The sequence below is a fragment of the Rhizobium sp. P1_C7 genome (assembly GCF_056406295.1).
Map to the genome: position 1 here is coordinate 1 of NZ_JBFUAL010000032.1, position 42,580 is coordinate 42,580.

Sequence of the window (42,580 nt, forward strand, 5' to 3'; positions counted from 1 at the left end):
CCCCTTAACCACGTCAAGGGATAATGACACTGCCGGTTGTATTTTTCAAAGCATACGTATGGGGTATAAGGCATGGGTGGGAGCCGTGGTCCTGCCGCAGCGAGATTAGTCGAGTAGGGGGCGTTAAGGCGACGGTAAGCCTCTTCGACGTTGCAGCTTGTCGCAGAATTTGACTTTACCGATACTCTCCTCGGTTGCTGGAGTGGCGCAATGCAATATGTGATGGCTGCTGTTGTTGGCGCAGGTGCAGGCTTCTTCGCCTTCTGTTTGCTCGCACCGCTGCTCCAGAGGATGGGCCGTCCCCCATTAAGATTGGACAATCGCTCAGAGAGCGAGAGACGCTTCAGAGCGGTCTTTGCGGCAATGGCAAAGGCACAGCGGCAGTCGCTTATTGACAACCACATGCAAAGGCTGGGGTGCAGCAGGGAGCAGGCAATGCGATATGCGGTTGAAGACAGAGAGCGCGGCTTTGATCGATGGTGAGTTGAAATTGCGCCAGCGAGGTCTACCCGTTCCCGACAGTTTGATGCCTAACAGCTGTGGCTTGGCACTTTCCCTCGATTCAGTTTGTTTGACAGAAGAGAGACCTTTCCTCGAAGGTCCCCTCCATCACACACACCCGGCATTTTGAAAACGGCCTCAGGGAAGCCCATGGACGCACGTTTTACCTGATAGGACTGAGAACTCTGAGGCCTCGGCCCCTCCAACCAGCCTTGACCGGCAACGGTGGTACGACGATGTGGCGCCGTTGGGGCAACAATAGGTCGTCCAGCCCTCCCAGATGCGTGTGCAACTTGGAGGTTTTTTATGCTTTCGCGACGTGGTTTTCTGATTGGAACGGTCGGCCTTTGTTAAACACACCTCATACCTTCTCGGGCAATAGTCTACCACCGGACCTTCAGTCCGACTTTTCCCTCCCATGCATCGGCATTGCCGTTGAGGCTGGTCTGGTAGTTGATGTTGCCATAGAGGCTCGTAGCGTCGGAGATCTGCGTGGCGGCGCCGATGCCCAGCGTTGCCCAACTGCCTCCGAGATCGGCGGTAAAGGGGACCGCCCCGTGGGCCGACGAGAACTCCGTCGTCGGGTCGCCGAGGAACTCGTGCCAGAGATCCGCCCGTAGCCACAGCGTAAACTTTCGCGTCGGGTCGCCTTCGACATCCCAATCGCGCGCCACCCGGGCACCGATCCGACCGTCAAATGAATTGGTGTTGGAGTAGCCGACATCGGCCGCGCCGTCATTGAAGTCGTTGATATTGAGGGTCTGGTAGATGATCTGGGCTTGTGGCTCAAGCAACCAGTCGTTGCCGATGGAGAACGGGTAGCCGCCCTCAAGTGAGGCAGCGAAACCAAACCCATTCGTTTTACCGTCGCGCAAACCCCGCCTGGCCGTCATATCCATGTCGTACCAGGTTCCCTGCAGGACGCCGTCAAGATACCAGTTGTTCTCGCCGAACCGGGTCCAGTAGCCGCCAACGCTGACGGCATTGAATTTGTCCTCACCGCCCCGGAAGGTACGTCCTAGGATATTGTGTTCGACGTCGGCATTGGCCCGGCCGACCGCCAGATAGAGGCCGGCATTGTCGCGCTGGCCGTTCGTGTACTCGTTACGATAGAGGTCGAGGCCGCTCTGGATCGCGCCGAAGTCATAGTCGAACGCCGGGCCGTCGCGACCGTAGATGCCGACGGGGTCACCGTCGTGATGACCCTGGTAACCGATGATCCTGCCCCACATTCCGTCGGGGCTATCGTGCTTGCCCGGACCCAGCAGTTGGGCGTCGCCGCCTATCCTTTCGTGCAGCGTGTCGATCATATTGCGGCCATAGATCGTGGCCAATACCGGCATTGCCGCATACAGCGAAACTTCCTGGCGATATCGCGGTACCGGCGGTCCCGGGGGTGCCGGCGGTTCGGGGTTCGGTCCAGGTCCTGGGCCCGGTGGTTCGGGGTTTGGCCCAGGACCTGGCCCCGGCTGAAGATTGCTGCGCAGAAACCAGTCGCTTTCGCTGCCGGGCGTCGAACCGCTACGAAAGAGAAGGTAGTCGTAGGGGCCTGCGGCCGCAAATCCGGCAAAGGCACGCGGCTCGGTGGTGCCCCTTGTGGCATCGACAACCAGAATGCCGTCACCGCTTGTTAGAGCGCCGCCGCCACCCGTATCGGTAAAGCTCATGCGGGTCGTACCGGACGCCGCGCCCCCGTCGATCACCAACCGGTCCGATGGTGATCCATCGGTTCCGAGATAGGTGTTTAGGGCGATCTGACCACCGGCGCCGACGTAGTTGCCGACAGTCAGCGTCTTGTAGCTCGACAGTTGCGTCGGGTCCCCGGTCGGCGTGGTATAGACGATCTGGCTGGCACTATTGGTAACGGTGGTCGCCGTCGAGTTGCCAGTCATCGACCAAATGGTATTTTGTTCGAGAGTGACTGCGCTGGTGCTGTTCGTTGTTGTCGTGATCACCCCACGCAATGTCGATCCATGCGCGTCGAAAATCGTATTGCCTGAGTTGGTATCGAGAAGGGTGTTATTGTTCGACGTCGCTGTCGTGTTAGTGAGGCCGATGTTGGCCGCGGCGCCCTGCACTGAAAAGGATGCACTGCTGGCCGTGATTGTTCCATTACTGTACCCCAAAGTGTTCGCATTACCGCCATTGTTGAAAAGAAACCCGAAGCCGCCATTCCCCGATGCTGTCACGTTGGTGGCGGCCATTGTTACGCTGCCACCATTCTGCAGAAGGCCGCCCGCGCCGTTTCCGACGGAAACTGAGCCGCCTGTTGTCTCGATGCCGGCGCCATTCACTGCGTGGGCACCTGCATTCCCGCCGCTTCCTGTGACGTTGATGGCCACATTGCTTGCGGTGATCAGGCTGCCGGCGCCTGTCGCCCGAAGTCCATCCTCTCCCCCACCGACGCCCCGAATGGAAACACTACCGCCAGTAAGCGTCACATGCCCGCCTGTCTCGGCATTGGCACCGACATCATTGCCCCCGGTGCCCACCATAATATTTACGCCGTCTGCCGTAATCGAGCTGTTGGCGCCTGTCGCCGAGAGACCGATATTGCCGCCTCCTCCAGAAAACGTGATGCTGCCGGAAGTAAGCTGAATATTGCCGCCGGCCTGCGCCTTGGCCGCCGTAGTGCCACCCGAACCACCCATCGACAGAGACAGGCCGTCGGCGATGATGTGGCTCCCCGCGCCATTTGCCAATAGCGCCGACGGAAAGCCGCCGCCGAGGATCGTGAGCGACGAACCGGTCGTAAATCGAATAAGCCCTCCCGCCATGGACTGCACAAGGCTCTGGCCGCCGCCGTTGGACCAAATCACAGTGATGCCATTTGCCAGGATCGTGGCGTTGTCAGCGATCATGGCTATCGCACCACCGCCGCTGTCATTCTGCAATCGGATATGGTTCGCTACGATCTGACCACCATTGCTGGCGCTCAACCCTCTACCGCTGGCTGTTACCGGACCGTTTACCGTGACAATGGCGTTGCTTGTGGCATTGATCCCTGTTCCGAAGCCGTGCGCAGTCACCGCGCCGTTTGCCGTGACGTTTGCACTGTTCGACGCATCGATGGCTGTGCCAAAGTCAACAGTTACAGGGCCAACTGTGCAGGGTGCCCCACCACTTTGCAGAACGCCACCATTAGGGGATGTGGCGCATTGGGCGCGCGCGGATTGCGGGGCGCACAAGACGCATACTGCGACAAAAGTCATGAGTACGGTCGCCGACCGCGTAGTATAGCTAACGGTTACTCGGATGATCCGACCGTAGGCCACGACCCCTCCCCAAATCGCTGCGTCCGCGCGGGCATCCCCACCAGACGCGAACTAATTGCACTCGGCCGCGACATAAAAATCGATAGATACAGATGGGTCAATGCTCGGCGATCCACGCCGTCCCTTTCGGCTGTCACTGTTGCGAGTTGGCATCATCTGCGGTCTTACACCTGGATGTTCGAGGAGTGGGCGGCCGAGCCGCATTGGTCCATTGAAGCCTCGATGACCAACCAGAAGACAGGCGGGCCGCCGTCCCGGTGGTCTTTCGGCAGGCGGGGTGGGGTTGGCAAAAAGGGTCCCCGCCAATTCACCCAATCGGCATTTTAGCGAGGGTTCGCGCGCCCGCTCCGAAGCCGACGGTTGAGTGGGAGCGTCCACCCCATCGCTCACTCTACTTCGACGGGCACGACATCAGGAGCATGGAGCTATCGGCCCGGCGGTTCTTTTTGGAATCGCTCCTGCGTGGGGAGGAGGGCTCCATCCGGATCTCTGAGGAGATCGACGGGACGGCGGTGAGATCTTCAGCGCTGCCTGCGCGCACGGCCTCGAAGGAATCATAGCCAAAGACCGCGACAGTTCCTATCGCTCCGGCCGGTTCGGCGACTGGGTGAAGGTGAAGTGCATCCAGAGCGAAAGCTTCATGATCGTCGGCTACGAGCACTCGATGGCTGCGCGCGGCGGCATTGGGAGCCTAATGCTTGCAGCCCGCAAGGGCGACGACTGGGTGTATGTCGGCTCGGTCGGTACCGGCTTCAATGAGCGGAGTGCGGAGTATCTGCGGAAGACGCTTGACCGCATTAAGCGCAAAACTCCGCCCGTCGAATATCGCGGCGTACGCAAGAATCTCGTTTGGGTGCAGCCGACGCTAATTGCCGAGATCGAATACCGCGCATGGACGCATGACGGAAAGCTGCGGCATGCATCCTACAAGGGATTGCGTGAGGTGCAGGACAACGCTGCAGTATATGAACTTGGCTGAAAAGCAAAACCACGGCTCGGAAGGTGTCCGCTACCGAAGCTTGGTATCGCGAAGACAGCCTGCCAACCTCGCCGGGATCCTACGCAGCATCATATTTCATCAGCAAGCCGACGCTTCGGGAGCCTGACGCTGCCCCAATCTTGGATTTCCTGCTTGCAAAATTCAGGCGTACGAAGGCATTTTCGGGACTGCACGACACTCAATTGGCGTCTCAGCACACAAGATTGGCAGCCAAAGGCAACCGCTCCTTGAGCTCTTAGTATATAAAGCGCGGGTGCTCGAGTAAATCCTAGCGATTGCACCGATCCTAGAAAATCCGGGACCGCAGCCTGATCGCTATCAGCGATCTACTTTGATCTACTTGGCTATACCTGAACAAGGCCGCGGCAGCCTAGGCAACCGCCATGCCAACCCGGCTCATACGCGCGCCCTTGGTCACCCGGGCGGAATCCCGAGCCTAACGAAAGGGCAAATACAGTGCAGATAAGCAAAAATCTTCGCGATAATATCGCAATGATCATGATGATGAATGCCGTTGTATTGACAGTACCGGCAATCGCCAATGCAACAGCAGACGAGTATCACCCTATAAATTTTACGCAGCCGATAAGACTAGACAGGGGCGCAATTTCTCCTATTGGCCTAAATGCGGTTCGTCTAAGCGACGGAGAAACCTGTGCCTTCGTCAAGAAAGAATCGGGATGGGATGATTCTGGGTGCAAAAGTATTGATCAAGCAGTGTTCAATATGGGGCTCGATATTGACACCCTATTTTTCTCCAAGCCAGTCAGCGACGGCTACGTCAAGCTTGACGACTTCTTTGCGGATGGCGCAGATGAAAGTATTAAAGCAATCACAGACGGCTTAAGAGAAGACGCAAAAGCGCAAAGTAAAGCACTCGGAAAATCTGTCGAGTTTATTGGCTGGCGTTCCTATCCCAAGGCAGACAGGCAACGCGGCCTCATCTACTACGCATTCGATATGCGTTTTGATGGAGCGCCATCCACCAATATTAAGGTCATGTTGTTGGATCGCCAAGGCTATATAGTAGCGAATATCGTCCCGGTAGCAAACGACCTGGATGAAGCTGGTGTCAAGAAAGTAGTTGATCAAGCGGTCTCTACATACAAGCCTGACGCGACTACAAGTTACGCAGCTTACAATCCGGGTGACAAAGTTGCAGCCTATGGTGGGCTGGGTGTGTTGGCTACCGTGCTTGGCGTCAAGTATGGCAAGGCTGCTACTGTAGGTATAGGCATCCTAATTGTTGCCCTTCTCAAGAAAGGTGCATTCTTGCTAGCGCTGCCATTTATTTTCGCTGGAAAACTGTTCCGTCGAATCTCTAGCAAAAAAGTTCAGGAATAAATAGGCAACGATCCGGCCCAGCGCAACGGCTATCGCGACGGGGACTCGGAGACGCGGGCCGGCACCCTCGAGCTGAGTGATGGACGGAGAGTTGGCGCAGCTTCGCGAGAAGCAGAAAACTGCGTCTGGCTCCGAGCTCATCGAGATCGATCGTGAGCTGAATAAGCTCCTGAGGGAGCAGATGGGATTACCGCCATCATCAATCGACGTAACACGCCACTCGTGAGGAAGAGCCAGCCTTGAACTACATCCGCAAATCTCCTACCGTCGTCTCGGTTCCCTTCGATCGGTCCTCTGGACTGATCGACCGCCGTGGTGGGCGGGCGGGAAACCAATGGGTGGTGAAGGACAGGGCTGAAAGGCCGTGTCCTTCTCTCTTTTCTCGTTGCGGAAAAACGGAGGCGCGCGGATGAACCACCCCAACGTCCCGCAAGGCGACCAGCGCATCGGTCCAATCCGGCTGCGATCGAGTACCGCAGGGAAGCCTATTTCAGCTTTGAGCCGTTCATCGGCGACGATTTATGTTGGCACTGCGGAAGCTGGGGTTAAACCCGGCGGCGATCGGCTGGGAGTGCTGCGCCGCGCTAGCGATCAAGTCTGTGCCGCTTGGTTATGGCTTTGTCGTCACCAACCCGCCGTTCCAGAATCCGTCGGTCGAGTAGGTCGCCGTATCGCTACTTGCCGCGGCGCCGCATACCTGGGTTGCGCTGTTGGCGCCGGCGCTATGTGGCAAGGGTGATCGACGCCGAATCGGATTGTTCCAGAGCGGACGTATAGCGGCGATCTGCCATTTGGGTGCCCGGCCGATGTGGTCGGAGACGCAATCGACCGCGAGCCCGAAGCAGGACTTCGCGTGGGTCATTTGGAGACCGGTCGGGCTGTCCGACGCCGCGCCGATCGCGCTCTTCGCGCCGCAGCACTCGCCGAAAGATCTGGGACGCCAAGCGGTTCAAAAAAGGAAAAACGGGGATTGGCGATGCCGACGCTTATGTCGAGCTATGGCTCGAAAAGGATGCACTGGCCGGCGTCGTGGTCGACATCATGTCTGCGTTCGACCTGCCGCTGATGGCGTCGCGAGGTTATTCGTCATTGTCGTTCTACCAGAGCGCCCAATGGAACCTCCCGTCACGGCCGACGAAGACTACCGACAGCCGGAGGTTCGCCAGTAAAGGTCACGATGAGGTTGAGCCTATTTGCGGATTGAATGATCAATGCGGTGTGACGTGGGATCTGTGCCATTCAGAGGTGTCATCCGTCCTCTTCTGGTCAAGTCCATGTCGCAGATCCAATCGGCGGATGTCTTCTCGTGCGCGTCTGCCGCTCCAGGTGCCGGCAGCTTGGTGGTAGCCAGCAACAGTGATCTGAGGACGCCGAAGATTCTGGGACACCTGCACCCACACCTCGACATATGCTAAGCAGTTTTGCGTGCGTTCCGCACCTTTCACCAGCAACTATCCACGACACTCTCCCCTTTGTCGTTCCAATAATAGATGTGTTGGAATGGGCCGCCGAAGACTGCCTCGTAGTAGCCGTACTTCGTCTTCCCGGTAAGGGACCATGGGCCACTGGCACTGATCGAGGTGGCCTTATCCACGTAATAGGTCTTGGTACTCATCTGAATGTAGTCAGGGGTAACCCAGGACACATGGTAGGTCTTGCCCTTCTTGCTCCGGCAAGTCATATCGCTCGCGGACGCCGGCTGGGGCTGGGGCTGGGGCTGGGGCTGGGGCTGGGGCTGGGGCTGGGGCTGGGGCTGGGGCTGGGGCTGGGGCTCGGTCTGAGGTTGCGGTTGAACCTGCGGCGCAGGTTTTGCCTTATTGTCCAAATGATTGAGCCAGGCAGCAAAGGCAACGAGTACTATGCCGCCAATCCACCACTTTCGGTATGACTGTCCGGATTTGTCTTGGTAGATCCCCGTCGCCTCCATGCTTTGCTTGGACACCGGGGCTGCATCCATATCCTCAACCGTTTTCGGTTGGGTCAGCGGGGCACTGGGGACGTCGACATCTGAAACCATCGAGTCGAGTCCAGAAAAGCCCTTTCGCTCCTTGTCGGATTTCATCGTCATTATTCCTTAATAGTTACGGAGCTTCGGTGCGCTGCCTCGCAGTAGCCACAAATGATGTATCCGTGCTGCGTCATCAAGAGAGCTGGCTGCAAACCACAAACCTTCGGCAGCGGAAAGCAACCACTAGAGACGACCCAACCACAAGCTGGTCGAGGTCAGCCTGATACACGAGGTATCGTTTGTCGTTATGTCCGACGTGAAACTAGACACACGACAAGAACTATTCTGCGAACTGCTTATCCAAGTATCCAAGCGATGAAGGCGACCAACACGATGCCGATAGACCACCAACTCTTGAACGATTGTCCTGAATGACCAGATTTGAATCGGTATACCCACTGCGGCTCTTGGCTTTCCTTGGGCACATTCACAGCGCCTTCATCGAATTCAGTATGCGGCTGCGTCGGCGCACGTGCGGGAACATCGACATCTGAAACCATTGAGTCGAGTCCAGAAAAACCCTTGTCCGAATCCACAATCATTAATTTGCCAAATAGTCACTGAGCTTCGAGGCGCCCTTCTTGAAGGTGCCGCGAACAATATGTTCGAGGATATGGGCGTTCGCCGTGTAAATGTAGGAGGCTGATCCATACGTTTTCTTGTCGCCCTGTTTGGCGATAACAAAATTGCCATCGGCACTCCATACGGAGACCTCATTCCAGCTAAGGCGCACTTTCTGATTTGATCCAAGTAGCTTGTGCCTGGTCAGCGTCACGGCCGCATCTTCGATTGTAATGTCCCCAAAGGAAAGGGAGCGCCCCTGAGACAGGTTATCTATCATTTCGAGCATAAGACGGACGCAAACCGCACGCCAAAGAGCTGAGGTAAACCCAGCATATGTCGCTTCCCTTTGCAGCGACACAACCTGCTCGGACCGATTGTCGCCGAACGCAATAGTGTAGGAGGTTCCCACCGGGACGCCGTTCACTGATTTCTTAACGCCACCCCAGCGTACACGCGTGACTGCGTCTAATGCAAAAGTATTACCCTTCCAACGAATTCCATCCGCTGAAATTGCAAGTTCATCCTTGAATATTTTACCGACCTCCGCCCGGAAGGTGATATCGCGAGCCCATTCAGCGTTATTGCGCTCAAGTTCCGCGGCCTTTTGCCTGACACCCTCGATTGCCTGTGCGTCTAGGTTGAGTTGCTCTGCCACATCGGGCAGTTCCGCGAAAACATCGCGCAGCAACACGGTAATTCTATGCGCCTGATCGATCATATCATGATCATTGTAGAGATCGATACCCAGGCTTCGAAGTTCCCAAGCGATGCCGTCGCTTTGGCGATGCTTCATGCCCCGTGATTTGGCGCTGACTTGGATTGGCTGTGCTACGCGATCCCAGTTTCGAACCACCTTCTCTAACCTATCCAGAACATTCGAGACTGCTTGTTGGCCTTGCAAAGCTGCGGCCCTTGCGCTTTTAACCAACGCCTCGAGATTCTCGTATTCCTTCTGAAGGAAGCCTTGAGCCTCGACCTCATAAGTGTCGACTAGTTCATCGAGCAGGGCGGGACCGTGATCTTCTCCGTCGTTCGTCGCCGCCGAAACCGCGCGGGTCATGGTTTCGACCATCTTCTGCGACCCCATATCGTCGAGCATGTTTTTAAGTGCGACGCGATATGCCTTAAGCCGATCTGTCAGTCCGTCTTCAATCGCCTTTGCGGTCACTTCCGCGAATCCTGAAATCGCCCTGTCGGCGTTGATGTCGCGTAGCACGTCACTAGCGTCTATGGACTCGACTACACCGGCGAAATCCTGGATGAACCTTGCCGCGGACTCGGCGGACAGGTCGTCTTTCATAAATTCTGAGGCGGCTACCATGAGATTTGCGCGAGCGAGCGTGGGGAGCCTGCTATCTGAGCGGACGGAGGGTGCGCTTTCAGAGATGGCGTCGATCAGTTTCTGGGCCATCGCGGGTGCCACGCCGGGCATCCAGGCTAGCTCAGCTGAAAGCCGCGTCCGCGGGCTAGTCAAATTAGAGCGGGCCTGTTGGCAAGCGTCATGATCGAGGAACAATGAACGCTCTTCGGCGGCCTCAACGATCTTTCGGCTGTCGTCTCGGGTAGTGACCTCCAGCAGACAAAAAGGGTTCGCATGCAACGCTGTCTTCGGTTTCATCATTAGTATCTTTCCAGTAGCAAGTCCGACTTCAAAGCCGTTGAGACGCGCTAAATTTTCGGATTCGGCCCTCTAGCACCCACGCCGGCCACTCGGCGTTCGGCGACGATATTCGAGAATGCGGGTTAAGCGCTGCGCAACCCCTTTTGTGCTATACTTCCATCAGACGAACCCCATACGCCTGCCGGGAAGTTGCTCAGTTCTCGATGGAGCGCTCTCCAGTGCCGCAAGGAGATATTCCTGGCTGAGTTCGCTAGCGCCGCAACGTGCTGCGAGCCTAGCTGCCTCACGGACGATGAATGTGACATCAGATAAGGGTCGGCCCGTGAGTTTCTTCGCCAGTGGCGTGGGATCGACTGACTTGTCTCTGGGTAGACTTGCCAGAAGCTTTTCAAGCAACGCTAAAACATCCTCATTGCTAGCGAAATCGACCTTGATAATGTGATCGAAGCGGCCCCTACGCATTATTGCTGAGTCTATCATCTCAACCCTGTTGGTCATCGCTACTATCAAAACCTGATTCTTCGCTGCCTCTGGGATGCGCCGGAGAAATTCCGCGACCTCTTCTACGCGGTGATGACTTCCACCAACTCCAGTCTCGCGGTCGGCCAGAAACGCCTCCATTTCATCGATTACCAGAACCGATGGAGCATTTTGCATAGCTTTGTCGAATACCTCCGCCACTTTCCTGCTTGTCTCATGAATGTACGGGCTCGCGACGCTCGATGAGTCAATTTGAAAGCTCGGCCAACCGAGATATTCAATCAATTGTTCGACGGCGAAGGTCTTTCCGCAGCCGGGCGGCCCGTGTAATACGATTGCAGCCGGGAAACTCACCCCGAAGGTCTCGTAGCGTTCCCTGTTGTGGATGATGTCGATCACGTGCTCGTTGAAGAAGTCCTGGAGCTCCGGTCGCCCCGGGAGCTCGAAGAGCCCATCGGCAAAGGTTGAGTAATTGGCTCTAGGCTTTTGACTACCGGAGCCGCCCTGCCCATCGGCAATTGGCCCCGCTGGCGGCTCCCTCGACGCCGGCTCGATCACCTCGAAGCCTGCCGCGTCGATAACCTGACGTAGGTGCTTTGATTCGAGCCAAGAGACGATTTGGTGCAGCCTTCGGAAGGACATGACCGACACCGGGACCCCCCCGGTCAGCCAGAAGCCCAAAACCACGTCATCCTCTAGCCGGGCGGTCATCTCATAGGAAGGCAAAAGACGACTGATTTTCTCAACGTAGACAGCGTCTTGGAGCGGACTTTCTCGGTCGATCGCCCGTGTGTCGCGAAGGGCGGCAGCGAAGGCAAGAGCTTCACTCTTGCTCCCCGGCGAACGACACCTGGAGACTGGAGCGAGCAGATGAATCGAGCCACATGAAATCTCACAGAAGTTTTCAGAGCCGAAGGAGAATTTATGGAGGTCTCCTTCTTCAATCAGCCCGGATCCAACCCACTTGGCTACAAGTTCGCTCTTGGCAACCAACGCACAACCGCCTCCGGGAGTCTCCAAAATCTGCCAGCTTTTTGTGCCGTGCTGCGCACGGCCGCAGCAGGCTCCGTCTGGCAGTTCGAACCCGATTGGAAACCAACTTTCGATAGCCATGTCAGCTCATCAGAATGTTGGAGTTGGCGATCATGTCGTCATCACCTGCGGTGCCGATACGGGCCGAATCGAGATCGAACACTACGTCTCGCAGTTTGTCTATATCGCCCGCCTGAAGCGCTTGGCTCCCCTTCGAGCAAAGTTCGCTGTGTAGTGTCGAATCTGGGAAAAGGAATGCATCCTCGGCAAGCCAGTTGAAGCGGTCAATAACGAACCAGTCTTGGCGCCAAAGAACTGCGAAGCTCTTACCGCGTAGTTGATCCAAGTGCGATTCGAAATCGCCGCTGTTGTTGGAAATTGATCGTTGGGCCGTCTTGGCAAGATTGTCGAACGAACTTGCATCAGCGGGGCGGGCGTGCTCTCGCACTCTATCTTCGAAAAATCCGATAACCTTGTCGAGTTCTAGCTGTCGGATGACCTTGAGGTGCTCCTTGCGTGCCTGGGCCAGCAGTCTCTTAGCCTCTTGGATGTCGTCCATCGCCTGCTTAGCGGTTTCCGGGTCACCCTCCTCGGCCTTAGTCAGGGCAGCGCGCTCTAAGCGCTCGCGAGCCTGATCCAGCTTCGGGTCTTCGACTTTCGACGCGATTTCGTGAAGTCGGTCGCCCACGCGCTCCGTCTCCTCGCCTAACCGTTTCGCTGCATTTGTATAGTCGATCTGACCTTCTTGGCGGGAGTAAAAGTTCCTTCCACTGTTGAACGAGGCGCCGATAGAGGGAACGGTAATTTCAAGGACGATTCCGCCTGAGTCGAGGACCTCGTATTCGATGATAAGATCTGCGCCCTTCGCGATTACGCCGTCAGAAAAATCGGAACCCTTAACCGCCAGCATACCGATGAACCGGTTGTCTGTAATGGGGTCCTCAATGTCGCCCTCCCAGAGCTTGAACTTGATGGATCCGGCGGCTCCTGCGCGCAACGACTCGAGCGCCTTATAGGTCTTCTTACCTTTCTTCGGCAACTGGTCGCCCTCATGCACGAGATAGTCGACAACCGACCGACCGCCGATCTTCGCAAGGGCTTCTACGCCGATCGAGTGAGAGGCAGGAATGGCGTCGATTTGCGCGGCGGTGCGAGAAATGGAGATCTTATCCTGGAGAAGTTTTAATGGCCCGCCGGCGGCGTCGAAGACGAAAACCTTAAATGTATTTTCTCCTGCTTTGGCCAAAGGAACTTCAATTGTAGCCCCGTCTTTGATGGCAACTCGTCCCGATGACCAGCCAGTATCGAGACTGTCGATCTGAAAAGCGGTTCCATCGGCCGCCACTCCGCCGAGCTTGGCGACGACCTTGGCTCTGGTGTCCGGTGTACGTGCCTGATAGGTGAACGACAGATTCAGCACGCCTCCAGCAGCGAGGGAGCCGCGACCGCTTTTGCGGCCACGGTTTTGCGTGGACCAATCGATGGACTCCGCGAAGAGTGCAGCACCTTCCGCGACTGCGGTCATTGGATTAACTTCGTTGGAAGCGGCGATCCCCAGTTCGAAGGCGACTTTGTCGCGAAGAGGTTTGTATTGCGTGGGGCCTCCAACGAAAACGACGTGGCCGATGTCGTGAGCAGTAAGTCCTGCCTTCTCAATCGTTTCTCGGGCTGCGGCAATTGACTCCTCGACCTTCTGCGCGATCAAGCTGTTAAACAAAGAGCGCGTGATCGAAATGTCCAGATAGATGTCTTCACCCGACGCGTCCTTAACTCGCAGTTCACTGTCATCAAGCGCAATCACAGCCTCCTCGCTCGAGGACAGTTCGATCTTTGCCTTTTCGGCGGCCCAGAGGGCCATATGGTGGAGGATCTTATAACGCCCTTGCGCGGAGAAGTCCTCAGGCAGGTCGAACTTGCTAACAAGCCATGGCGTAACCACGTTGTACAGAAGATCACGATCGAAATCGCGGCCGCCGCACATTTCAATGCCGCCGTGGGCCAGGAGACTAACACGCCCATTGATGCTTTGCGCGATGGCAATGTCGAGCGTGCCTCCGCCTAGATCGTATATCAGAAACATGCCATCAGCCTTACGCTTACGCATAACGCTCATGACGGCAGCGACCGGCTCCTGCATGAGGGCGACCTTACCGAGTCCCGCCAATTCGGCGGCCGACATCGTCGCATCTTTTTGCATCTGATTGAACGCAGCAGGAACGGTGATAACGGTTCCTGTATCGGGATCGTTACGGAGCTCCTCAGGAAGGTAACCGAACAGCGTGCGTAAGATTTCGGCACTGCACTCTTCTGGTGTCATCACAAGGTCGACCGCCGATAGTTTTACCGGGGTACCGGTGCCGATCAGACGCTTGAAGAGTTTTGCTGAGCTCTCCGGGCTGCGCGCTGCTTGCTCATACGCGCGGTTGCCTACGTATTTGTTGCCGCGCTTGTCTATAAAAATCGCGGAGGGTGTAACGTCGTTCTGATCGGGACTTTTGAAAAGACGCAGGTTCTCGCCGTCATAGACACTAATTGCGCTGTTGGTCGTACCCAGGTCGATTCCGATATAGGTCTTCATTGCTGGGCCGCCTTTGCAAGCATCACCGTTCCACCTCGTACTAACCCCTCGGTACCCATGACCACCGGCTCGATCATCTGATCAACGACCAAATGATCGTCTGGAGCGAAGTCTGAGATATTCAGAGCCGAAACGGCCATTCCCGGATCGTAAGGTTGTCCTTCGAGACTGACGATGCGCATTCCGAGCCCCCCAAGTCCATCATCGATTCTTTTTAGGAAATAGCGGGCCTGGTTGGCGTAGCGTGGGGCTTCTTCCGCTTCGAGTTTGGAAAGAAGACGGCCCAGAATACGTGCAAACCGCCATCCTTCGATCGAGATGTCGATCAGCGTCTTGAGTTCGGTCCTAGATTGTGCCGCATCCAGTTTTTCACTCATGGTTCTCTTTCTGTCAGTTTTCGTCGGGAGGTGGCAACGGAAGCCCCACAATGCCGATCGCAATAGGTAGCACCGGAATGCGATTTCTGAGGGACATCCCTTGCTCCACGCACTCGGCTTGCATCAAAGCAGCGTATCGTCAGGGTTGCAAGTTGGCCTCGGTTTCGGGCCGTCCATTAATTCGCAAAGAGGTTAATTGGGAATGGTCCCGCTCGACCTGGCCAGCGCCTTATCCTGCCACTGCTTGGCACCTATGGCACTACGTTTCGTCCGCGTCTTGCGAAATGATGCCAAAGACTTGCTGCCAGCTGCCAAACAAAAGTAATTGTGACATGCACGAGCCAGGTAGCTGCCAGGGTGGGCCCCCCGACTATCCGGCTTGTTCCTCGTCCTATACGCAATTCCGGTGGCTTTCGTTTCGGTTTTGGCCAAGGCCACCGAGTTGCCTTGGGCTTTGGGACGGGCGGTTCTGATGTCGGTTTGGGGCAGATCTTCTGCTAAGCATGCCAAAGAATGCCATCCGGGTGAAAGGTGTCCGCACTGGAAAAATAGCCCGCCTCGGCCAGTAAGTCAGCGATCGTGTCGATGGCCGTTTTTTCAGTAGGACGCACTATTTTCCGGGGACAATGCGACTTGCGGTCTGTGTTATTGGAGAGTAATCGCGCCCTCTTTGACCGACTCAATAAGCCCGTTTCATCCATCCTCCCATGGTCAAGTCCATGCCGCAGAACTGAGAGTCGTCCTCTCACCACTGCTCCTGCGCGCATTTCGGGGAGCTGGCAGTTTCGTCCCCGCCAGCAGCTGCGCCAGCGCCATGAGGATGTCGTCGTGACCGCGGTCGATCACGGCGATCTGTCTGCCCGCTGGCGTAACTTTCATCGAGGCCCGCGACATTTGTCTTTTGAGCTCCTGAATTTGAATTTGTTGTTCGGGATCGGTCAGCGGCAGCGACAGCACGCCGCTTTGAAAAGCGACGCCAACGTCGAGCAGCAATTGCCGTCGGCTCAAATTCATCACTGGAATAGATGACGCGCGACCGCCGACGTCGCCTATCAGCATCGGAGTCAGACCGGCCGAGTGACTATCGGCGTTGATGATCTTGCAGCCAACGAGCGAGTCCCTCGGCAGCGCTTGTGCGAGCAAATACGCGATTGCCGAATTATTGCTGACGTCGACTATGAACCTCGTAACGCCGTGCCCGACGTCGCCATAGCCTTCGCCATTGTGTTTTGCGCGAATGTGACATGCGCCATCGGCGTCACTGTCGGTTTCAGCGTGTCGAGATGCAGGACTTTGATCTTGGTCATATGCTCGGTACGATTGATCTTTGCCACGACGATCGCCGCAGGGTCGGCAGTGCCGCCAGGATCGATCGAGCAGACGAGATAAGGGCCGGTTTCGGTCGTCATGCAACGCGCCTTTCGAAGGGTCGAGCGCTGAAAAGCTGCTCGAGATCAAGATGCCCGAAGGCGAGATCCGGGTCGAGTGCCGCGTCGCGGTGCGACGTGCCATCGATAACCGTGCCGAACGCCGCGTCGAGGACATCCTCGGAATAGAGACTGTCGCCGACCGTGCCCCACTTGCACATCATTTCGACGGGATAGCGCGCCCAACGTGACCTTCATTTCGTCAAGCTGAGCCTTGGTGAAACGATCGGACTGGTCCGCCGGAACGACAAGTTTCGACCATTTCGACCCCGCTGCGGTCATGACAGAGTGGAAGTAAGAGCCGATGATCCCGGCTGAGGAAATGCCGATCAGCTGCGCCTTCGGGCGGGCGGCGATCGACGGCAAGACCGCCGAGATCACCGGATCAGCCAAGAATGCCGCTTCTTTGGTCCGCTACTCATACGAACGACTCAAGGAATGGATCGAGGAGCACACCAACTGACTCGAGAGGCGCAGGCTGTCTCGCGCTTTTTCTTTGGTCGACAAAAAGTCAGACTGGTCGCTTTAAGGACCTACTAAGGACCTGGAGCCAATTTTAGCAGGCCCTTAAAGGGCCAGCGTCGTGTCGTAAGTGATTGAAAAGATTATGGTGCCGCTTGCAGGACTCGAACCTGCGACCCCATCATTACGAATGATCGGCTCAGACCGAACAACGAATGCGCCGTGACTTCGGTCGCGGCAGACAGACATTTATTTGTTCAATGACACCGGAGGCCTGCGTTGTTCAGACAGCGCTCCGTGCCCCCTGTCGTGCCCCCGCGCTAGAATCCACACGGTCACAGAAATTATCGCCGAACGGATTTCATAATATCTTACAACATGGTGCGGGCGGCGGGGGTCGAACCCGCACGGATTACTCCGAGGGATTTTAAGTCCCTTGCGTCTACCAGTTTCGCCACGCCCGCGCGCCTTGTCTTTCAGATAGTTAAGCGATTCAGTCAAGCGGATGTTTTGCAACCAGTCTCCTGTGTCTACTACGCCTCCTTACAGGCAGGGCATTGATATAATGTCAATAAATCGAATTTTCCGGCCTGTTGATTGGCAGATTGCGGGCAAGCGGGGCGTCCTGCATGCCCACCAATATTGTTCATGTGGCGTTAATCATGATGACTCCATATGTGCTCCATGGGTTGGGAAACCTTATGAGTTAGTTCTCAACTGGAGACGCAATGAAGAAGATCACCCTGTCCGCGCTTGCGGCAGTCATAGCAGCCAGTAGCATGGTCGCCACAGCAGAAACCGTTTCCGCACAGGAGTGGCGCCGACCACGTTACGACGACTACCCGCCTCCGCCACCACCGCGCAGGCATCATGATCATGGCAATCGCGATGCCATTGTTGGCGGTTTGGCGGCCGGCGTCATCGGCGGTCTCATTGGTGGTGCAATCGTCAATAATAGCGGCCCACGCTATATCGATCCACCGCCACCGCCTCCGCCGCGTTGCTGGTTCGAAGACCGACGCGTGCCCAACGCCTATGATGGCGGATGGCACACGGAGAGCATGCGCGTCTGCCGCTGAGTCTCGCTGCCGGGACCAACCCGTTTCAATGATGGCTCTAGCACCCGCCGGAGTCATTCTCATTTCGTTGCCCGAGTGCACTGAATGCCGCTTAATCCAATCTGAAGAGCAGCCGTTTGGCTGGGCAGCAAGCCGCCAGCGATAGCGAAAAGGAGTCATGCGATGATCATCAGAACGGCTCTGAGTATTGCAGTCCTCGTTTTCGGCGCACTACCGGCGCTGGCTGCAACCCACTATTTCGTAGCGAATGGACAAAACAGCTCCAAGTGCGGTTTTGTGTCCAAGCGCCCTGACGGTAAGATGGCAATGGCGGTTGGCGGCGCTCATACAACGAAGGCGTCAGCTGAATCCGCAACGACGTCATCAGCGAGTTGCAAAATACCATCTTGAACAGTGTCCGCGATTGACGGGGCGAACTCGACGTAATTTCACCACGGGATCCGGCGTCAGCAGCAGGAGCACTAAAATCATACAGTCTTTGCGAAGCGTTCCGAGCTGCACCGGCGCGCTCATGGCGTCTGCGAATTGTCGGACCACAGACCGGTTCGTCGCGCCTGCACACGTCTCCTCCGACAGACCGCAACGGTTCAGTCAAGAGCTTCTCTTACAGCGCCGGCGGGGCGCAGCTCGTCCGGCTTGGGCGGACGGAAGCGGTTGAGCATGCAGCCGGCCAGCACGCCGAAGGATGCTCCGACGGCCTTTACCGCGGCGTCGTGCAAGCGTGCGTGTCTGGTTGGCGACAGATATTGCATATATTCGATGGCGACAGCCCCTGCTACGAGGAGTGTTGCCACCGTCACCCAGTGCCGAGGGTAGGCCAGTGCAAAGGCGAGGCCGACGAGGAGATAGGCAAGGGCGCGGTCGATATTGACCGACGTGACCGTGTGCGGCCGCAGGCCGATCGGCGACACGGTAACGAAAACAATCCCGGCAAGAAGAAACCAGGCGAGCGGTTTGGCAAGTCTATTGATCATCATCCCGCTATCTACGCGATGTGAGGCCGCGTTGACAGCGCACAACTGCGTTATCATCGCTGTTTTCGCGAAGGTCTCGCAGCCAAGCGTTTGTTCACCGAACGTTTGCGGCCGGAAATGGGCTTCTTTCGACCCTCAGCCTATGCCATAGCGGAACGCGGCAACAGCAAGGAACCAAGATCGTGACCAGACAGGATGTCGAAGCTGCCGAAGAGGCAATCCGCAGCATCTTTCCGGCAACACCGCTGCAACTCAACGACCACCTTTCCGCACGTTATGGCGCGGACATCTGGCTGAAGCGCGAAGACCTGTCGCCGGTGCGATCTTACAAGATTCGAGGCGCGTTCAATTTCTTCCGCAAGGCAATCGCCGAAGGCGCCGCCGGCAAGACGTTCGTCTGCGCCTCCGCCGGCAATCACGCGCAAGGCTTTGCGTTTGTCTGCCGTCATTTCGGCGTGCCGGGTGTCGTGTTCATGCCGGTGACTACACCGCAGCAGAAGATCGACAAGACGCGGATCTTCGGCGTCGAGTTCATCACGATCAAGCTGACGGGCGATTTTTTCGATCAGTGCTACAAGGCCGCACGTGATTATGTCGAGGCGATCGACGGCGTCATGGTGCCGCCCTTCGATCACCCCGATATCATCGAGGGACAGGCAACCGTCGCCGCGGAGATACTGCAGCAATTGCCGGAGGGAACCCTACCGCACATGGTCGTCATGCCGGTCGGCGGCGGCGGCCTGGCGGCTGGCACCACTGGCTATCTCGATAGGATCGTGCCGAAAACCGGATTCGTCTTTGTCGAGCCCGCGGGTGCGCCGAGCCTCAAGCGTAGCATCGAGGCCGGCGAGGTCGTGACCCTTCCCAAGGTCGACAATTTTGTCGACGGTGCCGCCGTGGCGCGGATCGGCGATCTGAATTTTGCCGCGCTCAGGGACTTTCCGGCCGATCAGGTCATGCTGATGCCGGAAAACGCGATCTGCGTGACGATGAGCGAGATGCTGAACGTCGAAGGTGTCGTCCTCGAGCCTGCCGGCGCTTTATCGCTGACCGCGATCGCGGCGATGGATGCGCAAACCATCCGGGGCAAAACGATCGTCGCGATCGTCTCGGGCGGAAACTTCGATTTCGAGCGGCTGCCGGATGTGAAAGAACGCGCCATGCGGTACGCGGGTCTGAAGAAGTATTTCATCCTGCGCATGCCGCAGCGTCCCGGTGCTTTGCGCGACTTCCTCAATCTTCTCGGTGCGGAAGACGATATCGCCCGCTTCGAATACCTGAAGAAGACGGCGCGCAACTTTGGCTCCGTCCTCATCGGCATCGAAACCAAGGCGCCCGAGAACTTTGCCCAGCTGATCGCAAATTTCGAAAATGCGGGCATCGGCTTCGAGGACATCACCGAAAACGAGATCCTGGCAAACCTCATCATTTAACTTTGACGACGCGAACCGGCGTGATAAAGGCGGACCATGGCTTCGATATTCTCCAGCATTTTCTCGATGTTTTCAGGCGGCGCAAAGCCCGCCGGGACCGCAGCAGGCGTGGCCGCGGAGCCGCTGCTGTACGGTGATTGCACGATCTATGCCGAGCCGCAGAAAGAGGGTGGGCAATATCGCCTCGCCGGTCGCATCGAAAAGACAGTCGGTGAGGACGTCCTGGTGCGCAACTTCATTCGCGCCGACATGTTCTCCTCATCCGACGATGCGATTGAATGCACCGTGCGCAAGGCCCAGCAAATCATTGATCAGAACGGTTCATCGCTCTTCAGCGACGGCGCGAAGGTGCGCCAGGTCTGACGGAAACCGTCCGTCCAAAGCGATAAACCTGCACGTCCGCGTGTTTGAAGCGGGCGTTCGCTCATCCAATTTTAAGTATTGCAGTGAATCTTGTTGTCCGCAGTTCGCGGGACTGTTTTGTGCGTCAGGATACAGGAAGAACGGCCGCTACCCGGCAACCGATGAGGAGAGCGAGGTCGCTTGTGATTTGGATCGATCCGCGGTGGCGGCGCAGTGCGCCGAGGGGAAGCGAGGCGGCTGATGGAAACCCTCGATCTACCGGCTGATGCTTTCTGGGCAGGCTGGAAGGCGAAGATGCTCGCCGTCGGCATCTATACGGCCCTCTTCGCCATCTACGAGATCGGGGTTCGCCGTGGAGCCGTCGCGGTCAGCGCGCGTCCGATCAGCGACCTGACGTTCCGGGAGCGCTTTAACGACTTGCTGAGCCGTACGGGAAGGGATGTCCTGACGGGACTTTTTGACCGGGCGCGCATGGAGCTTGAGGCACCGACCATGATTCGGGAGTCTCTGCGGCAGGGGCAGCTTGCGACCGTCGTCATGCTCGACGCCGACCATTTCAAGGACGTCAACGACCAGTTCGGTCACCTGCAGGGAGATGAGGTGCTCAAAGCAATTGCGACGCGCCTCGGCATGATTCTGCGTGCCAGCGACCGCATGTTCCGTTTCGGTGGAGAGGAGTTCGTGGCAATATGCTCCGCAACCGACCACGCCGAGGGTCTGCGCTTGGCAGAGCGATTGCGCTGGACAATCGCGAGCAGCGTCAGCACTCCCGACGGCAAGCCGGTAACCGTGAGTGTCGGAGTCGCTACGGCAGACGAGGACGGGGGCAGTTTTACGACCGTGCTTTCTGCTGCTGACGAACGGCTATACCAGGCTAAGAAAAATGGCCGCAACTGCGTTGTCGGTCGCCCGGGTGTCGCTGCGGTCGGCTGACGTTGCAGTTATCTGGTCGACCCGCAAGACAATGAGAGAGGCGCCCGGTAAAGCCGGCCGCCCCACGAGTTTGCTACACGAAACAGAAATTAAGCGGCGAGGGCGATCTCTTCAGCTCGCGCCTTGGCAGCGCCGATTGCCTTCTCTGCAGCTTCAGGGCCGAATGCGAGACCTTCGACATAGATGGTCTCGATGTCGCTGATGCCAAGGAAGCCGAGAACCGAATTCAGGTAGGGAACCGCGTGGTTCATCGGCGCAGCCGGACCCTGGGAGTAGACGCCGCCGGAAGCGAGAACGACGTAAACCTTCTTGCCGGTGGCAAGGCCGACTGGGCCATTTTCCGTATAGCTGAAGGTACGACCGGCGCGGGCAACGTTGTCGATCCAGGTCTTCAACGACGAATATATGCCGAAGTTGATGAGGCCGGTGCCGATGACGACGGTATCGGCAGCAAGTAGTTCGTCCACGAGCTTATCGGAAGTCTTGACTGCTTCGGCTTCCTGCGCCGTGCGGGCGTCTGCCGGCTTGCGGATGGCGGCGGTAAAGAGGTCGTCGATATGCGGGAGCGGGTTGGCTGCCAAGTCGCGGCGGACCACGACGCTGCCCGGCTGCTGAGCCTGGATCTTGCTTGCGAGGTCTGCAGCGATAGTGGTTGAAAGAGACTCAGCGCGCGGGCTGGAGGTCAGAAGCAGGATGGACGACACGATTGTTGTTCCTCTCGTCTATGGCTTTCGGGATCCGTTTGGGAGGTCTGGACCCCAGGGTTCGAGACAAGAGATATGACGGGTTGCCTATCGAAAAAACTGGGATAATGTAGATTAAAGCTATCGATGGATTGGATGGATAATGTTGCCGAACCCCACTTTGGACCAGTTGCAGGTGTTCCTGACGGTTGCCGAGACAGGCAGCTTTTCAGCGGCGTCTCGCGTGCTCAACCGAGCCCAATCGGTAATCAGCTACACGATTGCCAATCTTGAGGCACAGCTTGAGATGCAGCTTTTCGAACGGTCGGGCGCACGCCAGCCGAAGCTGACGGAGGCGGGAAAGGCCATGCTCGAGGACGCGCGCCGGCTGCTGATCGATTTGCAAGTGATGCGTGCCCGCGTGAAGAGCCTCAAGGAAGGCATGGAAGCGGAGGTTTCCGTGGCGATCAGCGTGATGGTGCCGCCCCAGGCGACGGTCGATGTGCTGCGAGAGTTCCGCGAGAGATTCCCGTCGGTAGCGCTCAACTTGAATGTCGGCGAGCTTGGCATGGTCATGGATGCCGTGCTGAGCGGCAAGGCGACCATCGGCATTGGCGGTGCAGTGCTCAGGCAGGATGATTCGATCACGATCGAAAAGATCGGCTATTCCTTCATGATGCCTGTCGCTTCTCGCACTCATCCATTGGCAGCGATAGATCGACCACTCACGCTTGCAGATGTGCGCGAGGAGGTGCAGCTCGTCGTTACCGACGCATCGGGGCTGACGAAGGGCCGGGACTTCAATGTGCTGTCCTACAAGACCTGGCGCGTGAGCGACATTGCGACCAAACATGCGCTGATCCGTGGTGGCTTGGGCTGGGGCGGGTTACCGGCGTCGATCCTCCGCGACGATTTGGCCAGCGGCACTCTTGTCCATCTCGATCTTCAGGCCTACGAACAGGGCGAATATCCGATCTACGCCATGCGGCGTATTTCAAATCCACCAGGCCCGGCGGCTACATGGATGATCGATGCATTCCGGTCCCGGCTTTCCGCATGCCCAAGCCACGCGGACTTTACAGCATCGCTGAGCGATATCCGCCCGCCCGAGATGCCACTCGCGGCAGAGTAGGCGAGGCGCTGGCGCCTCGCCGTATTTGTAGGCTCAGAGAACCAGCCTGAACTTGGTACAGCCGTAGCGGTAGGTCAGGCATGGAAGACATAAAAACGCCTTCGAAAATCATGCGTCGCCCGGCCCGCGGCAAGACGAGGATGATCCGCGAAGGAGTAAACCCTTAAAATGACAGGCGCTTAGCGCGTCAGTGTCGGCCGCACTTCCTTGTGGAAGAAGCGGAAATAGGAGGCGACCTGAGCCCGCGCGTTGGAGTTCGGGTCGAACTGAATGCCTAGTCGTCCGTTGTGGCACCAGCGGATGATGCCATGAAGCGTACCGACGTCCTCGGTGAGGATCTGCACCCGGCTGCCCGATGCCGCATGCAGCGGCGCCCTGATTTCGACTGCCATGCCGGTCACCGACATATCGAGAATGCGGGCATCCACCTCCTTGTTCAGGTAGCGGACTTTGCCGAATATGCGGCAAGGTTTACGATCGGCCTTGCGAGTGATGATATTTAGATTGTGCATCATACGACTCTCAATAGAATAACTGACGTGAAGTATTGGCAGAAAAGATTGAGAATCCTTTCATGATTGTCCTTAATATTGAGAAAAACGGAATCTAACCCTGGGTTGCCTCTCGTCGCCCCACCACATGCTCGCGCCATATTGTGAAGATGCCGGATGCGACCACGATCATCGAACCAACGACCGTATTGAAGCTCAGCGTCTCGCCGTAAATGCTCGTGCCGATGATCGAGGCGTAGACCAATTGCAAATAAGTCAGCGGCTGCACGGCCGCTGCATCGAGCATGTCGTAGGCGCGGATGAGGAAGTAGTGGCTCGAGATGCTGGTCATGCACACGAGTGCCATCCATCCCCAGTCCGACGCGGTCATCCAGGTCCAATAGAACGGTCCGACGAGCGTCATGGCGATGCCGCCGACAACGCCGGTATAGAAAAAGCTCGTCATTGCTGAATCATCCCGGCTCACGAGCCGCGTCACGATGACGTAGAAGGCGAAAAGGAAGCAGGACAGGATCGCAAGCAAGAGCTTGAGATCGATGAAGCCGCCATCCGGCTTGAGGATCAGCATAACTCCGATGAGGCCCGTGCAGATTGCCGTCCAGCGGCGCCAACCCACCCGCTCCCCGAGAATGGGCATCGAAAGCAGCGCGATCAGAATCGGCGTTCCGGAGAAGATCGCCTGCGAATGCGCCAGGCCGATCACGGCGAAGCAATTGATGACCGCCACGACCTGAGCCGCAAGAAGGAGGCCGCGAACAACCTGTAGTACGGGGCGCTTGGTGCGTGCCGTTGCCGCCAGCCCGCCCCGCATCTTTGATGCAAGCAGAATCGTAAAGAGTGCAAAGGCCCAATAGCGGATCATGGTGACGAAAGCCGGCGGGTAAGCGCTCCCGAGGTGTTTCGAGATGCCATCCTGCACGGAGAAGATGGTGATCGCCAGAAGGACGAAAATATAGCCTTGCGTCTTCGATTTCATGGCGTCGTCTTATCGCGGAGGTTCTTTCGACGCCATGGAAACTTGGGTCCGATTGACGCGATAGGCGCACGATCAGAGACCGACATTCGGCCTGTCTATGACCTCGCGCAGCGCGAAGCTCGAATTGATCTTCACGACATGCGGAAGCGCGGAGAGCCAATCGCGGTGGATGCGCTCGTAGTCTTCCAGATCGCGTGCGGCGACGCGCAGGATGTAGTCGTATTCGCCCGACATCAGGTAACACACCAGGACATTCGGACAGCGCTTCACCGCTATCTCGAATTCGGACAGTGTCTTGGCGAACTGCCCCGACAGCGAGATATGCACGATCGCGATCATCTTGTAGTCGAGGGCCCTATTCGAGACATGTGCATGGTAGCCAAGGATGACGTCGCTTCGTTCAAGGATATCGAGCCGCCGGGAACAGGCCGAGGCCGAGAGACCTACCTTGGCGGCAAGGTCCGCATTGGTGATGCGCGCGGTAGACTGGAGGGTCTTCAGAATAGCAAGATCGATAGTGTCGAGTTCAGACATTCGAAGAACCTTCGAGGTTTTGCTGATTTCTGCAATAATCTTCGAAAAACACGGTTCGCGCAATTGCTCTTTGCAAGGACATTTCGCAAGCATGATGATTGGATTTCCCTCGCAAACAGTCCGCTAGGCGGACCTATAAAGAGAGGAACGCCAATGCGTATCGGTTGCCCGAAGGAAATCAAGAATCATGAATATCGTGTCGGTCTGACACCCGCGTCGGTTCGTGAATATGTCGCCCACGGCCACGAGGTATGGATCGAAACAAAGGCCGGCGCCGGGATCGGCGCGGACGATGCAGCCTATGTCGGCGCTGGCGCGAAGATCGCAGCCTCGGCGAAGGATATCTTCGAGAAGTGCGACATGATCGTGAAGGTCAAGGAGCCGCAGCCCGCCGAATGGGCGCAGCTTCGCGAAGGCCAGATTCTCTACACCTATCTCCATCTAGCACCCGATCCGGAGCAGACGAAGGGCCTGCTGGCATCTGGCGTCACGGCGATCGCCTATGAAACGGTGACCGACGAGCGCGGCGGCTTGCCGCTGCTCGCGCCGATGTCGGAAGTCGCCGGTCGCCTGTCGATCCAGGCTGGCGCGACGGCGCTGCAGAAAGCCAACGGCGGCCTCGGCATCCTGCTCGGCGGCGTGCCAGGCGTTCTGCCCGCAAAGGTCACAATTATCGGCGGCGGCGTCGTCGGTCTGCATGCCGCGAAAATAGCGTCTGGCCTTGGTGCGGATGTCAGTATCCTCGACAAGTCCCTGCCGCGCCTGCGCCAACTCGACGACATCTTCGGCGGACGCATCCACACGTGCTACTCCAGCATCCAGGCTCTGGAGGACGAGGTGTTCTCGGCCGACCTGGTGATCGGTGCGGTGCTGATACCCGGCGCCGCGGCCCCCAAGCTGGTGACCCGCGAGATGCTTTCGGGCATGAAGAAAGGCTCCGTCATCGTCGACGTCGCGATCGACCAGGGTGGCTGCTTCGAGACCTCCCATCCAACTACGCACTCCGATCCGACCTATGTGGTCGATGGAGTTGTTCACTACTGCGTGGCCAACATGCCGGGCGCAGTTCCGGTCACCTCCGCGCATGCACTGAACAATGCGACGCTGGTGTATGGCCTTGCTCTCGCCGATCGCGGCTTGCGCGCAGTCGCAGAGGACAAGCATCTGCGAAACGGCCTGAACGTTCACAAGGGCCGCGTGACCAACAAGCCGGTCGCCGAGGCGCTTGGCTACGAACCCTATGCGCCGGAAAGCGTACTGAACGTTGCGTAAGCCTCTTCACGTAACGCCAGACGAAGCCGGCCGCTCTCTCTGCGGCCGGCTACTTGGTTCGAATCTGTCTATCCGGCACTGATAGCAGTTATTGCGGGCCGAACGGACATGCACGTATGAGATCTCCCGCCGGTCGAGCAGCGCTGCTGCATAGCTGGGAATATCCTCGATCGGCGTGACAGCGCCGGTGCCGTAAACGATCCGGTTGTTTACCGAATAACCGCGGAGAATGAAATCACGGCTTGTTGTCAGAACGGGCGGCATGATCTCTTCGGCAACGTAACGCACGCATCGCAGCTTGTGCATGAAGACGGGGCCAGTCTCCGCATAGGGCTGAAACTCAGGAAACGGTCGATACGCAAAGACCAGAACCTCGTTGCCCGAATCGATATTGTCCAGGCAATGCCGGCATGGATATCCCTGACCATCGGATGTCATCGTTTCCGGCAGGTTGTCGTAAGCATCGCGGCCGCCGTCCCAGATGTGTTCTGCATCGGGCCGGCATGGCGGTATAGTGGATAGTCGGCATGGCAAATCTCCTTTCGAGCTTTGCCATGAAATGCGCCCTGGTGAGAGGGAAGCCACCCGATCCTTGCGGTCTAGCTTTTTTTCGCTGCCTCCAGCAATTCCTTGTCGCTCAGCGGTCGAACGATTGCCGTACCGGTGGAGACGGGCGAGAATCCGAACATCTGGTAAAGCTGCAGCGCGCGCGGGTGGTCGAGGGTATTGGTCGTCGTGGTGACCCTCGTCGGGTTCTGCGTCCAGATTGCGTAAAGAGCCTGCAGCAGGAACCACTTTCCAATGCCGAGACCAAGCCCGCTTTCCATCAACCCGAAATGGCTCAGTTCGATCGTTTCCTCGTCTTCCACGAAATACTCGTAGAAGCCTGCCGGGGCGCCGTTGACATAAAGCACGCTGATGGAATTGCGCTTGTCATGCAAGGTAGCGGCAAGGTCTTCATCGTTCATCCGCATGCGATCGACCCATTGCCAGCGGGCACCAACCTGGCGGTAGAGATAGCGGTAGAAGGGCAGCGGAATGCCGGGTGCGCGCATGATGGCCGTCTGGATGTTGACGGGCACCGGCAGACTTGCCTTCGGCGGTGCCGTCATTTCGAGACGCGTGAGATGAGCCTTGAGCGTAGCGGGTGTTTTTACCATGGCGATCAGACTTTGACCGCTTCCGGCTGACCGGTGACGACGGGCGTGTCGGCGCGGCTTCCCCACTCGCTCCAGGATCCGTCGTAGAGCTTGTTGTCCGTATGCCCGAGCGATTCCAGCGCAAGCGTAATGATGGCGGCTGTTATGCCCGAGCCGCACGACGTGACAACTGGCTTCGACAGGTCGATCCCGGCGTCTTCGATCGTTTGCTTCAGTTCGGGCAGCGATTTGAAGCGGCCTTGCATGGCGAATACGCCGGACGGCAGATTGCGCGCACCGGGCATATGGCCCGACCGCATGCCGGCGCGGGGCTCCGGTTCTGTTGCGGCAAAGCGGCCGGCGCTGCGGGCATCGGCGATCTGCAGAGCTCTGCTCGACACGATGCTCTTCATCGCTTCAAGAGTGACGACGCGACCGGCGTCATAGGCAGCATTGAAGGTTTTTGGCTCGTAATGTGGTACGCCTGTCTCAAGTGGCCGGCCCTCGGCCTTCCAGCCGTCAAGGCCGCCGTCGAGCAGGAAAACACTCTTGGCGCCCATGACGCGAAACAGCCACCAGACTCTCGGCGATGCAAACATGCCGATGCCGTCATAGACGACGATACGGTCGTTTTCGCCAATCCCGAGCTTTCCAACTTCTACGGCGAAATAATCGGGCGAGGGGATCGTATGCGGCAGCGACACCGAGTGATCGGCGATCGTGTCCTGATCGAATCGGATGGCGCCAGGGATGTGGCCCGCGGCGTATTCGGCATCGGCGTCGCGCTTCTGGGCCGGGAGATAGAAAGAGCCGTCCAGCACGCGCAGATCAGGCTTCCCCAATTCTGCCTGCAGCCAGTCGGCAGACACTACAAAACGGCTCTTGTCTTCGCTCATTCCACTCTCCCTCAATTCTCAGGCTTCGTCGCCGGGGACGCTGAAGCGTATGCGGAAGCGCCGGTTTTCCTTGCCCTTCTTCTCAATCTTGGCAATGTGAATCTGGCCGACTTCCCGCGTTTCGGAGACATGTGTGCCGCCGCAGGGTTGGCTGTCAATCGCAGAGTTCTCGCCGATGCAGACAAGGCTGACGCGTCCAAGCCCGCTCGGCGGACGCACGTTCTTGGACTTTACTAGACCTGGGTTGGCCGCGAGTTCCTCGTCCGTGATCCATTGCAGGTAGACGGGATGGTTCTGGTTGACGAGTTCAATCAACTTTGCCGTGAGCTCTTCCTTGTCGATAGTGTCGGTCATATCGAAGTCGACGCGGCTCTCCACTTCGCCCACTGCGGCACCCGTGATCGGGTAGGAGCAGACGACGGAAAGCAGGTGGCAGGCCGTATGCATGCGCATCAGCCTGTAGCGGCGGCCCCAGTCGACGTGCAGCACAAGCTTCTCGCCGACGTCAGGCTGCACCTCTCCTTCGAGCGGTACGTGGATGATGATGTCCTTGCTCGCGCCGTGCTTGGTTTGCCCAAGCGCGATCTTGCTGCCGTCGACGCGCTCCAGGAAGCCCATATCGCCCGGCTGCCCGCCCGATGCGGCATAAAAGCAGGTCTGATCCAGCTCGATGCCCCCGTCTTCGTGAACGGCGGTGACGACCGCCTCGCATGTCGAAAGGTAGAAATCGTCACGATAAAGGGCATTGACGGGCATTGGGTCTCACGCTGCTGGTTCGTAGGGTATTTTTATATCCGCCGACGACGTCAGCCATTCCGGAACAGGCAGGCCTTTCGATGTCAGGAAATCGGGATTGAAGAGCTTGGACTGGTAGCGATTGCCGTAGTCGCAAAGGATCGTTACGACGGTATGGCCGGGGCCGAGATCCCTTGCAAGGCGAACGGCGCCGGCGATGTTGATTGCACTGGATCCGCCGAGGCAGAGTCCCTCGTGCTCAACGAGATCGAACACGTAAGGTAGGGCTTCCGTATCTGAAATGCTATAGGCGAAATCGGGCGTGAAGCCTTCGAGGTTGGCCGTGATCCGGCCTTGTCCGATACCTTCGGTAATCGAAGAACCGGCGGATTTCAGCTCGCCGTTCTTGTAAAATTCGTATAGCGCCGCACCATCCGGATCCGCGATGCCAATCTTGACGTCCTTGTTGAAGGACGTCAGACCGGCAGCGACACCGGCAAGCGTTCCACCCGATCCAACGGAGCAGACAAAGCCGTCAATCTTGCCGTTCGTATCGTCCCAGATTTCTTTCGCGGTCGTTTCGATGTGCGCCTGGCGGTTGGCGACGTTGTCGAACTGGTTTGCCCAGATGGCGCCATTCGGCTCTGTCTTCGCAAGCTGTTCGGCAAGGCGGCCGGATATTTTGACGTAGTTGTTCGGGTTCTTATACGGAACGGCCGGCACTTCCACGAGTTCGGCGCCGAGCAACTTCAGAGCGTCCTTCTTTTCCTGGCTTTGCGTCTCGGGAATGACAATGACCGTGCGATAGCCGAGCGCCTTTGCAACCAGCGTCAGGCCGATTCCAGTGTTGCCGGCCGTGCCTTCGACGATCACGCCACCTGGCCGAAGCAATCCCTTCTTCTCCGCATCGCGGATGATGTAGAGCGCCGCGCGATCCTTGACCGACTGGCCCGGGTTCAGGAACTCCGCCTTGCCGAGAATGGTGCTACCGGTCGCATTCGATGCGCCCTTGAGCTTGATCAGGGGAGTGTTGCCGATTGCTTCGAGGACGGAGGGGTGGAAGGTCATGGAATCTGCCTCTTTGGAACTCTTAGTTTAGGAACGGTCTTTTCCCTTCACAAGGCTGAGTTGGCAAGAAATGCTATTCCATGCCTCTGCCGGCCGCGGTAAAATTACACTTCATGCTTTCGATTATGCGTGAAGGCGGCGATCTGCGAGCCTTGCGATGATCCGAAGATTGACTTTCATCGTATGCACGATGACAAAGCAATAACCGAAAGCGGAAACGACCAAAACCGTCATGGTTCACCAGCATATCGACACGGTCGATGCATTGATGGCTCACTATGTCGCCGGCTCTCTTCCAGAGCCGGCGCGTGTACTTGTTCAATCGCATCTCGAGATGAAGCCGGACCACCGCACGCTCGTCAAGGACCTCGAACTGCTGGCCGGCGAGGCGTTGGAGCAGACGCCTGCAGTTGCAATCGGCGACCGAAACGCGCGGCTTTCTGCCATCTTTTCGTCTGTACCGCCTGTCGAGGGTCGCACGGTCTCTGATCAACTTCAGGGCGTCTTTCCGCAGTCACTTCGTAACCTCGTGGGTTTCGATGTCGACACGGTTCCCTGGAAAACCAAGATGCCCGGCTTCAAGGAGTATTCGACCGACATCGATGGCTGCGAAGTGAGCCTTATGTGGATCAAGCCCGGCCGCGCGCTCCCGGCACACACCCACAAGGGCACCGAGCTAACCCTTATCCTCGACGGCGCCTTCAATGACAGCAGGGGTCGCTTCGGCCCTGGCGATATTTCGGTCGCGGATGAAACGGTCGACCATCGGCCGGTCGCCGAGAAAGATCGTCCCTGCATTGCGTTTTCCGTTCTGGATGCGCCGATAAAGCTGACAGGATCGTTCCGCCAATTGATTGGCGACCTGATTGGCTGAAAGCAGCCACAATAGTGTGATACGGGCATGGACCCGGAGATGGCGAGGAACTTCCCGGCCCGTTTTGTCGTTCATTATGCAACCGGAGGAATTGCGCCATGCAAGATTTTGTTGCCCGTCCCGAACACGGTATCGTGTGGATATCTGGTGCAAGTTCAGGCATTGGCCGGGCGTTGGCGCTGAAGCTTGCGGGTGAGGGATACAAGGTCGCGGTGACCGCTCGCGACCACGAGAAGCTTGCAGAATTACAGGCCGAGGCGAGTGGTCTCTCCGGTGGCATCATAGTGCTCGACGGCGACGTTACGGACGCCGAGGACATGGAGCACGTGCTTGCATCCATCGAATACGAGCATGGCGCGCTGGCGCTGGCGATTTTCAATGCCGGTGTTTATCTTCCCGTCCATGCGGAGGAACTGAAGCTTGGTGACTTCGAACAGAGCTTTGCAGTGAACCTGCAGGGTGTTGTCAACTGCCTGATTCCTGCGGTCAGGCACATGAAGGCGAAGGGGCAGGGGCAAATCGCCATCGTCTCGTCTGTTACGGGTTATGGCGGACTTCCGACGAGCGCAGCTTATGGCGCAACCAAGGCCGCCCTGATCAACATGGCGGAAAGCCTGAAGTTTGATCTCGACAAGATGGGGATCCGGATTCAGCTGATCAGTCCTGGGTTCGTGGATACCCCGGCCACCAGGAAGAACGAGTTTCCGATGCCCTCGCTTGTGTCGGTCGAGGAAGCCGCAGCGCAGATTTCTGCTGGGCTGAAGTCGCAGGGCTTCGAAATCAGCTTCCCCAAGCGCTTCACCTACATGATGAAGCTCTTGAACTTGATGCCCTACGGCCTCTACTTCTGGTTCCTCAACCGTGCGACCGGCTGGCACGAGCGCCCGCTACCCAGGGGTCGCCGATCGGTGACTCCGCATCCAGCCGAGTAGCCAGCACTCCCGCGGCCGCGAAGCCGAACAGCCAGGAAGCCGACAAAGGGTTCAGAGGTGTAGACGAGGCGGACGGCGGCCGCGACAGGAGGTCGACTGTCGGATGGTTCCGCCATCCGCTCTCGTCAGTTCCGCGAAAAGACGACCTGACGGACGTCTATGTTTCGGGCGCGGAAGCCTGCTTCGCAATAAAACAAATAGAATTCCCACAGCCGCTTGAAGCGCTCATCGAAGCCCATCGGGCGAACACGCTCCCATACGGACCAGAAGCGCTCTCGCCATTCCGCAAGAGTACGGGCGTAGTCTAACCCGAAACTAAAGTCCCTAACCAGTGATAAATTCACTTTCTGGCCGAGCTCCGCAAGGTGATCGCGGGTCGGCAGCATGCCGCCCGGGAAAACGTACTTCTGGATGAAGTCCGGATTGCTCCGATACTGCTCAAAGGATTCCGGGCGGATGGTGATGATTTGAAGACCCGCTTTGCCGCCTGGCTTTAGACATTGCCGCAGTTTGGAAAAGTAGGCCGGCCAGTATTTTTCGCCGACGGCCTCAAACATCTCGATCGATACGATCTGGTCGTAAAGACCCGTTTCATCGCGATAATCCTGAAAGCGAAACTCGACGCGGTCGCTGAGTCCGGCTTTTCGGATGCGCTCCTCGGCGAAAGCAAGCTGTTCGCGGCTGATCGTCAGTCCCGTCACCCGGCAGTTCAGTTCGCTGGCGGCAAACTCGGCAAATCCCCCCCAGCCGCAGCCGATTTCGAGGACGTGATCGCCGGGCGTTATACCGGTCGCCTCGGCCAGCGCGCGATATTTGGCGTTCTGGGCCGATTGCAGATCGTTGGCGCCGGTCGAGTAGAGCGCCGACGAGTAGGTCATCGTCGGGTCGAGCCATTGCTTGTAGAAGTCGTTGCCGAGATCGTAGTGCGCCGAGATGTTGCGTTTCGATCTCATCTTCGTGTTCGAGTTCATCCAGTGGCGCAGACGCTCGATGATACGCGTGATACCGCCCTTGCCATTGGCATAGTCCAGGACGGCTTCGTCGTTGATCAGGAACAGCTCAAGGAAAGCCGTAATGTCCGGGCTGTCCCAATCGCCGTCCATGTAGGTCTCCGCAACGCCGATCGTACCGCTTGCGAGCGCCCGGTAGGTTATGTTCCAGTTCTTCAGGTGAATCGCGGCATCCGGTCCGGCCATGGCGCCGCTTGCGATCACAACACGGCCGTCCGGAAAGACGATCCGCAGCGAACCGTGCTGCAGGTGCAGCAAACCCCGCAAGGCCAGGATCGCTCTCAAAGGCAAGCCTTTGGAAACTTTGCCGATATTGTCTTGCGAGAGATGCACCGCCTCCCGCGCCAATGCATCAGAATGCTTTACACCTGTCATAGTTCTCTCCTCCGGCGACTTATGGCCGGTTAAGGACGACGATGCGCTGAAACACTCCGCCCCCCGGCGATTGGCTCAAACGCTACCGCATAAGATCGAAAATCGAAACCGATTTCAAAAGGCATGAGACGCAACTTGAAACAGGTGATGCATCCTACCCACCGGTCCGGCACTTCAGCATCACTCTGCCGCTTCCGCTATATCATGGCGCCGTGCAATGCTGACCGGATCTGGAACGGGTGGACGCGGACTATACTTTGCGCCTTTCAGCCACAGTTTCAACGCCTCCCAATGAATGCCTCCGACGATCTTGAAGGTAAGGAACGGTACGCTGGCGGCGAGCCTTGCCAGGGCAAATGTCGTCAGGGCCACCTGCTGTCCGGAGAAGGTGGCGGCAAGCAGCGGGCCGCTCGCATCGGTTTCGATGATCCGCCAGCGAATGTCCTTCCCTGGCGGCAGCATCCGGAAGTGATACCGCATGTTCATGCCGATGAATGACGAAACATGGAACAGCTTCTCAAAGGTCTGTCGCAAGCCCGCCACTGACATCTCTTCGGGGCCGACGGGGCAAACATAGGTATGGCGCTCGCCGAAGGTGTTTCGCACCTCGTAGATCAGAGCGATCACCTCGTCGCGCTCCCCATAGGCGTAGTAGACGGACAACGGATTGAACACATACCCGAGGATACGCGGGTAGCAGACGAGCAGGATCCTCCGGGCACGCAGCCCGGCCTGCGCCAAAAGGTCGTCCGCGTATGCCCGTATCCCTTGATCTCCGGAGTGGTCGTATTCGTAGAACGACACCAGATTCCGTCGGTTGACGGAAAACAGCGCCGAAAGACTGCGCGCCTTGTCCAGCCGATCGAGATCGATCGACAGCGAGAATACTTTGTAGCGAAAACGGTGGCCGAAAGGCTTCATGCGCTGATGCATCACATCGCCGACATAAAGCGCTGCCGCCGCATCAGGCGGGGGGCCGTTGCCATCCATGCTAACGCCGTGTCTTTCGTTTCGCGGTTTCATGCGACCGCATCCAGTTGCCGCTCCGGCGTTTGCCGCTCTGCTGTCACCCAAGGTAGGACGGCTCCCAGTGCCGTTGCGGCCGCCAAACCCGATACCAGTCCGTCTTCGTGGAAGCCGTAGCCGGTCCATGCTCCTGCAAAGTAGCAGTCGTTTCGGCCTTGGATCTCTGCCAGCGACTGCTGGGCCGCAACACTCTCGGCGGAAAACTGCGGATGATCGTAGGTGAACTCGGCAAACACCTTGTCTTCATCGGGCTCTCGATCGGGATTGAGCGTGACGAACAGCGGGTAGTTGTCGTCTATGCCTTGAAGCCTGTTCATCCAGTAGGTGACTGCGACCCCGGCCTCGCTGTCTCCCTGACTGGATCGCAGATAGTTCCACGACGCCCAGACCTGCTTGCGCTGCGGCATCAATCCCGAATCCCGGTGGAGAACGACTCTGTTGGGTTGATAGGGAACCGCAGCGAGAATCAGCTTTTCCTGGTCGGTCGCGTCGATCAGCATGCGGCGCGTCTGATCGCTATGAGCCGCGAAGACGACCTTGTCGAAGCTGTTCTCCCCGCCGCCTTCATCAATGACTGTGACGCCCGTCTGGCTGCGGAGGACGTGGCGCACGCCCCGACCGAGCTTTACCCGACTGCCAAGTGGCGCCAGCAGCCTGTTTAGATAGTTGCGGCTTCCGCCGGTGACCGTGCGCCACCGATGCTGCCTTGAGTAGATCAGCCGGTGGTTGTCGAAGAAGTTGACGAAGTGTTCGGCTGGAAACTGCAGCATCTTCGTCGCCGAGGTTGACCAGATGGCGGCAGCCATGGGTACCAGATAGTTGTTCGTGAACCCCGGCGAAAAGCCGCGCCAGTCCAGATAATCACCGATCGAGCGCGAGGCGAGGTGGCCAGCCGCGCGGTCCTGCAGGCAGGTGCGGTTGAACCGCAGGATTTCGCGGATCATCAGCAGGAATGATGGGCTGAGAAGATTGCGTTTCTGTGCAAACATCGAGGAAAGTGCGCCGCCGCTCCATTCCAGCTTGCCGTGATCCAACGATAGCGAAAAGCTCATATCGCTGGAGTGGGTGTCAATTCCGAGTTCCGCAAACAGCGCTGTCAGGTTTGGATAGCTTGGCTCGTTGTAGACGATGAAGCCGGTGTCAACGGGAATGCGGATGCCGTCATAGTCAACGTCGACAGTCGCCGTATGGCCACCGGGACGCGTCTCTCTTTCGTAGAGCGTCACGTCGTGCAGAGGGTTAAGCGCCCAGGCTGCTGACGCGCCTGAGATCCCGGAGCCGATAATCGCGATTTTCAGACGTTGCTGTGGGTGAAAATGCGCGTTCATAGGGCATCCTTTACAGCGTTGTACGCCGTCAACGCCCGATCCCGAGCGGCTGCGTGGTCAACGATCGGTTTGGGGTAGGTTTCGCCCAGCTTTATGCCCGCCTTTTCGAGCGCGCTCGCAGGAGCTTGGAAGGGTTTGTGTATGTATTTGCTGTCGAGAGCGCCGAGCTCGGGTACGAACTCGCGCACGTAGGAGCCGTGCGGATCGAACTTTTCACCTTGTAGGATAGGGTTGAATATGCGGAAGAACGGTGTCGCATCCGCGCCGGAGCCTGCGACCCACTGCCAGCTTGCGGCATTGCTCGCGGGGTCGGCATCGATCAGCGTGTCGCGGAACCAGGTTTCACCCCGCCGCCAGTCGATCATCAGATCCTTGATGAGGAACGATGCCACGATCATCCGAACCCTGTTGTGCATAAAGCCATGCCGCCAGAGCTGGCGCATGCCGGCATCCACGATCGGGTAGCCCGTCATGCCACTCGTCCATGCCTGATAATGCTTAGCGTCATTGTTCCAGCCGAACCCGTCGAACCGGCTGTTCCAATTGGCGTATGGCAGGTTCGGGAAGTGGTAGAGCAAGTGGTACGAAAACTCGCGCCAGGCGAGCTCTTTGCGGAAATGTATGACGTCCTCGGACGGAACGGGCAGACCGCGTGTTTTTTCCCATATGCGGGCAGGGGATATCAGCCCCAGCGCCAGATAGGGGGACAGCATCGAGGTTGCGTGCTTCGCAGGAAAATCGCGATTGCTCTTGTAGCCATTGAGAGCGTCGTTGATGAAGTCCTCCAGTCGCTCGCGTGCTGCCTTTTCGCCGGGGAACCAGATTTCGTTGAAGCACTTCGCCCAATTGGGTTTTGTCGGCAGAAGTTTCCATGAGGCGAGGGGCTCGCTAGAGCGTATGGCCGCCGAAAGGGTCATCGTCGCCGGCGCATCGACAGGACGGGGGGGCTCTCCCGAATTCTCCAGCGCGCGCCAGAAAGGCGTATAGACCCGGTAAGGCGTGCCGCCGCCGGTCAGAATCCGCGACGGCTCATGTAACAGCTGTCCGCCAAAGCTCTTTACGTCGATGCCGTGCGTTTCCAGCTCGCGTTTGACACGGACGTCCACGCTGATGCCCGGAGGATCGTAGCGACGGTTCCATGCGACCATCTCGGCACCACTGGCCTTGATGAGACCGAGCAGCACGTCGAGCGCGTCTCCGCTCGCAAGGTGCAGTGATCCGCCAAAGGCGTTGATTGAATCGTTCAGGGATTCGAGCGAATGATGCAGCCACCAACCTTGCGCGCCGCCGAGTGCGCCCGTTCCTGCTGAGGATGGTTCGCGTATGAAGAGTGGTATGATCGGGCGGCCACTGCTGCAAGCGGCATGCAGCGCATGATTGTCGTCAAGGCGTAGGTCCTTCCGAAACCACAGTACAACGGGCTTTGCTGCAGGGTCCGGCAATGAAATCATTCCCTAAATATGTTGTTTTGAACCTGTTACGAAACTACGAGGGCCATGGATCAAAAGTTTCGCGGGCGGGAAAAGATTTAGGCGAACCGCCCAGAGTGAGGGTGATCCGACTTGGATCAATCGGATCGAAGCGCGACCTTGCCGCTTTCCTGAGGTTCAATTGATGCGGAATTTTCGTCCGCGGGGCGAAGCTTGGTGCGCTGTTCCTTTAATCTACTAAAACTATAGGCAATACTTTCATCAGATTGTCGCTCGGACATTGCGGCCAAGCAGGAGCAGAGCATGAGCATCATTAGGCACTTCGATCGCCTTTGTACCCTCCGGGACCAGCTGGAGGCCAAGCTCGAACTTCACGAAGCACGCTACTGCCTAGGGAGCGAAGATCTGGAAGACGGTACGGGATGGGATTTGCGGGAGCGTATCACCGAGGTGACGGAGGAGATTTCGGCTCTCGAACATCGTCCGCGTTATTTTGATTTGTAGAGTCGGGACATCCAATGACGGCGACACTCATCGTGCCGGGGCTGAACGGGTCGGATAAGGGACACTGGCAGCGGTTCTGGCTTGAAGACGATCCGCAGAGCATTCTGGTGGAGCAGGATGACTGGCACGCACCGCTTGTCGACAGATGGGCGGAACGGCTTGAGAATGCGCTCCTCGAGCAAGGTGAAGCCTACATCGTCGCCCACAGTCTTGGATGCCTGCTGACCGCAAAACTTGCCGACAGACCATCGGCAAGACGGATCAAAGCAGCCCTCCTTGTGGCACCCTGTGATCTGCGGCCGACCGAGAAGCTGCACCCCGGCGTGATCCGCTTCGGAGAGATGCCGACCCATCGGCTTCCGTTTCCGACCATCACCGTCGGTAGCCTGAACGACCATTACATGGAACTCGACCGCCTGACGCTCTATGCGCACCTGTGGAAGACAGACCTCAGAAATATCGGTCTCGCGGGCCATATCAATATTGCCAGCGGGTTTGGCCGGTGGTCGGGCGGCTATGCCTTGCTCGACAATTTGAAGGACAGGGCGAAGGCGCCTCGCCGTTATGCATAACGTGGCCCCGGCCGATGCCTCGGTGGTGTGGTGCGCACATAGTCACCAACGGATACCGGCTTCCAAGCGGAGCCGGGAAATCGAAACAGCGGATCGAGGCGACTGATCACACGTTGGTGTATTCGCCCGATGAAGCCGAACGGGGCCGCGGTTGAGGTTGACAACGCAGCCACTGAGGCTGAAACGGGAGACATAAAAACTCCTAAGGGCGCGCTGCCGATTTCGCGCCGGACAGTCGCTCAATGGATACACCTCAAGTCCCGCAGGGTAGCGTCCTTCGCCACCCCGGTTATCTGAATTTCGCGACCTCTCGCGTGTTCTCCTCCCTCTCGTTTCAAAGCGTCGCCATCGCGCTGGGTTGGATGATCTACGACCAGACGCACAGCGCCTTCGCGTTGGCGCTCGTCGGCCTATGCCAGTTCCTGCCTATGGTCGCCTTGACGTTTGTCGTCGGTCACGTCGCCGACCGGTTCGACCGGCGGCGGATTGGGCTGGCCTGCCAGGTCATCGAGGCGATGGTGTCGGCGCTGCTTGCCGTCGCCACTTGGCAGAACTGGCTGACGCCGACGGGGATATTGGTGGCCGTTACCATCATGGGGGCAACGGTCGCATTCGAGCGGCCGACCATGGCGGCGCTGCTTCCGAGCATCATGCCGTTGTCCATGCTGCAGCGCGCCGTTGCGACCTCGACATCGTTGATGCAGACGGCCTTGATCGTCGGGCCGTCACTTGGAGGATTGCTCTATGGTCTCGATCCTGTCGCTCCGTTTGCGGTGGCTGCCGTACTGTTTGCGGTGGCAAGCATCAACGTCATCTCCATCCGGATGGAATGGACGCCCTCAAAGCGCGAACCCGTGACTCTCGTTTCGGTGTTTGCAGGTGTGTCTTTCATCAAGAGCCGGCCGGTTATGCTCGGCACGATTTCGCTTGATCTCTTTGCTGTCTTGCTCGGAGGCGCGACCGCGCTGCTGCCGATGTTCGCGCGCGACATCCTTCACGCCGGTCCGTGGGGGCTTGGCCTCTTGCGCGCTGCCCCTGCCATTGGGGCGCTCACCATGTCGGTCGTTCTGGCAAAGAGACCGCTGACCAGCAAAGTCGGCGTCAAGATGCTTTGCGCTGTCGCCGTGTTCGGCGTTGCGACCATTATGTTCGCGCTGTCGACCAATGTCACATTTTCGATCGTCGCCCTCCTGGTGGTCGGTGCTTCAGACACGGTCAGCGTCGTCGTGCGCAGCTCCCTTGTTCAGTTGCTGACGCCGGACTCGATGCGGGGACGCGTCAATGCGGTGAATTCGCTGTTCATCGGCACGTCCAATCAACTCGGCGAATTCGAATCCGGCATGGTGGCAGGCGTGATGGGACCCGTCGCGGCCGGTGTTATCGGCGGCGTTGGCACGATCGTTGTTGTTCTGCTTTGGGCCCGACTGTTCCCGGAGCTTCGAAAGGTAAAAACACTGCAGGGCTGAGCAAAAAAACAGCAGATTTCGTTTACTCACCCATGACCGCGCAAACGCGCCCTGAGTGAACTGTCGACGTGAGGGTCGGCAAAGTGGAAGAGCGCTGTCGCGCGAACCGCCTCTGGATCGCAAGCTTCATTGGTGTGTACGCTTCGATAGCCCCAGAAAAAATAAGCGTTGCCAGGAACCAGCTCGATCCTGGTGAGCGGTGCTTTTCCTGACTGCGTCAGCGTTCGGAGAAAAAACTGAGTGAGCTTGTTATCGAGCAAAACCTTATCGAGCAGGTTTGTTGCATAGTAGGCTCTCACCTTTCGTCTGTTTGGAAAGAGAATAAAATCTCCTCGCTTACCCACATTCGGAATCGTGACGGGGATGAGGGCTGTGATGAGATAGGAGTCATAGTGAAAGATAAGGGAGTGGTGGGCCGCCCCTTTTCCTGTCAGACAGCGTAGGATTTGATAGAACTTCACTTGTGGAGCGGGATCGCTCAAAGCAAGCGCGTAGAGCCGTGAAAAAATGCTCTTAAATTTCTCGGATTCGGCCAGTTCGTCGATACCCGTCCCCGGAACCGCCTCACTGCCGTTAAAGACGACATACTCATGTTGGGAACGAGTAACCGCACTGGATACAAACGCTTGCATCTGACGTAAATCGCGTTCCTGGATGTAGTGTGGAATACAGCTAAAACCCTTGGTCTCGATTTCGCTGAATATCTGCCGGATCGCGTCGTCCGACAATATGGGTAACCGCGCATCTATCGTGCCGACGTCAACCATGGTCGCTCCTGCTCTAAAAAGAACATGCTGCATTGCAAACATAAGGGGACCTAATTCCCATCGCGTCAACGATAATTCGTGCGATGACCCCACAAGTTCGGCGACGATGTCGATGGCTGGCTTGCAGGTGAAGCCTGCAGACTGCGCGGCCGTCCACGTGGCCTCGCAACGCGCTGGGGACGATTTCCTCGCCTCGGGCCATGGTAGGGATCCCAAGGCCTCTCGCTGGCGTTCTGAGCGACTTCTGCGTGACTGAGCGCCTTGCTACGGCTCTCGGTCTTGAGTGACTAGACTAAATGTCCGCCTGGGGACCGGGTGACCCGTTTCACAATATGCAGGTATCGAGGGTTGCGTAAGTTAACCTCGCACAGAGCCTCATGCACGGGCCATGAACGAGATTATCACATATGTTGGTTTGGACGTTCACAAGGAGACGATCCCGGTGTCGCTTTTCGCTGATGGCGGCGGCCGTAGTGATGGTCGTTCGTTTGGCCAAATCGTCAACACCCCTGCGGCTCTGTCGCGCTTGCTGACCAAGCTGGTTCAGCCGGGGCGAGCGTTGAAGTTTTGCTATGAAGCAGGTCCTTGCGGCTACGGTATTCAGCGACAGCTATCGGAGGCCGGGCACGACTGTGTAGTCGTTGCGCCGTCGTTAATCCCAAAAAAGCCTGGCGATCGTATCAAAACAGACCGTCGTGATGTCAACAATCTGGCAAGGCTGCATAGAGCCGGTGAGTTGAGCGAGGTCTGGATACCTGACCCCGCCCATGAGGCGATGCGCGACTTGGTCCGGGCACGGCTTGCCGCGGTACGCAGCCTGCGACAAGCCCGACAGCTGTTCAGGGGATTTTTATTGCGCCATGGCTTTCACTACAGCGGCCCAGCCTGGACGCAGATGCATCGACGTTGGTTGGCCGGTCTCCGCTTTGAGCAGCCAATCCAATCGTGCTCGAGGATCAGCCACGATCGAGGCGGCAACCGAGCGGCGCGATAGGCTAACGAAGCAGATCGAGGCCATCTTGAGCGACTGGTCATTGGCTCCGGTGGTCGTCGTGCTGCAATCGCTTCGAGGCATGGCTCTGGTGACGGCGGCCACGATGATTGCAGAACTTGGCGATCTGAGCCGCTTTACAAACCCGCGCCAATTGATGGCCTATCTCGGGCTGGTTCCATCGGAGCATTCAAGTGGTGGAACTCGGCGTCAGGGCGGCATTACAAAAGCGGCAACACGACGGCCCGCCGCATGCTGATCGAAGCCGCCTGGAGTTACCGGTTTCCCGCAAAGATCAGTCGTGATCAGTTGATCCGCCAGGAGCAACTTCCAAAACCGATCCGCGACACGGCATGGAAGGCGTAGCTAAGACTGTGCAGCCGATACCGGAAGCTTGCGAAGGCCGGAAGGCCGGAAAGCCGGTAACGACGGTTACGACTGCAATTGCCCACGAACTGTCGGGTTTCGTCTGGTCAATTGCATGCCAGGTCTCACCGCGTTGAGCATAACTCAATTCTGAACCCAACAAGGAGAACAGAAGAGTCAGAAGTCATGTGCGCCTGGGCAACGCTGGGGGCACGGTCACGGCAGGAAAACCGTAAGCATTCGCCGAGGACCGCAGGTTCAGGCTTTCTTGCGTGCTTTGCGTTTCCACTTGGCGGCTAGCGCATCCACGTTTTTGCGAGGGTTGACGACATCGACTGTGGTCGGATCGTAGTCCGCGCTGCCCCACCATTCGAGAAGCTCATCGTGGCGCTCGTGAGTTTTGTCGGCAAGCGCTTCGCGGAACTCCTCATATCCCCAAGGGCCGCCGACGTCCTCTGGAGGACACCGCCCGACAACATCCAGCAAGATAGGATCGTCGAGGCCAGCGATAACCGGAAAGGTCTTTTCGATCTTGACGGTG

The 42,580-nt window shown here is 57.8% G+C and carries 37 protein-coding genes, 1 tRNA gene and 5 pseudogenes; 16 read left to right on the forward strand and 27 right to left on the reverse strand.

From position 1 onward, the window contains the following. Nucleotides 1-884: 884 nt before the first annotated feature. The gene (locus AC1D2R_RS29295) at nt 885-3,362 is read right to left on the reverse strand and encodes an autotransporter family protein (protein ID WP_477972977.1); all 2,478 of its coding nucleotides are present in this window, start codon (nt 3,360-3,362) and stop codon (nt 885-887) included. 803 nt (nt 3,363-4,165) lie between these two features. On the opposite strand from AC1D2R_RS29295, the pseudogene AC1D2R_RS29300 reads away from it, so the two are divergent. The 3 genes and pseudogenes from AC1D2R_RS29300 to AC1D2R_RS29310 form a co-directional block, all read left to right on the forward strand. Next, a pseudogene (locus AC1D2R_RS29300) lies at nt 4,166-4,755 on the forward strand (ATP dependent DNA ligase); the annotation flags it as partial. Nucleotides 4,756-5,232: 477 nt separating this feature from the next. After that, entirely contained in the window at nt 5,233-6,120 is an 888-nt protein-coding gene (locus tag AC1D2R_RS29305; RefSeq protein ID WP_477972979.1) for a DUF2167 domain-containing protein, read from the forward strand. 521 nt (nt 6,121-6,641) lie between these two features. Next, nucleotides 6,642-6,782 carry a hypothetical protein gene (locus AC1D2R_RS29310; RefSeq protein WP_477972981.1) on the forward strand — a complete coding sequence of 47 codons (141 nt, stop codon included), beginning with the start codon at nt 6,642-6,644 and terminating at the stop codon, nt 6,780-6,782. A gap of 779 nt (nt 6,783-7,561) precedes the next feature. On the opposite strand, the gene AC1D2R_RS29315 is transcribed toward AC1D2R_RS29310, so the two are convergent. From AC1D2R_RS29315 to AC1D2R_RS29355, 9 genes are all read right to left on the reverse strand, one after another. After that, the gene (locus tag AC1D2R_RS29315; protein WP_477972983.1) at nt 7,562-8,182 is read right to left on the reverse strand and encodes a hypothetical protein; all 621 of its coding nucleotides are present in this window, start codon (nt 8,180-8,182) and stop codon (nt 7,562-7,564) included. A gap of 242 nt (nt 8,183-8,424) precedes the next feature. Continuing rightward, nucleotides 8,425-8,670 carry a hypothetical protein gene (locus AC1D2R_RS29320; RefSeq protein ID WP_477972985.1) on the reverse strand — a complete coding sequence of 82 codons (246 nt, stop codon included), beginning with the start codon at nt 8,668-8,670 and terminating at the stop codon, nt 8,425-8,427. Then, nucleotides 8,670-10,310 (reverse strand): hypothetical protein, encoded by a 1,641-nt coding sequence (locus tag AC1D2R_RS29325; protein ID WP_477972987.1) that lies wholly within the window; start codon nt 10,308-10,310, stop codon nt 8,670-8,672. Before AC1D2R_RS29325 ends, AC1D2R_RS29320 begins: the two co-directional genes overlap by 1 nt. Nucleotides 10,311-10,472: 162 nt before the next feature. Continuing rightward, the gene (locus AC1D2R_RS29330; protein ID WP_477972989.1) at nt 10,473-11,906 is read right to left on the reverse strand and encodes an ATP-binding protein; all 1,434 of its coding nucleotides are present in this window, start codon (nt 11,904-11,906) and stop codon (nt 10,473-10,475) included. Between the two features lies 1 nt (nt 11,907). Beyond that, a complete protein-coding gene (locus AC1D2R_RS29335) occupies nt 11,908-14,403 on the reverse strand; it encodes an Hsp70 family protein (protein WP_477972991.1) in 2,496 nt (831 codons plus the stop codon). Beyond that, the gene (locus AC1D2R_RS29340; RefSeq protein ID WP_477972993.1) at nt 14,400-14,780 is read right to left on the reverse strand and encodes a hypothetical protein; all 381 of its coding nucleotides are present in this window, start codon (nt 14,778-14,780) and stop codon (nt 14,400-14,402) included. Before AC1D2R_RS29340 ends, AC1D2R_RS29335 begins: the two co-directional genes overlap by 4 nt. 711 nt (nt 14,781-15,491) lie before the next feature. After that, a complete protein-coding gene (locus AC1D2R_RS29345) occupies nt 15,492-15,839 on the reverse strand; it encodes a hypothetical protein (RefSeq protein WP_477972995.1) in 348 nt (115 codons plus the stop codon). Between the two features lie 116 nt (nt 15,840-15,955). Continuing rightward, on the reverse strand, nt 15,956-16,189 hold the full coding sequence (locus AC1D2R_RS29350) for a hypothetical protein (RefSeq protein ID WP_477972997.1): 234 nt from the start codon (nt 16,187-16,189) through the stop codon (nt 15,956-15,958). Beyond that, a complete protein-coding gene (locus tag AC1D2R_RS29355) occupies nt 16,186-16,371 on the reverse strand; it encodes a hypothetical protein (RefSeq protein ID WP_477972999.1) in 186 nt (61 codons plus the stop codon). Before AC1D2R_RS29355 ends, AC1D2R_RS29350 begins: the two co-directional genes overlap by 4 nt. Nucleotides 16,372-16,511: 140 nt before the next feature. Between AC1D2R_RS29355 and AC1D2R_RS29360 the strand changes: the two genes are divergently transcribed. Then, on the forward strand, nt 16,512-16,670 hold the full coding sequence (locus tag AC1D2R_RS29360) for a hypothetical protein (protein WP_477973001.1): 159 nt from the start codon (nt 16,512-16,514) through the stop codon (nt 16,668-16,670). A gap of 378 nt (nt 16,671-17,048) precedes the next feature. Here the strand turns inward: AC1D2R_RS29360 and AC1D2R_RS29365 are convergent. Then, a tRNA-Leu gene (locus AC1D2R_RS29365) sits at nt 17,049-17,133 on the reverse strand. A gap of 264 nt (nt 17,134-17,397) precedes the next feature. On the opposite strand from AC1D2R_RS29365, the gene AC1D2R_RS29370 reads away from it, so the two are divergent. Then, nucleotides 17,398-17,748: a hypothetical protein gene (locus AC1D2R_RS29370; protein WP_477973003.1), complete on the forward strand. Its 351-nt coding sequence runs from the start codon at nt 17,398-17,400 to the stop codon at nt 17,746-17,748. A gap of 587 nt (nt 17,749-18,335) precedes the next feature. On the opposite strand, the gene AC1D2R_RS29375 is transcribed toward AC1D2R_RS29370, so the two are convergent. Beyond that, a complete protein-coding gene (locus AC1D2R_RS29375; protein ID WP_477973005.1) occupies nt 18,336-18,725 on the reverse strand; it encodes a VanZ family protein in 390 nt (129 codons plus the stop codon). A gap of 179 nt (nt 18,726-18,904) precedes the next feature. On the opposite strand from AC1D2R_RS29375, the gene ilvA reads away from it, so the two are divergent. From ilvA to AC1D2R_RS29390, 3 genes and pseudogenes are all read left to right on the forward strand, one after another. Beyond that, nucleotides 18,905-20,155 (forward strand): threonine ammonia-lyase, encoded by a 1,251-nt coding sequence (ilvA, locus tag AC1D2R_RS29380; protein ID WP_477973007.1) that lies wholly within the window; start codon nt 18,905-18,907, stop codon nt 20,153-20,155. Between the two features lie 36 nt (nt 20,156-20,191). Continuing rightward, nucleotides 20,192-20,518: an HlyU family transcriptional regulator gene (locus tag AC1D2R_RS29385; protein WP_477973009.1), complete on the forward strand. Its 327-nt coding sequence runs from the start codon at nt 20,192-20,194 to the stop codon at nt 20,516-20,518. Between the two features lie 249 nt (nt 20,519-20,767). After that, a pseudogene (locus AC1D2R_RS29390) lies at nt 20,768-21,451 on the forward strand (GGDEF domain-containing protein); the annotation flags it as partial. An 89-nt stretch (nt 21,452-21,540) separates the two neighbouring features. Here AC1D2R_RS29390 and AC1D2R_RS29395 read toward each other — a convergent pair. Then, nucleotides 21,541-22,155: an FMN-dependent NADH-azoreductase gene (locus AC1D2R_RS29395; RefSeq protein WP_477973011.1), complete on the reverse strand. Its 615-nt coding sequence runs from the start codon at nt 22,153-22,155 to the stop codon at nt 21,541-21,543. 142 nt (nt 22,156-22,297) lie between these two features. Here AC1D2R_RS29395 and AC1D2R_RS29400 point away from each other — a divergent pair, with 142 nt between their 5' ends. Then, on the forward strand, nt 22,298-23,266 hold the full coding sequence (locus AC1D2R_RS29400; RefSeq protein ID WP_477973013.1) for a LysR family transcriptional regulator: 969 nt from the start codon (nt 22,298-22,300) through the stop codon (nt 23,264-23,266). A gap of 188 nt (nt 23,267-23,454) precedes the next feature. On the opposite strand, the pseudogene AC1D2R_RS29405 reads toward AC1D2R_RS29400, so the two are convergent. The 3 genes and pseudogenes from AC1D2R_RS29405 to AC1D2R_RS29415 all read right to left on the reverse strand — a co-directional run. After that, nucleotides 23,455-23,781: pseudogene (locus tag AC1D2R_RS29405) on the reverse strand (PilZ domain-containing protein); the annotation flags it as partial. Between the two features lie 91 nt (nt 23,782-23,872). Continuing rightward, nucleotides 23,873-24,754, reverse strand: coding sequence for a DMT family transporter (locus AC1D2R_RS29410; RefSeq protein WP_477973015.1), 882 nt, complete (start codon nt 24,752-24,754; stop codon nt 23,873-23,875). Between the two features lie 72 nt (nt 24,755-24,826). Beyond that, nucleotides 24,827-25,288, reverse strand: a complete 462-nt coding sequence (locus tag AC1D2R_RS29415; protein WP_477973017.1) for an Lrp/AsnC family transcriptional regulator — start codon at nt 25,286-25,288, stop codon at nt 24,827-24,829. Nucleotides 25,289-25,441: 153 nt separating this feature from the next. On the opposite strand from AC1D2R_RS29415, the gene ald reads away from it, so the two are divergent. After that, nucleotides 25,442-26,560, forward strand: a complete 1,119-nt coding sequence (gene ald, locus AC1D2R_RS29420; RefSeq protein WP_477973019.1) for an alanine dehydrogenase — start codon at nt 25,442-25,444, stop codon at nt 26,558-26,560. 6 nt (nt 26,561-26,566) lie between these two features. On the opposite strand, the pseudogene AC1D2R_RS29425 reads toward ald, so the two are convergent. The 5 genes and pseudogenes from AC1D2R_RS29425 to AC1D2R_RS29445 all read right to left on the reverse strand — a co-directional run bounded on the left by AC1D2R_RS29425 (nt 26,567) and on the right by AC1D2R_RS29445 (nt 30,398). Beyond that, nucleotides 26,567-27,089 (reverse strand): annotated as a pseudogene (locus AC1D2R_RS29425) (DUF1203 domain-containing protein). Nucleotides 27,090-27,159: 70 nt separating this feature from the next. Beyond that, nucleotides 27,160-27,720 (reverse strand): GNAT family N-acetyltransferase, encoded by a 561-nt coding sequence (locus AC1D2R_RS29430; RefSeq protein WP_477973021.1) that lies wholly within the window; start codon nt 27,718-27,720, stop codon nt 27,160-27,162. Between the two features lie 5 nt (nt 27,721-27,725). Continuing rightward, nucleotides 27,726-28,595, reverse strand: a complete 870-nt coding sequence (sseA, locus tag AC1D2R_RS29435; RefSeq protein WP_477973023.1) for a 3-mercaptopyruvate sulfurtransferase — start codon at nt 28,593-28,595, stop codon at nt 27,726-27,728. Nucleotides 28,596-28,613: 18 nt separating this feature from the next. Then, entirely contained in the window at nt 28,614-29,351 is a 738-nt protein-coding gene (locus tag AC1D2R_RS29440; RefSeq protein ID WP_477973025.1) for an alanyl-tRNA editing protein, read from the reverse strand. Nucleotides 29,352-29,357: 6 nt separating this feature from the next. After that, complete coding sequence (locus AC1D2R_RS29445; RefSeq protein WP_477973027.1) at nt 29,358-30,398, reverse strand: cysteine synthase A; 1,041 nt, start codon at nt 30,396-30,398, stop codon at nt 29,358-29,360. Nucleotides 30,399-30,630: 232 nt separating this feature from the next. Between AC1D2R_RS29445 and AC1D2R_RS29450 the strand changes: the two genes are divergently transcribed. After that, nucleotides 30,631-31,272 (forward strand): ChrR family anti-sigma-E factor, encoded by a 642-nt coding sequence (locus AC1D2R_RS29450; RefSeq protein WP_477973029.1) that lies wholly within the window; start codon nt 30,631-30,633, stop codon nt 31,270-31,272. Nucleotides 31,273-31,370: 98 nt separating this feature from the next. Further along, nucleotides 31,371-32,204 carry an SDR family NAD(P)-dependent oxidoreductase gene (locus tag AC1D2R_RS29455; RefSeq protein ID WP_477973031.1) on the forward strand — a complete coding sequence of 278 codons (834 nt, stop codon included), beginning with the start codon at nt 31,371-31,373 and terminating at the stop codon, nt 32,202-32,204. Between the two features lie 125 nt (nt 32,205-32,329). Here the strand turns inward: AC1D2R_RS29455 and AC1D2R_RS29460 are convergent, their stop codons facing one another. From AC1D2R_RS29460 to AC1D2R_RS29475, 4 genes are all read right to left on the reverse strand, one after another. Beyond that, nucleotides 32,330-33,589, reverse strand: coding sequence for a class I SAM-dependent methyltransferase (locus tag AC1D2R_RS29460; protein ID WP_477973033.1), 1,260 nt, complete (start codon nt 33,587-33,589; stop codon nt 32,330-32,332). A 180-nt stretch (nt 33,590-33,769) separates the two neighbouring features. Further along, entirely contained in the window at nt 33,770-34,612 is an 843-nt protein-coding gene (locus tag AC1D2R_RS29465; protein WP_477973035.1) for a DUF1365 domain-containing protein, read from the reverse strand. Then, nucleotides 34,609-35,943 carry an NAD(P)/FAD-dependent oxidoreductase gene (locus AC1D2R_RS29470; protein WP_477973037.1) on the reverse strand — a complete coding sequence of 445 codons (1,335 nt, stop codon included), beginning with the start codon at nt 35,941-35,943 and terminating at the stop codon, nt 34,609-34,611. The genes AC1D2R_RS29465 and AC1D2R_RS29470 overlap by 4 nt, the downstream gene beginning before the upstream one ends. Then, nucleotides 35,940-37,394: a cryptochrome/photolyase family protein gene (locus tag AC1D2R_RS29475; RefSeq protein ID WP_477973039.1), complete on the reverse strand. Its 1,455-nt coding sequence runs from the start codon at nt 37,392-37,394 to the stop codon at nt 35,940-35,942. The genes AC1D2R_RS29470 and AC1D2R_RS29475 overlap by 4 nt, the downstream gene beginning before the upstream one ends. 282 nt (nt 37,395-37,676) lie before the next feature. On the opposite strand from AC1D2R_RS29475, the gene AC1D2R_RS29480 reads away from it, so the two are divergent. The 3 genes from AC1D2R_RS29480 to AC1D2R_RS29490 all read left to right on the forward strand — a co-directional run bounded on the left by AC1D2R_RS29480 (nt 37,677) and on the right by AC1D2R_RS29490 (nt 39,915). Then, complete coding sequence (locus AC1D2R_RS29480; protein WP_115109084.1) at nt 37,677-37,877, forward strand: hypothetical protein; 201 nt, start codon at nt 37,677-37,679, stop codon at nt 37,875-37,877. Between the two features lie 14 nt (nt 37,878-37,891). After that, nucleotides 37,892-38,449 carry an RBBP9/YdeN family alpha/beta hydrolase gene (locus tag AC1D2R_RS29485; RefSeq protein ID WP_477973041.1) on the forward strand — a complete coding sequence of 186 codons (558 nt, stop codon included), beginning with the start codon at nt 37,892-37,894 and terminating at the stop codon, nt 38,447-38,449. 242 nt (nt 38,450-38,691) lie between these two features. Beyond that, complete coding sequence (locus tag AC1D2R_RS29490) at nt 38,692-39,915, forward strand: MFS transporter (protein ID WP_477973043.1); 1,224 nt, start codon at nt 38,692-38,694, stop codon at nt 39,913-39,915. 26 nt (nt 39,916-39,941) lie between these two features. On the opposite strand, the gene AC1D2R_RS29495 is transcribed toward AC1D2R_RS29490, so the two are convergent. Next, nucleotides 39,942-40,682: a hypothetical protein gene (locus tag AC1D2R_RS29495; RefSeq protein WP_477973045.1), complete on the reverse strand. Its 741-nt coding sequence runs from the start codon at nt 40,680-40,682 to the stop codon at nt 39,942-39,944. Nucleotides 40,683-41,070: 388 nt separating this feature from the next. Here AC1D2R_RS29495 and AC1D2R_RS29500 point away from each other — a divergent pair. After that, a pseudogene (locus AC1D2R_RS29500) lies at nt 41,071-42,176 on the forward strand (IS110 family RNA-guided transposase). A 121-nt stretch (nt 42,177-42,297) separates the two neighbouring features. On the opposite strand, the gene AC1D2R_RS29505 reads toward AC1D2R_RS29500, so the two are convergent. Beyond that, on the reverse strand, nt 42,298-42,580 hold a 283-nt coding region (locus tag AC1D2R_RS29505; RefSeq protein WP_477973047.1), incomplete at its 5' end, for an IS1096 element passenger TnpR family protein.

What these genes read in the sequence shown, in the direction of transcription:
- AC1D2R_RS29295 (WP_477972977.1), bottom strand. Translation starts at nt 3,362, where the DNA reads ATGATCGCTGACAACGCCACGATCCTGGCAAATGGCATCACTGTGATT.
- AC1D2R_RS29310 (WP_477972981.1), top strand. Translation starts at nt 6,642, where the DNA reads ATGTTGGCACTGCGGAAGCTGGGGTTAAACCCGGCGGCGATCGGCTGG.
- AC1D2R_RS29315 (WP_477972983.1), bottom strand. Translation starts at nt 8,182, where the DNA reads ATGAAATCCGACAAGGAGCGAAAGGGCTTTTCTGGACTCGACTCGATG.
- AC1D2R_RS29320 (WP_477972985.1), bottom strand. Translation starts at nt 8,670, where the DNA reads ATGATTGTGGATTCGGACAAGGGTTTTTCTGGACTCGACTCAATGGTT.
- AC1D2R_RS29325 (WP_477972987.1), bottom strand. Translation starts at nt 10,310, where the DNA reads ATGAAACCGAAGACAGCGTTGCATGCGAACCCTTTTTGTCTGCTGGAG.
- AC1D2R_RS29330 (WP_477972989.1), bottom strand. Translation starts at nt 11,906, where the DNA reads ATGGCTATCGAAAGTTGGTTTCCAATCGGGTTCGAACTGCCAGACGGA.
- AC1D2R_RS29335 (WP_477972991.1), bottom strand. Translation starts at nt 14,403, where the DNA reads ATGAAGACCTATATCGGAATCGACCTGGGTACGACCAACAGCGCAATT.
- AC1D2R_RS29340 (WP_477972993.1), bottom strand. Translation starts at nt 14,780, where the DNA reads ATGAGTGAAAAACTGGATGCGGCACAATCTAGGACCGAACTCAAGACG.
- AC1D2R_RS29345 (WP_477972995.1), bottom strand. Translation starts at nt 15,839, where the DNA reads ATGCTGATAGGCGACGTCGGCGGTCGCGCGTCATCTATTCCAGTGATG.
- AC1D2R_RS29350 (WP_477972997.1), bottom strand. Translation starts at nt 16,189, where the DNA reads ATGACGACCGAAACCGGCCCTTATCTCGTCTGCTCGATCGATCCTGGC.
- AC1D2R_RS29355 (WP_477972999.1), bottom strand. Translation starts at nt 16,371, where the DNA reads ATGATGTGCAAGTGGGGCACGGTCGGCGACAGTCTCTATTCCGAGGAT.
- AC1D2R_RS29360 (WP_477973001.1), top strand. Translation starts at nt 16,512, where the DNA reads ATGATCCCGGCTGAGGAAATGCCGATCAGCTGCGCCTTCGGGCGGGCG.
- AC1D2R_RS29370 (WP_477973003.1), top strand. Translation starts at nt 17,398, where the DNA reads ATGAAGAAGATCACCCTGTCCGCGCTTGCGGCAGTCATAGCAGCCAGT.
- AC1D2R_RS29375 (WP_477973005.1), bottom strand. Translation starts at nt 18,725, where the DNA reads ATGATGATCAATAGACTTGCCAAACCGCTCGCCTGGTTTCTTCTTGCC.
- AC1D2R_RS29385 (WP_477973009.1), top strand. Translation starts at nt 20,192, where the DNA reads ATGGCTTCGATATTCTCCAGCATTTTCTCGATGTTTTCAGGCGGCGCA.
- AC1D2R_RS29400 (WP_477973013.1), top strand. Translation starts at nt 22,298, where the DNA reads ATGTTGCCGAACCCCACTTTGGACCAGTTGCAGGTGTTCCTGACGGTT.
- AC1D2R_RS29410 (WP_477973015.1), bottom strand. Translation starts at nt 24,754, where the DNA reads ATGAAATCGAAGACGCAAGGCTATATTTTCGTCCTTCTGGCGATCACC.
- AC1D2R_RS29415 (WP_477973017.1), bottom strand. Translation starts at nt 25,288, where the DNA reads ATGTCTGAACTCGACACTATCGATCTTGCTATTCTGAAGACCCTCCAG.
- ald (WP_477973019.1), top strand. Translation starts at nt 25,442, where the DNA reads ATGCGTATCGGTTGCCCGAAGGAAATCAAGAATCATGAATATCGTGTC.
- AC1D2R_RS29430 (WP_477973021.1), bottom strand. Translation starts at nt 27,720, where the DNA reads ATGGTAAAAACACCCGCTACGCTCAAGGCTCATCTCACGCGTCTCGAA.
- sseA (WP_477973023.1), bottom strand. Translation starts at nt 28,595, where the DNA reads ATGAGCGAAGACAAGAGCCGTTTTGTAGTGTCTGCCGACTGGCTGCAG.
- AC1D2R_RS29440 (WP_477973025.1), bottom strand. Translation starts at nt 29,351, where the DNA reads ATGCCCGTCAATGCCCTTTATCGTGACGATTTCTACCTTTCGACATGC.
- AC1D2R_RS29445 (WP_477973027.1), bottom strand. Translation starts at nt 30,398, where the DNA reads ATGACCTTCCACCCCTCCGTCCTCGAAGCAATCGGCAACACTCCCCTG.
- AC1D2R_RS29450 (WP_477973029.1), top strand. Translation starts at nt 30,631, where the DNA reads ATGGTTCACCAGCATATCGACACGGTCGATGCATTGATGGCTCACTAT.
- AC1D2R_RS29455 (WP_477973031.1), top strand. Translation starts at nt 31,371, where the DNA reads ATGCAAGATTTTGTTGCCCGTCCCGAACACGGTATCGTGTGGATATCT.
- AC1D2R_RS29460 (WP_477973033.1), bottom strand. Translation starts at nt 33,589, where the DNA reads ATGACAGGTGTAAAGCATTCTGATGCATTGGCGCGGGAGGCGGTGCAT.
- AC1D2R_RS29465 (WP_477973035.1), bottom strand. Translation starts at nt 34,612, where the DNA reads ATGAAACCGCGAAACGAAAGACACGGCGTTAGCATGGATGGCAACGGC.
- AC1D2R_RS29470 (WP_477973037.1), bottom strand. Translation starts at nt 35,943, where the DNA reads ATGAACGCGCATTTTCACCCACAGCAACGTCTGAAAATCGCGATTATC.
- AC1D2R_RS29475 (WP_477973039.1), bottom strand. Translation starts at nt 37,394, where the DNA reads ATGATTTCATTGCCGGACCCTGCAGCAAAGCCCGTTGTACTGTGGTTT.
- AC1D2R_RS29480 (WP_115109084.1), top strand. Translation starts at nt 37,677, where the DNA reads ATGAGCATCATTAGGCACTTCGATCGCCTTTGTACCCTCCGGGACCAG.
- AC1D2R_RS29485 (WP_477973041.1), top strand. Translation starts at nt 37,892, where the DNA reads ATGACGGCGACACTCATCGTGCCGGGGCTGAACGGGTCGGATAAGGGA.
- AC1D2R_RS29490 (WP_477973043.1), top strand. Translation starts at nt 38,692, where the DNA reads ATGGATACACCTCAAGTCCCGCAGGGTAGCGTCCTTCGCCACCCCGGT.
- AC1D2R_RS29495 (WP_477973045.1), bottom strand. Translation starts at nt 40,682, where the DNA reads ATGGTTGACGTCGGCACGATAGATGCGCGGTTACCCATATTGTCGGAC.